Here is a 56,363-nt window from a genome sequence, read left to right as displayed (position 1 = left end):
CCAAGGTGCGCAACCGGCGCTGGGTGGAGGACTCACTGCCGGACGTCGTCCGTGCCTGGCAGACCGACGGCCCCTTCTCCGGCTCGCTGGCCATCCTCGATCTCGACCACTTCAAGCAGGTGAACGACCGCTTCGGGCACCCCGCGGGCGACGACGTCCTGGTCGCCGTCGCCTCCTGCCTGCAGGGGTGCTCCGGGGTGCGGCACGTGGCCCGCATCGGCGGGGAGGAATTCCTTATGGTCCTGCAGCGCGACGCCGACCAGGAGCGGGTGGCGGAATGCGTGCTGTCCGCGATCCGGGAGCTCCGGTGGCCGCACATCCATGACGGACTGCGCCTCACCGCGAGCGTCGGCTTCGCGGTCTGCGAGCCGGGCACGACGGCGGCCGCCCTCCTCCGCGAAGCCGACCGACACCTCTACCAGGCGAAGCATGCAGGCCGGGACCGCGCAGTCGGTTCCTGGTAGTACACGTCCGCCCCCGCTCCACGGGCCGCCGACCGTCGACGCAGCCGCTCCGCGGTGACGCCGGTGCGGTGACGTCGCCCTCCACGGCCGTTCACCCGTGGCGCGTCAGCCATTCGCCGAGCGCGGCCCGCACGAGTTCGGCGCCGTGCGGGCCGCCGTAGTTCGCTGCGAAGCGCGGATCACCGACGTACATCTCCCCCAGCCCGCGGAGGTACTCGGTGGACGGGGAACCGTCGGGGCTCCGCGGCGTCCCCGGGATCCCTGCGAGCCAGGCGACATGGCGCCCGGCGAGTCCCAGCGCCTCCTCGTTCGCCGGGGCGATGTTCCTCGACGCGGCGTCGGTCCACCGCGCGTTGAGGTCCGCGACCTCCTCGCCGAACGCGTCCTGCTCCTCCCGCGTCCTGCTGCGCCACCAGGCATCCCCGTCGGCGTAGGCCTCGCGGCCCCACCGTTCCTCCACTTCCTCCCGATAGCGCGTGTGGTCGAATCCGTCGAACATGTCCTGCGGCATGGGTTCTTCTCCTCGTTCGAGGGCCTCCACCGTGGTGAGGACCGCTGTGATCTGCCGGTCGAGCCGTTCCTGCTCGCGGCGGAGGGAGTCGAGGTGCACCCGCAGGGCCGACGCGGGCGCCTCTGCCCGCGTGTCGTCCAGGACCTCGCCGATGGCGGACAACGGCATGCCCAGCGACCTCAGCAGCAGGATGCGCTGGAGACGCACGAGCGCATCCGGGTCGTAGTAGCGGTATCCGTTGGTACCCACGCGCGACGGTGGAAGCAGGCCGATGTCGCCGTAATGGCGCAGCGTCCGGCTCGTGGTGCCGGCCAGTCGGGCGACCATGCTGATCGGGTGGTCCACTCGTCCCTCCTCGTGCCGGCGATGGCGTCGGCACTGTCCCACTCTAGAAATTGACGCAGCGTCAAGGTCAAGAGGCGGAGGCTCGTTTCATGAGCGCGCGGTCACCCGAGCGTGGCGTCGGCCACGCAGGGGGAGCAGGAGGGCGCTGACGGTCAGCTGTACCAGAACCACTGCGGCGGACGCCAGGACGGCGGGACCGCGTGGGCGTTGAAGGTGCCGCATTCGGAACAGCTGTAGCTCGTGCTGGCGGGGAGGAGGTCGGTCGAGTGGTCGGCCTGGCGTGCGGGCACGAACTCCTCGAAGATCAGGTAGTCGTCGGTGCGGCAGGTGGGGCAGAAAGGGGATTCACCCTTCTCGCCGAGCGTGGAGGGGAAGTCGCCCAGACGCAGGCTCCGCCCGTGATCAAGTGTTGTCATGGGATTCACCGTTTCCGTCTCGCAACCGACGCTGGTTGCAAGTAGTAAGGGTATTTATACGCACACAGTAGACCCGCAGTACTCATAGCGGAAGGGCAGGTTCCGCAGGGATCCCCGCACGGCTACTGGCCGAGTACTCCGACTGGCACAATGGCCCCATGACGGCCAGGGCTCCACGATCCGCAGCTGCGCTCCCACCCGAGCAGGGGGCGCTCCTCAGGCGCGCACTCACCGACAGCCGGGACGTGACGGTCTTCGTGGACGGGACCGCGTACCGGCTCCCGGACGAGGCACAGGCAGCCGTCGTCGACCTCCTCGCCCGCCTGTCCGACGGCGACTCCGTCCAGGTCACCTCCGTGGCCGAACTGCTGACCACCTCACAGGCGGCCGAGCTCGCCGGGATCTCGCACAGCTACCTCCGCAAGCTGACGGACGCCGGCACCCTTCCGGTGGAGTACCGCGGGTCCCATCGGCGCCTCCGGAGGTCCGACGTCGAGGAGTGGCTCCGCAGCCAGCTGCGCCGCAGGGACGCGCCGTCCGGCCCCGTAACCGGCGACGTCCCCGAGGTCGACGCGCGCTGAAGCGCCCGCGTCCCTACCCGAGCTCGAACCGCGGCCGGGACCGCCACCGGCGCGCCTTGAGGGCGAGATGCAGCTCCAGCCGCACCATCCCTGCGAGCGGATCCGCGCCGATCACCGACCGGATCCTCGACAGCCGGTTGTAGACGCTGCTGCGGTGCAGGTGGAGTTGGGCCGCGACGTCCTGCACGGAGCCGTTCTTGTCGTACAGCAGTTCCAGGACCGGCAGCAGCTCGTCCACGCGGTCCGCCTCGCTCAGTTCCGCGAAGTGGATGCTGCCGTGCGCCGGCGCCTGCCAGCCCACCGTCCCGAGGAACTGGTACACGCCGATGTCGGCGTAGGAGGCCACATCGCCGAGCTGCGGATCGACCGCCGCGGCCTGGACGGCGTGCCGGGCCTGGTGGAAGGCCTCGGCGAGATCCCGGGGGTCGGCCGCGGGTTCGCTCAGGCCGAGCAGCATGCGGCCGGCAGGTCGGCCCGCCCGCTTGGCAGTCCCCGCCCCGTACCTCTCGAGGACCTGCTGCAGCGCGGCCCGGCCGACACCCGAGGCGCACAGGAGCACCGAGAAGCCGGAGGCGCCGGCGCTGAACAGCACGGGGGCGACGCCGACCGTCGCCTGGAGCGCGAGCGTGCGCTGCAGGAGTGCTGCCTCGTGCGGATCGCCGCCCTCGTCGGGCGCGGGCAGGGGCTCGTGCACCACCGCGAGGCGCCAGGGTCCGTCCCCGCCGAGCTCGCGCCAGCCGCGCAGTTCCTCCACCGCGGCCGCGGCTCCCCGGCAGGCGGCGAGGAAGGTGGCCTCCCGCTGCGTCCGGCGCTCGGAGGAGGCCGTGTCCGTCTCGAGGAGGAGCTCGGCGAGGCGGTCGATCAGCGGCCGGACCGTGGGCAGCGCGGCCAGGATGCCCGAGGCCGGATCCTCGCTCGACTGCTGCTGCACCCAGAGGTACCCCACCCGGAAACCCCGGACGAGCAGGGGCACGCAGACCCGCGCGAGCATCCCGAGATCCTCGTTCGCGGGCACGGCGACCGCGCGGACCGCCTGTGCGATGCCGTGCCGGAGCTGCCATTCACTGACGTCCGCCGGAACCCTCTTGCTCAGGAGGAAGTTCACCCGGACGCGGTCCGCCGTGGCCTGGTGGCTGCTGTAGGCGAGGAGCACGCCGTCCGGGTCCTCGAGGGAGAGTCCGCGTCCCAGCGACCGCGCGATCGACTCGACGACGTCGTCGATGGCCTGGTTCTGCACCCTTCCACCCTAGGCGGAGGACGTGCGAGGGACGACAATTGCCGCTCTGGAACTCGACATCTGTCGATGGCAGTATGCCTTCACGCCTGCTAGTGGTCCAGCTCACAGCCGGGGACGGACCCGCCACGGCGCGCATCCGCGTCCGGAGCCGCCGCTGTCGACGGCGCCGGCTCCGGTGCTCCAGCGAGAACCGGACCGGAGCGCCGCGGGGCGTGTCCTTATTCTGGAAGCACCCCCGTCCGCCCGATCGCAGCCTGGAGAACCCCATGATCATCGGCGTCCCCAAAGAAGTGAAGAACAACGAGTTCCGCGTGGCCATCACCGCCTCCGGCGTCCACGAGTTCCGTGCCCACGGGCACACCGTCCTCGTGGAACGCGGCGCGGGCGTGGGCTCGAGCATCACGGACGCCGAGTACGGGGCTGCGGGCGCGGAGCTGGTCGACGCCGCCGACGACGTGTGGGCACGCGCGGACATGGTCCTGAAGGTCAAGGAGCCGGTCGCCGCCGAGTACCACCGGTTCCGCAAGGGGCTCATCCTCTTCACCTACCTGCACCTCGCCGCAGAACCCGAGCTGACGCGGGCACTCCTCGACGCGGGCGTCACCGCCATCGCCTACGAGACCGTGCAGGACGGGCGTGCCCTGCCCCTGCTCGCACCGATGTCCGAGGTGGCCGGCCGGCTCTCCGTCCAGGTGGGCGCGCAGGTCATGACCGCTCCCGCCGGGGGCCCGGGCCTACTGCTCGGCGGTGTCGCAGGGGTCCGACCCGCCAAGGTCGCGGTGCTCGGCGCGGGCGTCGCGGGCACCAATGCTACGGCGATGGCCGTCGGCACCGGCGCCGAGGTGACCATCCTCGACATCGATATCGCCCGGCTGCGCGAGCTCGACGCGCTGTACGCCGGCCGCGTGAAGACGGTCGCCTCCAACTCCCTCGAGATCGAGAAGTCGGTGCTGGAGGCCGACCTCGTCATCGGGTCCGTCCTCATCCCCGGTGCCCGTGCTCCCAAGCTCGTCACCAACGCCCTCGTCGCCCGGATGAAGCCCGGCAGCGTCCTCGTCGACATCGCCGTGGACCAGGGCGGGTGCTTCGAGGACTCCCGCGTCACCACCCACGAGGACCCCACGTTCACCGTGCACGGCTCGCTCTTCTACTGCGTGGGCAACATGCCCGGCGCCGTCCCCCACACGTCGACCTACGCCCTCACCAACGTGACCCTCCGCTACGCCGTGGCGCTCGCGGACCGGGGCGTCCGGGGCGCCTTCGCCGCCGACCCTGCGCTCGCCCGCGGGCTCAATGTCGCCGCCGGCGAGGTGGCGCACCACTCCGTATCGCAGGCGCACGGCCTCGAGCTCGCTGCGGACTGGGCGGCGCTCGTCTAGTCCCCGGCCCCGCCCACCGGGATGGCGCCCTACCGGGCTCCCTTCCGGGCCGGGAAGGACGCATGGACCTGCTCGATGAGGCGCGCGACGGCGAGCGCGTCCTCCGCCCGCACCGGCGGAGGACCGTCGTCCCTGATCGCGGCGGTGACGCCGGCGTAGAAGGACGCATAGCTGCCGCGCCGGATCGCCAGCGGCTCGGTCCGGCCGGGATGCCCGAGCAGCCCCCGGGCGTCGCCGTCGCCCGGACCGGTGCCGGCCGGACCGCCCGGGAGGATCCCGGCGGCCAGCTGCTCCTCCTGCGGATCGGTGCCGGTGATCGTCGCGCCGGCCGTCGAGCCCGTGACGGAGAAGCGGGGCCGCGCCAGGGGGACGAGCGTCCCCGCGTGGAGATGGCTCCTGACGCCGCCCTCGTGGTCCAGGACGAGGAACATCGAGTCCTCCGCGGCGGCGCCGTCGCGATCCGCCCGCAACTCGGCGAACACCGGGACCGCCGGGCCGAAGAGCACCAGCGCCTGGTCGATGAGGTGCGGACCGAGGTCGTAGAGGACGCCCCCGCCGCCGTCCGCCGCCGCGTCCCGCTTCCACGGCTTCGTGATGGACGCCTTCCAGGATTCCATGGCGGACTCGAAGGTCCGTACGTCGCCCAGGGCGCCCGACGCCACCAGCGCCTGCACCGTCAGGAAGTCGCCGTCCCAGCGCCGGTTGGAGAACGGGAGGAGCAGCCGGCGTGCCGCCCGTGCCGCCTCGACCAGGCGCTCACCGTCCGCCGCACGCACCACGAAGGGCTTGTCGACGACGACGTGCAGTCCCCGGCCGATTGCTGCGGCGGCCAGCGCGGCGTGCGTGGCCGGCGGCGTGGAGATCACCGCGAGCTCCACGCCCGGCACCGCCTGCAGCGCCTCCTCCAGCGTCGCCACGACGACGGCGGCCGGGTAGGCCGCGCGGGCCTCCGCCTGGCGGGCGGGGCTGCGGGTGACGACTGCAGCGAGGTCGAGGCCTGGATCCTGGGCGATGAGCGGGGCGTGGAAGACGCGGCCGCCATGGCCGAAACCGATCAGTACCGTCCCGACGGCGCGAGGTGTCGACCCCATGCCGTCAGGAGGGGTCGAAGTGGGCGCGCGGGACGGAGCCGTTGAATCCGGCCACCATCCCGGCGGCGAGCTCGCGGACCTTCACGTTGCGTGTGTTGGACGCCCGGCGCAGCTTGTCGAAGGCCTCCTTCTGCGAGCTGCGGTCCTGGCCCATGATGATCCCCACGGCGAGGTCTATCTCGGTCCGCGTCTGCAGCACGGAATGGAGGTCCTCCGCCGTCGCGGCGTGCTGGGCCACGCGCACGGAGAGCTTGAGCGCCTGCGAGGCCTGCCGGGAGAACGCGCGGGCCACGCGCCGGTAGCCGTCGCTGAACACCGAGGCATCCTCGGCGTACAGGTTGAGGGCGGCGCGCGCCGAGCCTTCGAGGTCCAGCGGCAGGCAGAACATGGCACCGACCCCACGGCCGGCGATGTGCTCCATGAACCCGCGCCAGCGGTCCTCGGAGCGGACGTCGGCGATGAACACCTCCTCGTGCACGCGCAGCGCGTGCAGGCACGGGCCGTCGTCGTGCTCGTACTGCACCTCGTCCATCGACCGGGCCTTCGCATCGCTGCTGCCGACGGTCGCCTGTTCGTGGGGTGAGCGCTGCAGGGTGATGCCGCAGTAGGTGTCGCCGTCGGTGCCGAGGGTCTCCGCGGCGAACTCGGCGAGCTCCTGGAGGAAGGCCTGCACGTCGGGGTGGTCGACCAGGAGGTCCTGGAGGCGTGCTGCGGCTTCCGCGGGCGGAAGGGCGCGCACCTCCTGCGCGACGACGTGCAGGCGCGGCGCCGGCAGGGAGACGCCGGCCGTCCCGAGGGCGCCGGACATCTCGTCGGGAATCTCTTCCATGCGGATATCAGCCTCACGTCGACACCGCGCGGGGATGCCGGTGTTTTTTGCCAGTGTACAAGCCTCGCCCGGGGCGCTAGGCGTGGTTCTCCGCCGTCGCGAGGGCCACGACCAGCACGCGCCAGGACGCAGCGAGGCGCGCGTCGGACATGCCCCGGTGCTCCTGGAGGTGGAGCAGGAGCCCGGCGTTCAGGAACGCCGCCAGCTGGTAGGAGGCGAGCTCGGGATCCTGCACGTCCAGTTCACGCAGCAGCATGCCCAGGTGCAGCCGGACGAGCTGCTGCGTGGGGTGCTCGGGGTCAGGTCCGCCCCGCTGCTCCGCGGCACGCAGGATCTGCCCGTCGAGGAGCATTCTTCCGATGCTCGCCTCCCCGAACGCGATGAGCCGCTCGAGCGGAGCCGCCCCCGGCCCGAGCGGGGGCGGACCGGCCATGAACGCCTGCTGGAAGGACCGCCCGGCCTCGTCGGCGAGGGCGTGCAGCAGGCCTGCACGGCTGCCGAACCGGCGGAAGACGGTCCCCTTGCCGACCCCTGCACGACGCGCGACGGCGTCCGTGGTCAGCTTGTCCGGCCCGCACGAGGCGACGATCTCGGCCGCGGCATCGAGCAGGAGGCGCCGGTTGCGTGCCGCGTCGGTGCGCTCTCCGTCGTCGCCCGTGACCCGGAGCAATCCCTCGCTCTGCATGCCGCAACTATAGTCGCGGAATAAAACGGACCGTGGTCCGCTTAGGGAATGCAGACGCGGTCGCCGCGTTCCCTGTCAGCCTGATCCGTACGAACCCCGGGAGCACACATGTCCACCACGATCCTCACCCTCGTCGGCAGCCTGCGGGAGGGCTCCATCAACCGACAGCTCGCCGAAGCCGCCGCGGAGCACGCACCGGACGCCGTCGACGTCGTCACCTTCGACGCGCTGAGCGACATCCCGTTCTACAACGAGGACATCGACAACGACACGGACCGGCCGAAGGCCGCAGACGACCTCCGGGCCGCCGCCGCCGAGGCGGACGCCGTGCTCCTCGTCTCGCCCGAGTACAACGGCACCATGCCCGCCGTGCTCAAGAACGCCATCGACTGGCTGTCCCGCCCCTACGGCGCCGGTGCCATCTCGAGCAAGCCCGCCGCCGTCATCGGCTCCGCCTTCGGGCAGTACGGCGGGGTCTGGGCGCACGACGAGGCCCGCCGGGCGCTCGGCGTCGCCGGTGCCTCGGTGGTCGACGATGCGAAGCTGTCCATCGGTGGTTCGATCACGCGCTTCGCCGAGGTGCACCCGAAGGACGACGCCGAGGTGGCAGGCGCTGTCACCGGCGTGCTGTCCGCCCTCGCGGGAGCGGTGGTACCCGTCGCCGCCTGATACCCCAGGGCCGTCCGGCCCGAGGACACGGCACGACCTGAACAGCACGACGCCGGCGCCTTCCGCGCCGGCGTCGTGCTGTTCGTGCCTGCCCGTCGTCCCGCGTCCGGTCCGACGAGGACGCACCAGGGCTGCCGGCGGAAGCCCGCCGGGGCTCGTCGGTTCCCGGGCCGTCAGCGCCAGAGACTGTCCGCCCACACGGCGTCCCGCAGGTAGTCCCGCGCCGGTCCGATCTCCCAGAGCTGGCCCTGCGATTCCAGCACGCCGTCGTTCTGCATGGACTCGATGTCCTCCGACGAGCAGCCGAGGGCCTCAGAGAGGTCCGTGTCGTCGACGGCCAGCACGATCGTGTTCCTTGCGTTCATGATGCGGTCCTTCGCTCGGTGGGTGGGGCGAGCCGGCTACAAGGGATCCGGGGCACTCCTCATGAGGTGGGCCTGGGGTTCCAGGACCGCGCGTACAGGCCCAGGGCCGCCTCCTCGCGGGCGACGAACCCGAGGCGGTTGAGGGCCATGTGCGCCTGGTACACCGTGAGGTGCTGCGCGCTGCGGCTGACGCGGACCTTGTCCGCGCGGTACAGGTAGGTGTCGAGGGCGCGGTACCAGCGTCGTCGCCAGTTCTGCACCGCGGATTCCGAGGCGGTGGCCGCCATCAGGGCGTGGAACCCGGTCGCCTTGGACGCGACCTGCGCCGTCATCGCCTCGCGGACGCCCGGGGCGCGCGGGCCGACGTCGGCCGTGCACGTGCGCAGGTGGCTGTCCCAGTAGAAGTCCCAGGAGAGACGGCGGCGGTCCGGCCAACCCGCGGACCGGGGGCCGCGCATCATGCTCTGCGCCGCATCGAACAGCACCAGGGCTCCCAGTGCCGAGCGGCTCTGCATGCGGGGGAAGCGCTGATTGGCCCAGACGGCGAGTTCTGAGCTGAGTTCGAAGACCTCTTCGGCGAGGTGGAGGCCCTCCACACCGCCGTACTTCACGAGGTTGGCCTCGAGCTGTGGATCGGCCGGCTCCTGGCCTCCCGAGTAGTAGGTGTTGCCGGCCGGAGCGGTGATCTGCTGGCGCACCGCGAGCAGGGGCAGGGCGCGCGCGCTGCGCGTCCGGAGCACCCGGGAGAAGGCCTGGAGCCGGTCGAGGACGCGGGGATGGGCGTGGATGCTGAGCCGGATCTCACTGACGACCCCTGTCGACGGGTTCTCGCACCGGCTGAAGTACCACCGTTTGGCGCCGAGCGCCTGGGCCTGCGCCACCAGCGGGGTGACCAGCTCTTCGATGATGCCGTCCGCGACATCGAAGCCACCCGTCGAGAGGGAGAGGTGCCACCATCGAGTGCTGACGACCGTTCGTGAGGCGGTTCGAACGGCGGTCACCTGGCTCATGGCTCTCTCCTTCAGGGTCTGTGATCACCCCCGCTGGGGCGGGCTCTGGGTGGGGTTCCCGGGCTCTGATCCGGGGACCCCGCTTTACTTCGGCCAGTCCCAGCTTCCTGCCGTGAGCTGGCCCTTGGGCCAGTCCCAGCTTCCTGCACTGATCGACTGTCCTGCCGGCACGACGGCTCCCACCACGATCAACAGGCCTGCAGTCGCGCCGAGTATCTTCTTCATGGCGATCCTTCCTAGTCCGTCTCTCGGGGGTGCCGGGCCACCGTGCCCCGTGTCCCTGCGGGATACCCTGTCCGGGGGCTTCCCTGCGGGCCGGCTCACTCAGAATGTCCGGCCCGGCAGGTGGTGTCCAGCCGTACGGGTGGCCGTTTGTGGACATGGCGCGAACAGGACTCGGACACGCCGCCCGCCCGGCTGATACGCTGCTTCGCAGTCGGGAAATCCGCGGAATCGCGGGCCTGGACGGCGCCTTCGGTCTCACGAGATTGCCACCCACGCTGATCTGTCATTAACTGGACATGTCATGTTTTTCGCCTCGTGAAGATGCCGCTACCGCACCGGTGGCCCCGGACAAGGACTGCTCATGCTGGATGCGACGTCGCTCGAGGTGTACCGGTACGCCGTCGGGCACCCCGGCTGGACGCGCAATGAGGCGTCGGAAGCCCTCGGCCTGACCCTGCGCCGCATCGAGGCGGCCATCGGCGAGCTCGCCGACCGCCGGCTGCTCAGCCCGGAGGCGGGACGGGCCGACGGCCTCGTCGCGGTCTCCCCCGACGTCGCCCTCGCCGACCTCGTCGACGCGGACGAACGCTCCCTGCAGGACCTCAAGGCACGCATCAGCAGCCAGCGGCGCGAACTCTCCAGCCTCCTTCCGACCTTCCTCGAGGCGCGCAAGAACGTCCTCGCCAGCACCTCCGTGGAGACCCTCGAGGACCCCCACCTCATCCACCGGGTGCTCATCGACTACGGGCGCGACGTCACGGAGAAGGTGTACATCGCGCAGCCCGGACAGGGCTCGACGGCCGACGTGCACGAGGAGAGCATCCGCAAGGACCTCGAACTGCTGGAGAACGGCGTACGACGCCGGACGCTGTACGACACGAGCCTGCGCGACCACGTGCCGACCCGCAGGGCCGTGGAGGCGATCGCGGCCGGCGGAGGCGAGTTCGGCGTGCTGCCGTTCATCCCCCTGCGCATCCTCATCTTCGACGAGAAGCTGGCGCTCGTGGGGCGGCAGCTGACGCGCGACGACAAGGCAGCCCTCGTCATCAGGGACTCCAGCCTGATCAACATCTTTACCCTCCTGTTCGACGTCGCCTGGGAGATCAGCGAGTCCTTCCTCGCCCCCGAGCGGGTCGAGTCCCCGCTCAGCAGCCTGCAGCGCGCCATCATCCAGGGGCTCGCCAACGGCCTCTCCGACGAGTCGATCGCCCGACGCCTGGACATCAACGTGCGCACCTGCCGGCGGCACATCGCCTGGATGCTGGACACGCTGCGGGCGGAGAGCCGCTTCCAGGCCGCACTCAAGGCGCGCGAGGCGGGCTGGGTCTAGGCTCCGGCGCACTGGAGGGCAACACCTGTTGCCTGACGGTGAACCCCCGCCTAGACTCTGGGCGTGACGTCCTCCAGCGAAGCCCCCGCCGACCTCCTGCCCGCCGAGACCGAAGCAGCCCTCGAGCGGGCGGTCGACTCCGCCGCCCGCCACGACCGGCTCTTCTCGTCGCGTGCCGCCAACATCAAGCAGTCCGCGGTACGGGATGTCTTCGACATCTCGATCCGCCCGGGGCTGGTGTCCCTCGCCGGCGGCAGCCCCTACCTGAAGTCCCTCCCGCTCGAGGACCTCGGCCGCACCGCGCAGAAGATCATCGCCGAGCATGGCCTCGAGGCGCTGCAGTACGGCGGGGGCCAGGGCATGGAGGAGCTCCGCAGGCTCGTCTGCGACGTCATGGCGGCCGAGGGCATCACCGGCGCCGTCCCCGAGGACGTCGTGATCACCACGGGCTCCCAGTCGGCGCAGGACGTCGCCGCCAAGGTGTTCTGCGACCCGGGTGACGTGATCCTCTGCGAGGATCCCACCTACGTGGGCGCGCTCAACACGTTCGAGGCCTACCAGGTCGACGTCGTGACCATCCCCATGGACGACGCCGGGCTGATCCCGGACGAGCTGGAACGCACCATCGCCGAGCTCGAGGCGCAGGGCCGCGCCATCAAGCTGCTCTACACGATCCCCAGCTTCAACAACCCCAGCGGCATCACGATGGCGGCCGACCGACGCCAGCGCGTCGTCGACATCTGCCGTGCACACAACATCCTCGTCCTCGAGGACAATCCCTACGGGATGCTGCGCTTCGACGGTGAACCGCTGAAGCCGATGCGCGCGGACAACCCCGACGACGTCATCTACCTCGGCTCCTTCTCGAAGATCTTCGCCCCGGGCGTACGGCTCGGCTGGGCGCTCGTCCCCCGCCACCTCTACCGCAGGTTCTACCTCGCCTGTGAGGCCGTGGTGCTCTGCCCGTCGCCGCTCACGCAGATGCTCGTGACCGCGTACCTCACGGACTACGACTGGCGCGGCCACCTGCACTCCATGCGCGACCTCTACCGGGAGCGCTGCGACGCCATGCTCGGGGCCCTGGCCGAGGAACTACCCGACGGCGTGCACTGGACCACCCCCGACGGCGGGTTCTTCGTCTGGGTGACCCTCCCGGAGGGCATCGACACCTACCCGCTGCTCTACACGGCGATCGACGCCGGCGTCGTCTTCATCCCCGGCGCCGCGTTCACGCCGTCCGACGAGCCGTCCAACAAGCTCCGCCTGGCCTTCAGCGCGGTCTCGCCCGAGGACATCGTCGAGGGCGTGCGGCGGCTCGCGCCGATCCTCCGGACCGCGATCGAGGAGAACCGCGCCTGAGCAGCGCCGCTCGCCGTACCGTCAGCGCGGCGGGCGCCTCTGCTGGCGTAAGGTCACCGCGATGGAGATGAGCGCCGCGACAATCAGGAGGATCGACAGCCGCGCGAGGGTGCCCAGCCCCGGGAAGGCCGCCTGCAGGACGATCGACGCGACGAACCCGATCAGCACCACGAGCAGCAGCCTGCTCACCGGGTAGCGCGGACGCGGCCTGCGGGGGCCGTCGCCGGGAAGGGGCTGGTTCATGAGCCCACCCTAGTCGAGCAGCAGCGCGGGCTCCTCGAGGATCGACGCGACATCCGCCATGAAGCGCGCGCTCAGGTCGCCGTCGACCACGCGGTGGTCGAAGGAGCCTCCGAGCGTCGTGATCCAGCGCGGGATGACCTCGCCGTCGAGCACCCAGGGCTTCTGCTTGATGGTGCCGAACGCCACGATCGCGACCTCGCCCGGGTTGATGATCGGCGTCCCGGTGTCGATGCCGAGGGCTCCGATGTTGGTGATGGTCAGCGTGCCGCCCTGCATCTGGGCGGGCTGCGTCTTCCCGGCCCGCGCCGTCGTCGCGAGATCGTTCAGCGCCAGCGCGAGTTCCTTCAGGGAGAGGTCCTGGGCATCCTTGATGTTCGGGACCATGAGTCCGCGCGGCGTCGCCGCGGCGATGCCGAGGTTCATGAAGTGCTTGACGAGGATCTCGTCGTCCGCCCAGGTCGCATTGACCGACGGGTTGCGGGCCGCGGCCCAGATGACCGCCTTCGCCAGGATCAGCAGGGGTGAGACCCTGATGCCCTCGAAGTCGCGGGACGCCTTCAGCCGTTTGACGAACTCCATGGTCCGGGAGGCGTCGACGTCCACGAAGATGCTGACGTGCGGGGCCGTGAACGCGCTCTGCACCATCGCCCTGGCCGTCGCCTTCCGCACACCCTTCACGGGGATGCGCTCGATGCGGCCGCCGCCGAGGAGCTTCCTGTCCGCCCAGAACGAATCGGCGCCGTCCTGCTCGGCGTCCCGCTGGGACTGGTAGCTGATGAGGTCCTGCTTGGTGACCTCCCCCGCGGACCCGGTGGCGGGGACGTCGGCCAGGTTGATGCCGAGGTCCCGCGCCGCCTTGCGGACCGGCGGCTTGGCGAGCACGCGGTTGATGAGCTGGTTCAGCGGATTCACCCGGGCGGGCTGCTCCTCGCCTGCCGGGGCCGGGGGCCGTCCTGCGCCGGCCGAGGCGCTGGTCGCCGTGCCGGTCCCCGTATCGGTCGGCGCATTGGTCGGCGCACCGGCCGCCGTGCTGGTCGACGCGTTGGACGAGGCGTTGGCCGGGGCCTGCGGCTTGCGGGGGCGGCGCTTCACGGCGTCGGCCTTCGGTCCCGTGCCGACGAGCGGGCCGGGCGCGGCCTCGGGTGCGGCGGCACCGGGCGCGGCGGCCGCAGTCCCCGCACGACCGCCGGTCCGGGGGCTCGCGTACTCCCCCGGCATCTCGGGCACGGGCAACGGAGCGTCGTCGGCCGCGCCACCGGCACCCTGCAGCGCGGCGCCCGCAGCAACCTGCTGGTGGTCGGTCCGCGCCTCGACATCGGCCTCGACGACCCGGACGTCGTCGCTGGCGCCATCGTGGGCTGTCGCGTCCGGCGAGGCTGCGGTACCCGCGCCGCCGCTGTGCCCCGCACCCGGGGTGGGGGTGGAGTCCTCGACGGAGATGATCGGGGTGCCGACCTCGATGGTCTCGCCCTCGGCGACGAGCAGCTCTGCGACGGTGCCAGCGTAGGGCGAGGACAGCTCGACGAGCGATTTCGCGGTCTCGATCTCACAGATGACGTCGTTGACGGACACCGGAGCCCCGGGAGCCACCTTCCACTGCACGATCTCCGCCTCGGTGAGGCCCTCGCCGACGTCGGGCAGGTTGAACGTATTGAGCGTCATGGCGGTCCTTCAGTACGCGAAGGCACGGTCGAGTGCCTCGAGGATGCGGTCGATGTCCGGCAGGTACTGCTCCTCCACACGCGCCACGGGGTAGGGCATGTGGAATCCGCCCACGCGGATGACGGGCGCCTCGAGGGAGAGGAACGCGCGCTCGGAGACGCGCGCGGCGATCTCCCCGCCGATGCCGCCGAACGTCGGCGCCTCGTGGGCGACGATCAGCCGGCCCGTGCGGGTCACCGACTCGGTGACGGTGTCGAAGTCGATCGGTGAGATGGAGCGGAGGTCGATCACCTCGACGCTGCGCCCGTCCTCCTCCGCGGCGGCAGCGGCGGCGAGCGCCACGGGCACCAGCGGGCCGTACGCGACGATCGTCGCGTCCGTCCCGGATCGCAGGACGGAGGCGGAGAACGGATCCGCGGCCGGCGCCGACGTGTCCACCTCACCCTTCAGCCAGTAGCGGCGCTTGGGTTCGAAGACGATGACGGGGTCCTCGCAGGTGACCGCCTGCTGGATCATCCAGTAGGCGTCCTGCGCGTTGGACGGGGTGATGATCCGCAGCCCGGCGGTGTGGGCGAAGAGCGCCTCCGGCGACTCCGAGTGGTGCTCGACGCTGCCGATCCCGCCTCCGTAGGGGATGCGGATGACCACGGGCGCGCTCAGCATGCCGTCGCTGCGCGTCCGCAGCTTCGCGAGCTGCGTGGTGATCTGGTTGAAGCCGGGGAAGACGAAGCCGTCGAACTGGATCTCGCAGATGGGGCGGTAGCCGCGGAGGGCGAGCCCGATCGCCGTACCGATGATGCCCGATTCCGCGAGCGGCGAATCGACGACCCGCAGGGCGCCGAAGTCCTTCTTCAGGCCGTCCGTCACGCGGTAGACGCCGCCGAGCTCGCCGATGTCCTCGCCCATGAGCAGGGTCTTCGGGTCGTTCTCGAGCGACGCACGCAGTCCTTCGTTGATCGCCTTCGCGATGGTCATCGTCGCCATCAGGCGTGCTTCCCTTCATCGGCGAACCCGGCCTGGTACTGCTCGAAGAACCGGAGTTCCTCCTGGACCAGGGGATGCGGTTCCGCGTAGACCGCGGCGAAGCGGCTGGCGAGGTCCGGCGCCGTCATGGACAGCACCGACCGGCGGAGTTCGGTGGCCATGGTGGCGGCCTCGGCACCGAGGTCGTCGAAGAAGGCGTCCCCGGCGAGGCCCGCCGAGCGGAGGTAGGTCTCGAGCCGGACCAGCGGGTCGCGAGGCTGCCACTCCTGCTCGTCGCGGGACAGCCGGTACTTGCTGGGGTCGTCGGCCGTGGTGTGGGCGCTCATCCGGTACGTGTAGGCCTCGATCAGCACCGGCCCCTTGCCGGAGCGCGCATGCTCGAGAGCCCAGCGCGTGACGGCCTCGACCGCCACGACGTCGTTGCCGTCCACCCGGACGCCGGGGAAGCCGTAGCCGTCGGCCCGCTGGGCGAGGGGCACCTTCGTCTGGACGCTCGAGGGCACGGAGATGGCCCACTGGTTGTTCTGGCAGAAGAACACCACGGGCGCGTCGAAGGACGCCGCGAAGACCATGGACTCGTGGATGTCCCCCTCCGAGCTCGCGCCGTCGCCGAAGTACGCGATGGAGGCGGCCGGGGGAAGGGAGGGATCGGCGAGCTGGTCCCGCTGCAGGCCCATGGCGTAACCGACGGCATGCAGGGACTGCGCCGCCAGCACCAGCGTGTACAGGTGGAAGTTCCGCTCGCGGGGGTCCCAGCCGCCGTTCGTCACGCCCCTGAACAGGCGGAGGATCTCGGAGAGCTCGACGCCGCGCGTCAGGGCCACACCGTGCTCCCGGTAGGTGGGGAAGGCGTAGTCCTGCGGCGCGAGGGCGCGGCCGGAGCCGATCTGCGCCGCCTCCTGGCCCGTGAGCGGGACCCACAGCGCCAGCTGGCCCTGCCGCTGCAGGGCGGTGGACTCCTGGTCGAAGCGGCGGATCGTGAACATGTCCCGGTACAGGGAGCGCAGGTGGTCGGCGTCCGCGGCGAGGTAGGGCGAGAAGTCGACGGTGTCCCCGGCGATACGGGCGCTGAGGCCGCGGGCCATGGTGCCGTCGGGGGCGAGGACCTGCAGCGTCTCCACGCCGTGGTCCCCGTCGGGGTACGGGGGGTGCGTGGCGCGCACGACTTCCTCGACCTCGAACTCCGCTGCCGGCAATCGGCTGCTGTTCATTCCCGCTCCTCACCCGAGGCAATACATTCCGTGATAGGAATGTGTACCGTAAGTCATACACCGGAGAACATATGTTCCGGCGGCATCCTGACCAAGACTAGTCAGCGCCCGCTCGTGGGCCTATTTAAGACGCTGTCACCCCTCGACGGGGCGGTGGCTGTACTCTCCGCACAGCTGCAGGAAGCGGGTGTTGGCCGCTTCCTCCCCGATGGAGACCCGCACCCCCTCGGCGCCGAACGCACGGACCGACAGGGCCCGCTCCGCAGCCTTCGCCGCGAAGTCCTGGGTGTGGTCGCCGAGCGACAGCCACACGAAGTTCCCCTCGGCCTCGGGGATGGTCCAGCCCAGTTCGCGGAGGCCTGCGACCACCCTGGTCCGTTCGTCCACGATGGACTGGACCCGGGCCTCGACCTCGTCGATGTGTCGGAGTGACGTCACGGCGGCGTGCTCGGCCACCTGCGACACGGCGAACGGGACCGCGCTGACCCGCAGGTGTTCGGTGAGGCCCTGCTGGGCCACCGAGTACCCCACCCTGAGGCCCGCGAGACCGTGTGCCTTCGAGAAGGTGCGGAGGACGATGACGTTCGCGTACTTCCGGTAGAGCTCGATGCCGTCGACGGCGTCGGCGTGCCGGACGAACTCCTGGTAGGCCTCGTCGATCACCACGACGACGTGCCGCGGCACCTTCGCGAGGAAGCCGACCACCTCGTCCCGCGTGAGGATCGGCCCCGTCGGGTTGTTGGGCGTGCAGAGCAGGACCACGCGCGTGCGGTCGGTGACGGCGCGCGCCATGGCCTCGAGGTCGTGCGTGCCGTCCGCCCGGACGGGGACCTGCACGCCCGTGGCGCCGGCGAGGCCCACGCTGATGGGGTAGGCCTCGAAGGAACGCCACGCGTAGACCACCTCGTCGGGTGCGTCGAAATCGTTCTGCCCGGCGAAGGTGGCGAGGATCTGGTTGAGCGCACCGAGGCTGCCGGCCCCGGTCACGATGTCGGTGGGAGGCACCCCCAGGTACGTCGCCAGTTCGGTCCGCAGGGCCGTCGTCAGGGGGTCCGGGTAGCGGTTGATCGAGGTCTCGGCCGCGATCGCCTCGAGCACCGCGGGAAGGGGCGGCAGCGGATTCTCGTTCGAGGAGAGCTTGAAGCTCTCCAGCCCCTCCACGACGACGGGGGGCTTGCCTGCCGCGTAGCGCGGGAGCCTGCCGAGCACGTTCCGCGGCTGGACGCCCGGTCCGCTGCGGGTGTCCGCGGGCGCGGGCTCGGAGGGCGTTGCCGGAAGGTCATCGATCGACGTCATGGGTTCAGCCTAGACCCGCGGTCCCCGGGCCCGCGCGGGCGCTGCGGGGCGGCGGCCCGCGGCGGGTCGGGACGCCTAGTGGCCGTGAAGGAGTAGCGGCGGACCGTCCCCGTGGCCGCCGCCGTCGCGAGCAGGGCGGCCGCCGGGGCCAGGGACGGGGCGTCGCTCGCGTCCACGAGCCGTGCCCCGGCCGCGTAGTTCGCCAGCGTGTGGGCGGGCCCGAGGCCCGGCTGCTCCACCGATCCGCCGTCCCGGCCGGGGTCCGGGACGGGGTTGTCGAGCCCGACGGTGGTCCGGTGGCGGCCGTCCTCGTTGGGCAGTGCGTCGAGCCGCGGCACGGCGTCGTCGCGGTGTTCGAGATGGAGGTACTCGCTCGTCCCGGACGCGTGGATCCCCGTGGGGGCGCCGACGGTCAGGACCAGCTGCACGTCGTACCGGCTCCCCAGCCCGTCCGGGCCGGCGAGGTTGACGGCATGGAGACCGCCCTGGCTGTAGCCGGCGATCAGGAGTGCATCCCCCTCCTCCGCCCCCGCCTGCTCGAGGGCGTCGAGGACGGCTGCACCGGTGAAGCGGCTGTCCACCCCGACAGCCTCGGCGATCCCGCCCGCGTCGAACGGATTGCTTCCTCCGCCGCGCAGCCGCCCCGCCTGCGTGCCCGGGAGGACGACGACGTAGACCGGGTCGGTGCTGGTCCCTGCCCGGAGCACCTCGAAGGTCCCCGGGTCCTCGGCCTCGACGGCGGCCAGGCGGTCGACGACTCCCGTGACCGTGCCGTCGAAGGCGACGTCCGCGCCGGCATCCCCGGCGCGGAGCCCGATCGGGCCCACTTCCAACGCCCCGCTGTCGATGGCCCCGCGGGCGAGGGCCCGTGCGGTCGCCGCGTTCCTCGTCCGGGCCGCCTCGGTCACTGCGACCGCGACGCCGTCTGCAAGCCGGTAGGCCAGCAGGCTCGCCCGCAGTCCTTCCCCGGTGGAGGACAGGGTGCGCCCGTTGTCGAGCGCGGAGGCCCAGGCCGCATCGAGGTGCGCGAGGGCCGCCTGGTAGGACGGACCGGCCACGCCTCCGGGCGGCTGCAGGTGGAGGATCCGCCAGGGCAGGTCGGCCAGGTCACGGTCGAGGTAGGTGAGCGCGACGGCCACGTCCCCGGCGTCGGTCGCGAGGAGCGCGAGGACCCGCGCGGCCTCCTCCAGCTCCTCCCACTGGAACCGTATGCCGCCCACGCCCCCGCGGAGGGTCAACGGGCCATCGTCGCCCTGCACCGGTCCGAGGCCGTCCGTCATCCCGCCTCCTGTGCCTGCAGGAGCTCGGCCTCGCGGAGGAGCCCTCCGTAGACGCCCAGCTCGCCCGCCGCCGAGTCCAGGAGGTCGATGGTCCTGGACAGCTCGGTGCAGCGCTCGGCGAGATACGCCCTGAAGGCCGCACCGGCGGGCGACTCCCAGGCCAGCAGGGACACCGACAGCGCATGGTGCCGGATGCCCTCGAGCTGCCCCGCGTGCCACCGCAGCGCTGCCGCCATCGCCTCGACCTGGCCGCTGGCGGTAGCTCCGGGCCCACAGGCTGCAGCGCCTGCTCCGCTGTCCATCGGCTCCCCTTCCTGGCGTACCCCGAGGCTAGGAAGGCGAGCCGCCGGCCGCGGAGGGACCGGAGGCTATGTGGACAGCGGCATGGGGGCCCTCGCCGTGCCGTGGAATGATGGAACCATGGCTGACTCCTCACTGTCCCGGGTTGAATTCGCTGCGCTGTCCCGAGGCGACGGGACCTCACTGACCCTCGGCCCGCTCGACGGCCGGTACCGGGAGGCGGTCGCCCCGCTCATCGATTTCCTCTCGGAGGCGGCCCTCAACCGCGACCGCGTGCACGTCGAGGTCGAGTGGCTCATCCACCTCACCGGCCGCTCCGTCCTCCCCGGCGCAGAGCCGCTCAGCGCCGAGCAGGAGGCCGGTCTCCGCGCCGTCGTGACCTCCTTCGACGCGGGCTCCGTGGCCGAGCTCGGCGAGATCGAGGCCGTCACCGTGCATGACGTCAAGGCCGTGGAGTACTACATCGGACGGCGCCTGGAGGGTCTCGGCATCGGCCACCTGAAGCCCCTCGTCCACTTCGGCTGCACCTCGGAGGACATCAACAACCTCTCCTACGCCCTGGGCATCAAGGGGGCCGTCCTCGAGACGTGGCTCCCTGCCGCCCGCAGCCTCGTCGCGTCGATCGCGGATCTCGCGCGGTCCACGAGGGACACCCCGATGCTGTCCCGCACGCACGGCCAGCCGGCCACGCCCACCACGCTGGGCAAGGAGATGGCCGTCGTCGCGCACCGCCTGACCCGGCAGCTCGAGCGCATCTCCGCGACGGAGTTCCTCGGGAAGATCAACGGGGCCACCGGCACGTACGCCGCCCACTACGCCTCGGCACCGCAGGCCGACTGGCAGGACGTCTCCCGGTCCTTCGTCGAGGGTCTCGGGCTGACCTGGAACCCCCTGACCACCCAGATCGAGTCGCACGACTGGCAGGCGGAGCTGTATTCGGACGTGGCCCGCTTCAACCGGATCCTGCACAACTTCTGCACGGACGTGTGGAGCTACATCTCCATCGGGTACTTCGCCCAGATCCCGGTGGCGGGGGCCACGGGCTCCTCGACGATGCCCCACAAGGTCAACCCGATCCGTTTCGAGAACGCGGAGGCCAACCTCGAGATCTCGTCGGCGCTGCTCGACGTCCTGGCGTCGACCCTCGTGACCTCGCGCTGGCAGCGCGACCTGACGGACTCGTCGAGCCAGCGCAACATCGGCGTGGCCCTCGGCCACTCGCTGCTCGCCATCTCGAACGTGGCGAAGGGCCTGGCCCGGCTGGACGTGGCCGACGACGTCCTCGCGGCCGACCTCGACGGGAACTGGGAGGTCCTCGGCGAAGCGGTGCAGATGGTCATGAGGGCCGAGGCGATCGCGGGTGTACCCGGCCTCGACGACCCGTACGAGCGGCTCAAGGAGCTGACCCGCGGGCACCGCGTGGACGCGGACCGGATGCGGGAGTTCGTCGGTAGCCTCGGACTCAGCGACGCCGCCGAGCAGCGCCTGCTCGCCCTGTCGCCCGCGCTCTACACCGGCATCGCCGGCCGCCTCGTGGACCACCTCGGCTGAAGCCCGGCCGCGGACGGGCGACCGTCCTGACTGCACCGTGAGGACCGGGGCCACGGTGTCCTGGTGACGTCGTGGAGCCGCCGCATCGCCGGCAGAATGCGCCTCCCCTCGGCGACGCCCTCCCTCCTTGACGGCGTCCCGATGGGGACAGGACGCTGGAGGCATGGAGTGGGTGACCGGGGTCCTGACGGCCGAGGACTACGAGGTGGGCCGGCAGATCGTGCAGCGCGGCGTGGCGGCCGTGTACCTGATCGCCTTCCTGTCGGCGGCGGCCCAGTTCCCCGCGCTGCTCGGGGAGAAGGGCCTGATGCCCGTCCCGGCGTTCCTCGAGCGGGCGGGCAAGCGGGCCGGGCCCTCGCTGTTCCACCGGCGCTACTCGGACCGCCTGCTGCTCATCGTTGCGTGGGCCGGCGCGGCCGTCTCCGCCCTGCTGGTCCTCGGGCTCCCGCAGGCCGGGCCGCCCTGGGTGCCGCTCGCGGCGTTCCTCACCATCTGGTGGCTCTACACCTCGATCGTGAACGTGGGCCAGACGTTCTACGGGTTCGGCTGGGAGAGCCTGCTCCTCGAGGCAGGCTTCATCGTGGCGTTCCTCGGCTCCGACGAGGTGGCGCCGCCCTTCCTGGTCCTGCTGATGATCCGCTGGCTCGTGTTCCGCGTCGAGTTCGGTGCGGGCATGATCAAGATGCGCGGCGACCGCTCGTGGCGTGACCTGACGGCCCTGTACTACCACCACGAGACCCAGCCGATGCCGAACCCGGCCAGCCGGTTCTTCCACCTCCTGCCCAGACCGCTCCACCGCATCGAGGTGGCCGGGAACCACGTCACGCAGCTCGCCGTGCCGTTCCTCCTCTTCGCACCCCAGCCGGTTGCAGGCTTCGCCGCGCTGGTGATGATCGTGACGCAGGGCTGGCTGGTGCTGTCGGGTAACTTCGCGTGGCTCAACATCCTGACCATCGTCCTGGCGTTCGGTGCCGTGCCCGACTCCTTCTACGAGGCGGTGTTCCCGGCGCTCGACGTGTCCGGCGCGTACGCTCCGACGCCGCTGTGGTTCACGCTCGTCGTCGTCCTCGCGATGCTGCTCCTGGCCTACCTGAGCTGGCCGTCGCTGGTGAACCTGTTCGCCCGCCGGCAGCTCATGAACGCGAGCTTCAACCGCTGGCACCTCGGCAATGCGTACGGCGCGTTCGGCAGTGTCACGCAGGTCCGCTACGAGGTGATCGTGGAGGGGACGCTGGACGACGCCGGCCCGGGTGCGCAGTGGCGCGAGTACGAGTTCAAGGGCAAGCCCGGGGACCCGTCCCGGAGGCCGCGTCAGTTCGCGCCCTATCACCTGCGCCTCGACTGGATGATGTGGTTCCTCGCCCTCGGGTCCGACGGGGGCTGGTTCACGCCGTTCCTCGTCAGGCTCCTCCAGGCGGACCCGCTGATCCTGAAGCTGCTGCGGAAGGACCCGTTCGACGGCGCACGGCCCCGCTACGTGCGGGCGCGCATTTTCGTCTACCGGTTCGCGACGCGGGAGGAGAAACGGCGGACGGGGCTCGTGTGGATCCGCGAGCCGGAGGGCGTGCTGGTGAACCCGGCGTCACTGCGGGCCGCCTGAGATTTCGGCAAGTGACCCCGGATGAGGCTGCCGGAAGAGATCGACATCCGGTCATGATTCAGTCAGGGCGAAACAAGGGCCATGAATTCATCGCGTTGTCGAGATCTTCGGAGTCGCGGCGAGAGGAGCCTGATTGCAGCCACTCGCTGCAATCAGGCCCTCCTCCTCGACCGGCTCCTGCGTGGTCCAACCGATCGAGCACCCATCCAGCTATCGCGGACCGGACGGGACGTAGAGCAATCAACGGGTCTTCCGAAGACCCTCCTCCGGTGAGCAGATTCGATAGTCCCGTGAGGCGGATGGAGTTCTCTCAGCGGGGGGTCGAGGCCGTCACGTCCGTGAGGGACTCGAGTGGCACTGACCTGGGTCTCTCCGCGGTGCTTCCCACCGATTCGGCGCTGCCGCTCGATGCCGCCTTGAGGAGCGACTCCATGACGTCGAGCACGTGGTACGCAAGTTGCCCGTTCGCGCGGTGTTCCTCACCGGATGGCGTCAGAGCCATGTCCGCGAGGCCGTATCCCCTGCCGGCTCCGACATAGCCCGCACTGGTGGGGAGCACCTTCCACGTGTTCTGCTCCCTGTGCTCGAGGTGGCAGATGGACACCTCGCCGTCGAAGTAGTTGGGGTCGGGCACCGTCATGCTGGCCTGTTCGCCGTGGATCTCGATGTTGGAAGCCCTCGTCTGCACGGCGTCGAAACTCATGATCAGGGTGGAGAGTGCTCCGGATTCGTGCACGAGGACTCCCGTGACATGCGTGTCGATCGAGACCGGCACAGTCTCACCCGCACGGGGCCCACCCCCGATGGTCCGCTCGTCCCTCGTGTGGCTGGCCGCACCGATCACGGACGTGACCGGGCCGAGCAGGGTGACCAGGGCGGTGACGTAGTACGGGCCCATGTCCAGCAGGGGCCCTCCGCCGGGCACGTAGTAGAAGTCCGGATTGGGATGCCACCGCTCATGACCCGGCGCCATCATCGTGGCCGACGCCGAGATCGGCCGGCCGATCATACCGCTGTCGATGGCGTGACGGGCCGTCTGGATGCCCGTCCCGAGAACCGTGTCCGGCGCGCATCCCACGCGGACTCCCGCCTCGGCGGCGAGGTCCAGGACCTTCCGGGCCTCCTCCGTGTTCGCCGCCAGCGGCTTCTCCCCGTAGACGTGCTTACCGGCAGCGATCGCCCGGGTGGCGATCTCCGCGTGCGCGGCGGGAATCGTGAGGTTCAGGACGGTGTCGATCCCGGGGTCCGCAAGGAGGTCGTCCACGGTCAGCGCCCGCACGCCTTCCTGGGACGCCGCGACGGCCTCCGCGCGGCCGGGATCCAGGTCGGCGACCGCGAGGAGGTTCACGGACGGCAGGGACGGCAGGGTCTTCAGGTACTGGGCTACGATCGCTCCGCAGCCGATGATTCCGACGTTCAGCGGCTCGCCCACAGCAAACCCCTTTCGATGATGGTTCGGACGTTCGGGTCGTCGAGGATCTCGACGCGGTGACCGGGGGTCGAGACGAAGATGCGGCCCTTGCCCCACTGTCGGGTCCAGATCGCGGGAGACGTCACCGGGCGGTGCCAGGGGTCCCACGCGCGGACGGCCTGGGTGGTCGTCGCGAGCACGTCGATGTAGTCGTCGGCCAGTACCCAGTACTGCTCCGTGACGAGGTCGAAGTCGCCGATGCCCTGGGTGATCGGGTGCTCCGCGGCGGCCGGGAGCATGGTGACCCGATACGGCACGTAGTTGTCGGACTGCTCCCCGATCCTCTCGTCCGGGTGCTTGCCCGGATGGCAGGCGAACTGCCCGCCGATCAGGTGGAGGTAGTCGGACTCGTTGCGGTACGAGTCCGCGATCCCCCCGTGCCAACCCGCCAGTCCCGTTCCCGCCTCCACCGCCGTGCGGAGGCCCGCGAACTCGTCCTTCTCGATGGTGTTCATCGTGTTGCACTGCAGGATCAGATCCACCGTCTGCATGTAGTGCGCGTCCGCGTAGATCTTCGGTGACTCCTCGATCCGCACGGCGAACCCGTGCTCCCGGAGGAACGGGATGAAGCGGTCCGTGGCTTCGACGGGCTGGTGCCCGTCCCATCCACCCCGGACGACGAGAGCTTCCTTGCCGGTCATGATCCCTCTTTCGTGGTCTGACGCTCCGGGCCTTGCGCCGGAGCCGAGAATGCTGCATCGAATGACGCGGCCGACGGCGCGATCCTCGCCAGCTCCCGCACGAGTGCGAGTGCCTGCGGGGCACCGACGAGGCGGTCCATGCCCGCGTCCTCCCATTCGATGCTGGTCGGGCCCTGGTAGCCGATCGAGTCGAGCATGCGGAAGATCGGGTTCCAGGGGACGTCACCGTGGCCCGCCGTGACGAAGTCCCACCCTCTGCGCGGGTCGCCCCAGGCCAGGTGCGAGCCGAGCCGGCCGTTGCGGCCATTCAGACGCCGGACCGACTCCTTCACATGGACGTGGAAGATATGCGGTGCGAAGTCCTGCAGGAACATCACCGGGTCGAGGTCCTGCCAGATGAAGTGCGAGGGATCGAAGTTGAGCCCGAACCCGGGCCGGTCGCCCATCACATCGAGGGTACGCCGGGCCGTCCAGTAGTCGTAGGCGATCTCGGACGGATGGATCTCGAGGGCGAAACGCACGCCTTCGGCGTCGAACACATCCATGATGGGGTTCCAGCGTGCGCCGAAGTCCTCGTAGCCCCGCGCGATCATCTCCTCGGAGGCGGGCGGGAACATCGCCACGTACTTCCAGATCGACGAGCCGGTGAAGCCGGTCACGAGGGGCGCCCCGAGGCGTGCCGCTGCACGGGCGGTGTCCTCGAGGACACCAGCGGCGCGCTGCCGGACGCCCTCGGCGTCGCCGTCCCCCCATACGTCGGGGGCGAGGATGGCCCGGTGGCGTTCGTCGATCGGGTCGTCGCAGACGGCCTGCCCGGTGAGGTGGTTGGCGATGGCGTGGACGGACAGGTTGTTCTCCTCCAGGATACGGAGCCTGGAGGAGACGTAGGCGTCGTCGTGGGCGGCACGCACGGGGTCGAGGTGGTCTCCCCAGCAGGCGATCTCCAGGCCGTCGAACCCCCATTCGCCGGCGAGGCGCGCCACCTCCTCGAACGGTAGGTCGGCCCATTGCCCCGTGAACAGCGTCACGGGACGAGGCGTCGTGCTCACGGCCGGGACGGTGTCAGACATGCTGCCACCCCGAACCACTCGCGGCCGACTGCTCGACGGCGTGCAGGACCTTCTGCACCCGCAGCGCCTCGTCGAACGACGGCGACGGCGTCCTGCCCTCCGCGATGGCCTGCACCAGGTCCACCACCTGGTGCGTGAACCCGTGCTCGTACCCGAGACCATGCCCGGCGGGCCACCAGTTCCCGGTGTAGGGGTGGTCGGGCTCCGTGACGTTGATGGTGCTGAAGCCCGCGGTCTCCGACGGCACCGTCCCGTCGTAGAACTCGAGGGAGTTCATGTTCTCGAAGTCGAAGGCCAGCGAACCGAGGGTCCCGTTGACCTCCAGGCGCATCGAGTTCTTCCGGCCGAGCGCGAAGCGCGTGGCCTCGAACACGCCGATCGCTCCTCCGCCGAACCGCGCGCTGAAGATCGCCGCGTCGTCCACGGTGACCTGTCCGGTCCCACCGTCGTCGGCACCCGCCCCGCCGAGACCCACGCGCGTCCCGCTGAGGGGACGCTCGTGCACGAAGGTGTTCAGCAGCGCCGAGACACCCGAGATCTCCAGACCGGTCACGTACTGGGCGGCGTCGATGCTGTGCGCCCCGATGTCACCGAGGGCTCCCGACCCGGATTTCGTCCGGTCCAGGCGCCAGGTCATCGGCGCGTTCGCATCCGACAGCCAGTCCTGGAGGTACTGCGCCCGGACGTGCCGGATAGTCCCGAGTCTTCCCTGCTCGACGAGCCGCCGAGCGAGGGTCAGGGCCGGCGTGCGGCGGTAGGAGAACCCGCACATGGCGAAGACCCCTTTCGCTGCGGCGGCCTTCGCAGCAGCCGCCATGCGTTCCGCCTCCTCGACCGAGTTCGCCAGCGGCTTCTCGCAAAGCACGTGCTTGCCGGCTTCCAGCGCCGCGATGGCGATCTCGGCATGCGTGTCCCCGGGGGTGCAGATGTCGATCAGGTCGACGTCACCGCGTTCCACGAGGGCCCGCCAGTCCGTCTCGGTGTCCTGCCAGCCCATTCTCTCGGCAGCGGTCGTCACGGCCGCCGGGTTCCGCCCGGCGAGGACGGCGAGTTCGGGATGCAGCGGGAGGTCGAAGAAGCGCGGCGCGGTGCGCCATGCATGGGAGTGCATCGCGCCCATGAAGGCGTAGCCGATCATTCCGACCCGCAGGGCGGGTTGCGACGTGAGCGTCATGAGACTGGTGGTTCCTTTCTTTCACGAACGAATGCCTGCGGCTCATTCCCGCCGTGTGCAGTAGAGGACCTGCCCGGCGACCGTCGAAATGTTTTCGAAGGCAACAAACCACGTGCAAAGTTATCCACATCACATTCGGCAGTCAACGGCCCTTCGAACTCGGAAGGCTTTCACCGGGATGAGGCACTCAGCCGGACGCTTCCCCCGGGAAGGATCCGAAACAGTGCCGGAAGGGACTATCTGCCCTTGGGCTACCCTGGCGTCCGTCGCCGCAGCCGGATATCGGGGCTAGGTGAGGCTGAGGGCTGACCATGACACGGGTGGCAGCGTCACTGTGAGTATCCCTTCCTCGACCGAGACGCCGTCGAGTGGTTTGAGGCTGACCCGGTTCTGGTCCTCGAACGTATTCTTCGCGTGGACGTCGTCATCGTGCAGGGTGAGCGCCTCGGTGATCGTGGTGGCACCAAGGTCTGTGACGTCGATCGAGACGTCGATCGATGCGGTCTGGCTGCGGTTCACGAGGAACACCGCCGACGAGCCGGTCTCCACATCCCTTGTTGCCACGGCGTCGACGAGGGGCGCACGGCCGTAGACGGAGGTCTCGTAGGTGTCCACCTCGATGGTTGGGCGAAGGATGTCGCCGCGGGCTAGGCGTGCTGTGACCGAGAACGGGAAGAAGGTGGTCTGACGCCATGCAGCACCACCTGGTTCGGTCATGATCGGCGCGATGACGTTGACCAGTTGCGCCAGGGACGCGGACGCGACTCTGTCGTGGTTCTTGAGCAGGGTGATCAGGAGGTTGCCGAGCACGACGGCGTCGGCGACGGAATAGACGTCCTCGAGTTGGCGGGGCGCGTACGTCCACTGGTCGTTGACCTCGCCGGAGGCTTGGTGCTCGTCGAGGTACCAGATGTTCCACTCGTCGAAGGACAGGTTGATGGTCTTGTCGCTGCGCAACTTGTGTTTGACGTGATCGGCAGCGGCGACAACGGCTTGGATGAAGTACTCCATGTTCAATGACGAGGCGAGGTAGGAGTCGAGGTCGCCACCGCGCTCTTGGTAGTACGCGTGGCAGGAGATGTAGTCCACGTGCTCGTAGGCGTGTTCGAGCACGATGCGCTCCCAGTCGCCAAAGGTGGGCATCGATGAGCCGGAGGATCCGCAGGCCACGAGTTCCAGGTTCTTGTCCGCCGCTTTCATGGCCTGTGCGGTGCGGGCAGCGATTTGGCCATAGGCGTCGGCGCTCATGTATCCGGTCTGCCAGGGTCCATCCATCTCGTTTCCGAGACACCACATGCGGATGTCGTAGGGCTCCACAGCGCCGTTGGCGACCCGTTGATCGCTCAGTGCCGTTCCTGATGGGTGGTTGGCGTACTCCAGAAGGTCGAGGGCACTGTCGATCCCGCGGGTCCCGAGGTTCACGGCCATCATCAACTCGGATCCGGTGAGTTTGCACCAGCGCGCAAACTCGTCGATGCCCACCTGGTTCGACTCCAAAGCATGCCACGCGAGGTCACGGCGTACCGGGCGTTGATCGCGTGGACCCACACCGTCTTCCCACCGGTAGCCGGAGACGAAGTTGCCGCCAGGGTAGCGGATCGTCGTCGAGCCGAGCTCCTTGACCAGCTCGACCACGTCGAGCCGGAACCCGTCCTCGTTGGCGGTGGGATGGTCCGGCTCGTGAATTCCGCCGTACACACACCGGCCGAGGTGCTCGACGAACGAACCGAAGATCCTGCGATTCAGGGGCGCAACGACCGCTGAACGCTCAATCAGAATACGGGCATCGGTCACAACATCATCCTGTCCATAGTCACGTATGAGGAAACCTCCTCGGAGCCTTGGAGCGCGGTGACGGCAAGGCTCCCGGCCCCGGCCCCGGCCCCTGATCCTGGTCTGAAGCGGGGAGCTGGTCAGCGTCGATCCCTGGGACACCACCCAGAACCGCGCCTCCTGATCGATCCGCTCCTCAGCGACACCACGCACAACACCTCACCCCGACAAGTGGTGGTGCAACGACTGAACCCACCTGTTCCAGGGACCGCGACGACGGCCGACCCGGGACCTTCTGACCACTTGTCGAGCGGGTATCGTCCGGTTGGCGCGATCACGTCGGCGTCAGCGGAATTGGACGGTGTCCGTTTCACGCCCCTGCGAGAGCGAGACCGACGCACTCTGCCCGTCGCGCTTGATCACGTAGTCACCGAGGAAGCCCGTGATCGAGATGCGTGCGTCCTGATCCGTGCGCATCGACGTTCGCGGCAGCCACCATTCGCCCTTGATCAGCGACCGCAGTGCGTGATACGAGGGTTTCGGTGTGCCGTCGGCGCGAACGAGCCCGCCCGGCGCACCGAGCCACGCTCCGTCGTCGGTGAACCCCCAGTACGTGATGGCCTGCACGGCCGGGTGGCCCACGAGTGAGCGATAGTGGCGGACGATGTCATCCGCCTGCCTGGTCTCCCCCTCGGGCGTCGACGGCCACGATGGGATCTGATAGTCGTTCAGGTCGACGATCTCGGGCGGCATGAGGTCTCCCGACAGCAGAGTCGTCTCGGTCAGATGGAGGGGCAGCCCGAAGCGGGCGAATCGGTCGACCATCGCGAGCATGGTCTCTTCTCCCCAATACCCCTGATGCATGTGCGTCTGCAGGCCGATCGCGTCCACGGCGATCCCCGCTTCGAGCACGCGCTCGATCAGATCCTCGTAGTCGCTCGACAGGTCGAAGTCGTTCAGGACGAGCGTCGCCGCAGGGTTCGAGGCGCGAGCCTCCTCGAACGCGAGCTGAATCATGGGTACGCGGCCAAGGCTCTGCGCAAGCCGAGTGATACCGTTTTCCTCTGCGGTGAACACGGGCATGATGACGACTTCGTTGATGGCGTCCCATGTGTCGATGACCCCGGAGAAGTCGGTCACCTCACGCCGGATCCTCTCGCGTTGCAGCCGCTCGATCTCGGCCACCGACAGACCCGTGAGCCACTCGGGCGCGAGCGTGTGCCAGGTGAGCGGATGCCCCTTCACCGCCACACCCTGCTCAGCGAACCACGAGGCAGTCCGGAGAAGTCTTCGGGTGTCGGGCCTGCCGCGGGTCGGCTCGAACCCTCGCCAGTAGAACGGAAGGGTCGCGGTGTTGAACAGCTCGAGCCACCTTGTCCCGAGCTCCGGCAGGCCGGCGAGCCCGGCCCCACCGAAAACGGGCTCCGCCGGGACATCCTGCTCGGTCTCCCCGTTGGCGAGCGGGATGAAGTCGAAACCGATGTTGCCGAAGGCGAAGTCATGACGCTGCTGTTCGACGGTGACATCCGCGTTGCGCACAGGGTTGCCGACAGCGTCCAGCACTGTGACCTCCGCGGTCACCCGGCGGTGATCGACACTCATGAGGCGCTCCGTGCGATCTCTTGGAAACTCGGGTGGAAGGCCCGATCGAAGCCCACGACGCGGGCTTCACCGGAGAGCTGCACCGAGTGCGTGATCCGTATGTCGGTGCTCGACGCTCCGAGACCGAGGACGATCTCTCCCGGTTCGACGACCCGCGCGCCCTTCCGACCGGTGAAGCCGGTGACATCTGCGGGGACCTGTATCGAAAGCTCGACGGATTCGCCCGGCTTCAGGTCGACGCGCTGAAAACCGACCAGACGCTGCACCGGGCGCACCACTGACGCGACTGGATCATGGACGTAGATCTGGACGATTTCCGTCCCGGAACGGTCCCCGGTGTTGCGGAGACGGAGGCCGAGGGTCGCCGTGCCGTCGACTCCGATCGCATCCGGCCCGTGCTGACCGGCGCTCCAGTCAAAGGTCGTGTAACCGATCCCGTGCCCGAACGCGAAGGCCGCGGTCGGGTCGATGCTCGATACCCCGTTGGAGCGCGCCAGCGGAGCGGCCAGGTAGGTGGACGGCTGCGTTCCCTCTGATGCCGGGATGCTGACAGGCAGGCGTCCGCTCGGATTGACCCGGCCGGACAGGATGCCGGCGAGTGCCCCGGTTCCTTCTTCTCCTGCGAAGAACGCCTGCACGATCGCGCCAGCGCCCGTGACAGCGGATCCCAGCGCATACGGTCGTCCAGCGAGCAGGGTGACGACGGTAGGAGTCGATGTTGCCAGGACGGCGTCGAGAAGGTTCTGTTGGGCACCGGGCAGACGGAGCGACTCGACGTCGCAGCCTTCACCGCTCGTGCCGCGGCCGAAAAGCCCGGCCCGGTCGCCGAGGGCGACGATGACGACGTCCGCCCGCGTTGCAGCATCCACCGCTGCGGAGATCCCGGCGGTTTCTCCTCCGTCGATCGTCGTGCCCAGCACGTAGTCGATGTCGGCTTCGGGAAACTCGATGCGGAGGCTGTCCAGAAGGGTCGGCAGTGTGATGCCGAGAGGTGTCTCAGGATGCTGCACGCCGACATGCGCAGGGAACGAGTAGCAGCCCAGAACAGCGAAGGGGTCGTCGGTCGTCGGTCCTACGACAGCGATCCGCCGCGGGGTGGCGAGCGGAAGGATCCCGTCGTTGCTTACGAGCACGATCGATTGTTCGGCGATCTCCCGGGCAACCGCCCGATTGCCGGCGTTGTCCAGGTCGATGGTGCCGCGGACGCCTCCCGCGTTGTCCACGTCGACGTTCCGCAACGCTTCGGGCGTGGCATCCCAGTCAGGATCGAGCAGTCCGAGTTCGACCTTCTGGCGCAGCACACGCCGGAGGGCACGATCTATGACCACCTCGGGCAGGTAGCCCGACCGCACCGCTTCCGCCAGCGGCGCACCGAAGGTCTTCACCGTCGGCAGTTCGACGTCGACGCCCGCAGTGAGCGCGAGAGCTGCAGCCTCGCCCCATGAACCCGCGACGCCGTGGAGCAGTTTCAGGAAAGCGATCCCGAAGTAGTCGGCCACGACGGTGCCGTCGAAACCCCAGGTGTCACGCAGGACTCCGGTGAGCAGCGACTCGTCAGCCGCCGATGGCACGCCGTCGATGTCGGTATAGGAGTGCATGACCGAACGCGGCTTGCCGTCCCGCATGACCATTTCGAACGGGACGAGCAGCACGTCAGCGAGTTCACGCGGACCGACCGAGACCGGCGCGAGGTTGCGGCCGGCTTTCGACGCTGAGTATCCGATGAAGTGCTTGAGAGTTGCGACTATTCCTGTGGACTCGAGGCCACGGACGTACGCCGTTCCGATGGTGCCGATGAGATACGGGTCCTCACCGATGGTCTCCTCGACCCGACCCCAGCGGGCATCCCGCACCACGTCGAGCACCGGGGCAAGCCCTTGGTGGATGCCGACCGAGCGCATGTCGGACCCGATGCGGTGTGACATGCGCTCAATCAGCCCTGGGTTGAACGAGGCCCCCCAGGCGAGGGGCACCGGATAGGCGGTCGCCCCCCAGGTGGCGAAACCGGCGAGGCACTCTTCATGCGCAACAGCCGGGATGCCGAACCGGTTGGATGCTGCAATTCGGCGCTGGCTGCGGAGGAGGGACAGCGCCCCGAGCGCCGGGTCGACCGGAGCCGAGCCGAACGGCCGAGTCAACTGGCCGAGCCCGTTCGGCAGGAGCACATCGAGGTCGATGACGTCGTCCATGTCGTTCTGATGCGGTGCGACGTCCCCGCCCTCATTGGATGCGCCGACCCAGACGCCGAACAGCTGGGCGATCTTCTCCTCGAGCGTGAGCTCGGGAAGAAGTGCTTCGACGCGGTCGGAAGCGGATGCGGTGACGTCGTGCCACGCCGGCGTGGTCGTCGTGGATGTCGTGGTGCTCAAGGGAGTCCTAACCTTTGACGGCGCCGGTGAGTCCGCCGACGATACGGCGCTCGAACAGCGTGAAGAATATCAGTGCCGGAATCATGGACAGGGAAGTGAAAGCGAGCACCTTGGCAGTGTCCACCGAGTACTGCGACGCGAAAGCCTGAACGCCGAGCGGCAGGGTGTACGTCGCCTGGTCACCGAGGATGAACAGCGGCAGAAGATAGCTGTTCCAGCTCGCCACAAAAGCAAGGATGCCCGTTGTCACCACGCCTGGCAGCGACAAAGGAACGACCATCCGGAAGAAGAAGCCCAGCCGGCTGGTGCCGTCGATCGACGCCGCCTCTTCGATCTCATCGGGGATGGCCTTGAGGAACGGCACCAGGATGATGATCGTCACCGGCAAGCCGAAGGCGATCTGCGGGAGAATCACGCCGGCCAGACTGTTCATCAGACCCAGCTCCCTGACGAGGATGTACAGCGGCGTGATCGCCACAGTCATCGGGAACATGAGCCCGGCGGCGAACAGTGAATACATCGCTCCGCGACCGGCGAACCTGTATCGAGCGAGGATGAAGCTCGCCATCAGGCCGAGCACCACCACACCGATGGTCGTAGCGAGCCCGGCAATGGCCGAGTTAGCGACCTGCCGCCAGAAGGTCGAACTGGCGAGCACCTCAGCGTAGTTGTCGAAATTCCATGGGTTCGGGAATCCCGCGGGCGAATTGGTGATCTGCGAGTTGTCACGGAACCCACCGAGGATGATGTAGATGACGGGTCCGAGACAGAGTGCGATGAAGACGAAGGCAATGAAGTAGGTCGCCGGGCTGCCCCACTCCTGACGGTCGCTCGGTGAACGCTTCTTGCCCAGGCGCGTGGGAGCTTCGAGAACAGCCATCACTTCTTTCCTTCGGTAAGGGCACCGGCGGTGTCGCGTGAAAGGACGAACCGCTGGTAGATCAATGCGATGACGAGGGAGATCAGGAACATGACGACGGCGACAGCACTGCCGTAGCCGAAATTACCCGACGTGCGCCCGTTGGCGACCATGTAGGTGGCCATGGTCGAGGTTCCAGCAGTCGAGGCGACGTACTGACCCCAGATGATGAAGACCAGGTCGAACAACTGCAGCGAGCCGATGATCGACAGAAACGCCCAGATCCGCACGGTCGGCCCGAGGAGCGGCAGCGTGATGGTGCGCTGGATCTGCCAGTAGCTGGCGCCGTCGATCGCGGCCGCCTCGAACAATTCGTCCGGGATGCTCTGCAACCCGGCGAGGAAGAGGATGACGGCAAAGCCGATGTACTTCCACGAGATGATCACCATCAGGGACCAGATAGCGATAGCTGGATCGGAGAGCCAGTCCTTCTGAAGAGCGCCCAACCCGATGCTGTCGAGCAGCCCGTTGACCGAACCGGAGGTCTGCAGCATGAGACCCCAACCGATCCCGACGATGACCTCGGAGATGATGTAAGGGACGAAGATGAGCACGCGGATGAGCGAGCGCCCACGGATCTTCTGGTTGAGCAGGAGCGCGAGGACGATCGCAATGGGTCCCTGGAGGACCAGGGAGAGCACCAGGATGAACCCGTTGTGGAGCAGCACGTCGTGGAACGCGCTGTCCTGAAAGATGATCAGGTAGTTTTCGAAACCGACGAAGTCGGTAGCCGGCCCAAAGCCCTTCCAGCGGAAGAAACCGTAGTAGCCGGCGAGGACGACCGGGAAGATCACGAAGCTGACGAAGACGACGATCGCCGGCCCGGCCAGAAGCGTGATCTCGAGGCGCTTGCGCCAGTCCGTTGCACGCCGTCTGGGCCGCGGCACGGCAGGGGACGCCGCGTGAGCGCCATCCCCTGCCATAACCGTGCCCCGCGGCGGCTGCTGGTCCGTCATCGACGGAGCACCCCCTGCAGGTTCAATCATGATCTGCTGCTATCCCTTGGCCGCTGCGTCGTTCATACCGGAGACGATGTCTTCGGCTGTGCCCTGACCGGCGAACATGTCGACGGCACCCTTGTTCAGCGCGTTTCCGACGTTCTGCCCGAACAGGGTGTCGAGCCACACCGTCACGTACGGTGCGTCGTTGTACGCCTCGAGGATCGACTGGAGCGCCGGGTCCGTGACAGCTGCCTGGGCGTCCTGGTTCGCGGGAATCGTCTGGAACGCTTCCGCGTAGCCTTCCTGGTGCTCCTGCTGCATGAAGAAGTTCAGGAACGCGGTGCACTCTTCTTTCGGGGCCTGGGCGGAGCAGGTGAAACCGTCGACGCCGCCCATCATGGCGCCAGGCTCGCCCTCGCCGCCGTCGACCTCAGGGAACGGGAACCAGCCCAGGTCCGGCAGAGGCTTCTCGTCAGGAGTCAGCGAAGCGATGACACCGGGGTTCCATGCCCCCATGAGCTCCATGGCAGCCTTCTTGTTCGCGATGAGTCCAGCCGAGCTACCGGCACCCTGCTGCGCCGAGGTGGTCAGGAATCCGTTGTTGAACGGCTCCGTGTCGACGAATTCCTGGAGGTTCTCGCCCGCCTCCAGCCAGCACGGGTCCTCGAATTCCATCGTTTCGGCGGCCGTGTCGATAGCGTCCTGCGAGCAGGCTCGAACCGCGAAGAAGTAGTACCAGTGCGCTGCAGGCCAGGCATCCTTCGCGCCGACGGCGATGGGATCGATTCCTGCACCCTTGAGACCGTCAACGGCGGACCCGAGCTCGTCGATGGTCGTCGGTGTTCCTTCGACGCCCGCTTCGGCGAAGAGGTCCTGGCTGTAGTAGATGCCACCGGGCAGCAAAGCGGTCGGCATTCCGTAGATCTTGTCCTCGACCGCGAACGCGCTCAACACGCTTTCGGGCACAGCGGCCTTGGTGGCGTCGTCGATGGAATCCGTGATGTCCATGGCCTGTCCGGCCGCAACGACATCCGCAAGCTTGCCGCCGCCGCGCGCCATGAAGATGTCGGGTGCATCGCCGGAGTTCAGCGCCGTCTGGAGCTTCCCGTCCATTTCCTCGTTCTGGATGGACTGGATCTCGATCGTAACGCCGGGGTTCGCCTCCTCGAACGCTGCGACCGTCTTCTCCCAGTGTGCCTTGCCAGCGCCGGTCGTCGAGTTGTGCCAGAAGGTCATGGTGACGTCGCCACCTGCTTCTGCTGCTCCACCCTCGGAGCCACACGCTGACAGACCGCCGAGGGCGATTGCTGACACCGCCCCAACAGTCAGCAGCTTCCTCATGCTTTGCTTGTTCATCTTTGAACACCTCTCGAAAGTTTCGACATTTTCGTCGAAGACACCTAGTGTGTGGTGAGCGTAACAGTGATGACCCGGTGAGACGCAAGTGTTTGCCGCAACATAGGAAGATTGGATCCTCATGATCGACTCAGATCGCAAGGTCAAACTCAACGAATTGGCCGATGAGGCGGGCGTCTCGCTCTCCACCGTGTCCAAGGTCCTCAACGGACGGGCAGACGTGTCCGCGCAGACGCGGGCAAGAGTCGAAGAGCTCCTCGGCAAGCACGGATACCAACGACGTGCAGGCCTACCCAGCAGGGACACCTTGATCGAGCTCGTTTTTCCTGAACTCGAGACGGCCTGGGCCATGGAGATCATCCGTGGAGTCGAAAATGTCGCTCGCACCAACGATCTGAGCGTCGTACTCACTGAATCCGGTGACCGCCACTCCCCATCCCCGGCCTGGATCACCGGGGTTCTCCGCCGGCGCCCGGTCGGGGTGGTGCTCGTGTTCGCCGATCTCGCGGCCGAAGCGAAGGCGACCCTCCAGTCCCGCGCCATTCCGTTCGTGATCATCGACCCTGCCGGAGATCCGGCCCCGGATGTGCCCGCGATCGGGTCGGCGAACTGGTCCGGCGGCCTCGTCGCCACTCGCCATCTCATCGAACTGGGACACACACGGATCGCCGCGATCACCGGGCGTGACGACATGATGTGCTCGTTCGCCCGCCTCGACGGATACCGGTCTGCCATGAACACGGCCGGCATTGAGATCGACGAACGCTTCGTGCGATTCGGTAACTTCCGGGTCGACGGTGGCTGCAGCATCGCTCTCGAACTCCTGACGCTGCCCGACCGCCCCACGGCGATCTTCGCGGGAAGCGACCTCCAGGCGCTCGGCGTCATCGAGGCTGCCAGAACCCTTGGGCTCCGAGTGCCCGTTGATCTGTCCATCGTCGGTTACGACGATCTGCAGCTCGCTCAGTGGTCGAGTCCTGCGCTCACAACCGTGCATCAGCCGCTCACGGCGATGGCCGAGGAAGCGGCGCGGCTCGTGATCCGGATGAGCAAGAGCACCCTCGAGGCCATTCCCCGCATGGACCTCGCAACGCGTCTCGTCGTGCGTGAAAGTACGGCCGCGCCGGCCGCGGACTGACGGGTCGAGTAGGTGTACTGATTCATGACTGATAGGTCGGTTGCGAGACGGCTTTCGGGGTGATCGAGTGATCGGAACGGCATGGGCAAGTCAATTGGGGGTGTCAGGGCTACGTCGCTGGCTCAGATGGAAGGCGAGATTGAACGCGAATGCGTCAACGACTCCACTACCGAACGCCGCGACGCCGCCCTGAGCGGCCGGCGGCGTATCGTTGGCGGACTTACAGCAGGCGGGATCACAGGAACCACCAGGAGAAACCATGCAGGGCTTGAAAGTACTCTTCATCGGCGGCAGTGGAATCATCAGCGCCCACTGCACGAGACAGGCAGTCGACGCAGGCATGGACGTCTATCTACTCAACCGTGGCATCAACGGTCTGCGTCAGGTACCCGAGGGTGTCACCACCTTCATCGCGGATTCGCGGGACAAGCAGGCTGTCCTCGATGCCATAGGTGGTCACAACTTCGATTGCGTCGTCAGCTGGGTCAACTTCACGCCCGAGCAGGTGAAGCAGGACATCGAGATATTCGCCGGACGAACCGGACAATACGTCTTCATCAGTTCAGCATCGGCGTATCAGACACCGCCCACGCACGTACCCGTACTGGAATCCACCCCGTTGAAGAATCCCTTCTGGGAGTACTCGCGTAACAAGATCGCGTGCGAGGACCTCCTCACTGCGGCCTACCGTGAAGAGGGATTTCCCGTCACGATCGTTCGTCCCTCTCACACCTACGACGAGACGTTGATCCCGTTCGACGGAGGATGGACAGTTGTCGAACGCATGCGCGCCGGACGACCCGTCATCGTGCACGGAGACGGAACCTCGTTATGGACGATCACCCACAGCCGTGATTTCGCAAGAGGATTCACAGGCTTGCTGGGAAATACCTCCGCGATCGGGGAAGCTGTGCACATCACCGGCCAGGAGGCACCTTCATGGAACCAGATCTATGCCCTGGTCGCCGCCGCTGCCGGCGTGCCGGACCCCGTCCTGGTCCATGTCACCTCAGAATCGATCGCCGAAGCCGACGCTGAGTGGGGCGCGGGCCTCCTGGGCGATAAATCCCACACAATGATCTTCGACAACACGAAAATTCGCTCACTCGTCCCCGGATTCGCCGCCAGCATCCCCTTCAGTCAGGGCGCGCGCGAAATGATCGCGTGGCATGACTCGGACCCGACACGCCGGACAGTGGACGCACACATGGACGCGCTGATGGACCGGCTCGCCGAAGCATACGCCCCGCGTCCTCTCTGACACCGCGACCGCGCTCCCCACGGAACCACCCGGCAGTCACCGGAGCTAACCGGAACTCACCCGCCATGGGCGTGCCTTAGATGGACCCCTTCACCATGCTCAAGCAAGCCCAGGTACGCTTCGTTCTCGGAACGGCCCCCAAGCGCGTAGCTGAGCCAGCAGATTTAGATCAGCAGTGACGAGTGAGTTGAGTTGCAGCTTTGCATCTTGAGTCGAGGTGCTTATACGGCCGGATCAGAGATGCCTCATTCGATCAGTGTGCCTCTGAAAGTCCTAGTGAGACGACAGCTGAGACAATCTGCGGTGAGGCAACTTCCCAAGACAGGGGGCGCTCCGGGGTTCCACAAAGGTCGTCAGATTCAGAGGATGCCGCCCGCGTGTCTCAGAAACCTGTAGTTTTTCGAGGCAATGCTGGTAGGTAGTCAGCAAGGATCTCCGCTTTCAGAGAGTTCGACTTGCACAGCCCGCGCTGGTCACTGCCCGAGCCTGGTGGATCCGCACATCGCCTCGGTGAGCCGCGCCGCAAGGACTGCAACCGTTGACTAGGCACATTTGTGGTTTCTCGACCTAAACTCGTGCAGTCGGTCTCGAAAGGTTTTGTTCGTGGAAAGTATGGGGATGAGTTATTACTACCTGCCTGGTCAAGCTTCTTGGCAAAACACGGAGGTCGCGGGCGAGCAGTTCCGCGAGAAGCAGCTTGTACAAGTCCTCGGTCGTCGACCTCGGCTCGATGAGGAGCTGGAAGAGCAGCACGACGCGGAGTTGATTCCGGAGCCGGACAACCCACATGATGCGAATGCCGTATCCGTGCGTATCAAGGGTCACGTCGTCGGCTACCTCGAGAGGTCAGTTGCGGCGAAGTACGCGAGCATCTTCCATCGCATAGCTGCCAGCGGTCACACGGCTGTCACTTCGGCCCGAGTGTGGGCAACTACGTCACGATCGTGGTCGGACGAGACTCGTATCGGGTTTCATTCAAGGGTCTCGGTGTTCCTTCCGGAGCCGCATCAGATCCTTCCCCTCAATAGGTCACCGCTCACTGACATCGCGGTCCTACCGTGGGGTGGTGCCTTGCAGGTCACTGGCGAGGACAAGCACTTTGATTACCTGTTCAACTATGTCTCGACAGACGGGGAGGGTTTGGTTGTCCTGACGCTCCATAGGCTGATCCACACTCTGAAGAATGGTGCGGAACGCGAACTCATCGAAGTACGCCTCGATGGTGAGCGGGTAGGCCAACTCACAGCAGCCACCTCCGGGCATTACCTGCCCACGGTTCGCCACGCGGCAGACATGGGCAAGCATCTTGGGATTTGGGCCCGCATCAAGGGATCAGGTCTGGCTGCCGAGCTTGTGATCCAGGGCGCCCGAGCGACGGACCTCGATGATGCTTGGCTACGCTCCATGCCGCAGGTGCCAATGATGATTCCCGAGGCGCCTTCCTACACCGCCCCGCCGGCCTTCACTGAGTGGGACAGGGTTAGGCAGCCTGCTCCTTTGCATCAATCGGTGCCCATTTCCGCAGCGCAGTTCACCGCACGAAACGTTATCCATCAGGCAAATGGGCCAGTCGTCGTAACTCGGGAGCAGTTGAAGCACTCACCGGCGCTGCATCGCGCCGCCGGGATAGCCATGATCGTTCTCGGTGTCCTGCTGGGCAGTCTCCTTGCCCTCATCCCGGTAATCGGGCCCGTACTGTTCATCGGGTGCGTCGTCTTCGGCATCGTCGCGAATGCGAAGCGGCGGAAGGTCGCTGCGGCAGTAGAGGCTTCACAACAAATATGATGCGGAAAGTTCATTGGCCCGTGGACGGGCAAAGAACTTGATAGTGGGCGGTACTAGCTGCGGTTCAGTGTTGCGGGGGTCCCGCAACACTGAACCAGTCCCAGGGGCGTGATCGGTCCCGCGGTGCGGCCCGGAGCCCGCTTTCTTCTCCCGGGCGCCCTGCGCATTATCCTGTGGTTTGCACGTCGCCCTCCGGTCTCAGCAACAACAACCGTGCGGCAATCAGAATCGGGTGGACAGGGGACCCATTGAAAGCCGCACAGCAGTGCATCACTGACAATTGCACGAACACCGCCGCCTTCACGACGAGGACCAAACCGGCGTGGTGCGGTGACTGCCTGACCGTGATCTTGAACGAGCTGAAGATGGACGCAGTGACGGAGTTCCCGGGTAAGGACAAGCGTTGGCGTACCCGCTGCCAAGACTGCCAGGCGGAGTGCGACTACAAACTCAGCTACCTGCTGGACCTGAGGACACGTGATGAGCCTCCCTGCCGACGCTGCTTCTGGATCCGGTGGACCGTGGAGGGAACCTTGAAGTACGGCCGGGTCCTTACCCCCGTCAGCAAGGAGCAGGTGGCGGAGCGCCTCGAAAGCCGCGAATACGAGCCGGTAGAGGCTTTGGTCGATTTGCCCGACGGCGGATGGCCCGTCATCACCCGCTGCCAGCGGTGCGGCGTCCAGGGCGCCCACCGGATCGGTGACCTGAGCTGCTCCTGCAGGACGAATGCGGCACCCAGAACGTCGCGGACAGTTAATGCGCGGGGCGAAAAGAACCTCTTTGTCGACTCGGGCAGCCCGGCTATCGCGTGGTGGGACCACGAGCTCAACGAGCCGAACGTCCTGGCGACCCTCACGACGCAAGCCCGCGCGCAGTGCTGGTGGAAGTGCCCATCCTGCGGCCACCAGTTCGCCCATGCAATGTGGTGGATGTCGCGGACCCCTGAATGCCCTGAATGCGACAAGCGACGCAGCGCCAACTGGAAAGAGAAGTGGGCGCGGCTGAAGGTGACTCCGGTGGCCGATGTGCCAGAGCTTGCTGCCGCGTGGAGTGATGCCGCCGATCCACGGCTAGTCATGGTGGCCAGCCATCAGCCGCGGAAGTTCACCTGCGCGAACGGCCACCGCCCGAGGGTCACGCCGAGCGCTTACCTGGAGGGCGGGTGCGGCTTCTGCCGCAGGCGTCCGGCTTCTGCCCCACTTCCGTTTACTCTTGCCGAGGAGCTCCCAGAGATTGCCAGCCAGTGGCATCCGACCCTGAACGGCAAGTGGACGCCCGAGACCGTCGGGCCCGACTCGAAGCGGATGGTTCACTGGATCGCTGGCTGTTGCGGCCATGAGTGGTCGACGCCTGTCCATGCCCGCAACAAGCGTGAGCGCCTGCGCTGCCCGCGCTGCATGACGATCCTGGACTCCCTCGCCTGGTCCGACCCGGGCCTTGCCGCCGAGTGGGACCCTGCCAACCCGACGACGCCGTGGCATGTCCGGCCTCACGGGACCACAGCATTCACGCCGCGTTGGATCTGCTCCATAGACCGGGCCCACCAATGGCAGGCCACCCTGACGTCGCGTTCCAACGGGTCCGAGTGCCCAGAGTGCCGACAGGCCGGCAAGTCACGAGTCGAACTGCAGCACCTCGATGCCGCTAAGAAGGCGTTCGCCGACGTGAAGTCCGGACCATACGTTCGTAGCAACGCCTTCAAGACCCGCAGGCGGTGGTCGGTGGACATCCTTATCCAGGACGGGGAAAGAACCATCGCCGTGGAGTATGACGGCGCGTACTGGCACAGCCCAAAGGCGAAGATGGAGGTGGATCGGCGCAAGAGCCTCGACCTGCTGGCCGCCGGATACAGCGTGGTCCGTCTGCGCGAGGACAACCTCCCGTCGCTGGACATACATTCGCCCGACTACCTTGAGTTGCAGGTCTATTCAGTGGCTCCGCGCCCTGCGGAAACGATTTCCCGAATCGCAGCGTGGCATGCTTCTACCGCCAAGTGACTCTGCGAAGGAGTGCAATTTTCTACACCAACCCCTATACAGGCGAGTAGTTGCCGGCAATTCTCAGGTGTTTAGTGGCATACAACACATACTTGTGACGCGATAGGGTGAAGGTAATGGGGCACAGCACTATTCGACACCGATTTCAGAAAGGATGAAGGCATATGGCGCAGCGTGTACAGGTTGAATTAGTTGATGACCTCAATGGTGAAGTAGCCCAGGAAACCGTCCGTTTCGGGGTGGACGGCACCGAGTACGAGATCGACCTGACCACCGACAATGCGGAGAAGCTCCGTGCAATCCTCACCGAGTACACGGACAAGGCCCGCAAGGCCAGCGGCCGCCGCGGCCAGGGCAGCAAGTCCCCTTCCTCCTTAGGATCCGCCTCAGGTAGGTCCAAGCGTGAGGAAACGCACCGGATCCGCCAGTGGGCGCAGGAGGACGGGCACTCAACCAGCGCTCGGGGGCGGACCTCCCAGTCCATCGTCGACGCTTACAACGCAGCCCACTAATCCCCCCCTAGGGGCTCAGGGCAGTATCCGTCGCGGGTCGACGCCGACAATCGGGGCCGCACGACGTAGCGTCTCACGGCAGGAAAAGAGACCGATCGCCCCTAGGGCGATCGGCCTCTTCGTCCTCCTGACAGCTCTAGCTGTCGGCGGTCTTGTCACAGCTGGCGGAGCGCCAGGTGGAAATCACCGCTGATACTGGAAATCAATAATCTGGCCAGTGGCGACCGAGACAATATCGCGAAGGAGGAAGGGGTCCATCTAATGGTCAGGACGAAACGTGAACTTTCAGAGTGGACGTGCCAGGGCTGCGGGTTCACCCTGCAGAGCCACCTCCGGAACAGGCTCTACTGCTCCTATGACTGCTGGCTCCTGTACCGGATGGCGAAATCGTCCATCGGATGCACTATCTGTGGATGCAAGGACCCAAACCATATCTGGTATTGGCCGACCCCGGAGTTGCGCGCGGAAGCCGAACGCCTCGGACTGGTCTTCGCCAAAGAACACCAGCATTGCCGTCGCGCGAAGATCGACAGCATCGGGCGGTTGACTGCCTGCTGGTGCGCTGCATGCACTCGGGCCCGAGGCGAAGAGCTGAAGCGGAACTCATCCGGCTCACGCGAGTTGGGCCGCGTCATTACCCCAGCGTATCGAGAAAATCGGAAACGGGTATTGGAGCGCTCCGACTGGATGTGCGAGATTTGCGCGCTACCCATCGACCGCAACGCATCATCTTTCGATGACCGGTCCCCCACCCCTGATCACATCATCCCCTTGCGCGACGGGGGCACAGATGACCTCGAAAACCTCCGCGCCGCATACCGGTGGTGCAATCTCCGACGAGAGTCAGGGTTCGGCGATGACCAGGAAATCTTCGAGGATGCTCGTACCCGGTTCCAGAACATTGGAGATGGCTAGTCCGGCCTCAGAGTTTCCTCACTCAGGGGATCCCTCAGCGGAACACTGCGGGCGGGCCGTCATTCCCTGACAGCGGCCACGGCTTCGATTTCTACGAGTTGGTGCTCGTATCCAAGAACGGTGACACCCAGCAGGGTGCTCGGAACATCATGAGCTCCGAACGCCCGGCGTACAACCTCCCAGGCAGTGACGAGATCCTCCCGACGGGTCGATGCCACGAGTACGCGGGTACTGATGACGTCCTCGAGCAAGGCTCCGAATGCTTGGAGGGCCCTCGTCACGTTCCTAACGCACTGTTCAGCCTGAGCCCCGTAATCGCCTTCACCCACAGTTGTTCCGGCTTCATCGAGGGGACAGGCCCCCGCGAGGAAGATCAGGTGCGCATCGGCCGGCGCGGTAGCCGCGTAGGCGTACTGGACTGCACCGGCCAGCGCGGTGGACCGGATCAATGTCACTGCTGAAGCCATCGGAATTCTGCTCTCCCTCGTGCTGATTACGCCCCTGCTCCCCCACCTCACGCACAGGCGTGGGGAGGAAACCCTCCAACGGGCTGGGCGGCGGTGCACCGTTGCACCGTGTCTAGACCCTCGCACGGTTCTGTTGCGAAAGCCGCAAAGGACCCTAGAGCAACACGATCAGGCCGGGACTGCCGTGTGGCGTTGAGGCGTGCCCCAACGCCACAGTGCAGACTCCCTTAGGGCGCCCTGGGTGTACCTCGGCGAGTAAGGGAGAGAACTCAGGCGTCTGCGTAATGGAGCCGCCATAGGAACGACGATCTGTCCTGCTTCGGCGGTCGCCTTCCAAATCTCGCCCAGTAGTTGTCACACACATGGAGCCCTTCGGTGAGGTCATTGTCTTGGTACCGATACAGGATCCATAGATGCACATCGGTTAGCGGTGGATGTAGCCGTGGTGGTGCGAGGGTTAACAGATTTGAAGGAAGCACGTAGTCGCTGATAGCTGCTGTCAGATTCCCGGGCGGACCGAACGGGTACATCACCAAGTGCTTGTTCGGGTACCCGGTCAGCTTCTTTGCGAGGGCCTGCACACCTCCCTGCTGTTCCTCTTCGATGATGCGCAACGATCGCTCAAGCAAAGTCCAGGGATCAGTAGGTGAAGGGGAATGCATGAAGGTCCACACGATTTGATGGGGCTCACTAGGTGAGTCGTGGTGGCACTGCCAACACACAACTTGGACCCCGTCGTCGTAGGCAGCCAAGTCAAAAATCGGGAGCGGGTTGATGCCAGAGCTCAGTCCTTGTTCATCTGTGGAAGACCAGTGATCGACGCACCCAGCGCCAACGGTCAACCGAAAGACGTCCGCCCTGATCTTCTCGCGTGCTCGTCTGCTGACGCGTGCCAGATTCGTGTACGGAATCAGTACCCGGACGCAGTGGGGAAGCCCCGCCTCGATCATGGCTGGTAGGTTCTTCTCTGCTTCACGAGCTCGAGCCGAAACAGTCGTGATCACCTCCGCAACATGCTTGCCGTCTAGAGATAGAAGGTCGGGCATGCTCGCCTCGGAGTTGTCGTCGTGGAGACGGAACTCCACTCCGAGCTCCTCCGAAAGCAAAAGCCGTGCGTGATCTTCTTCCCAGGCAGACACTAATTCCCACCCTCCCCCTGCAACAGTCGTCCGCCCTGTCGCACTGTACCTACGATGCTCAGATAGACTCTTCGATCCGCGGTGTATGAGCCGGTGGCGTGCGCCTCGACTGTGTGGATCACCACGCATTGGGTGCTTTCTACGCACACCCATCGGACGGGACGATCCTATGGCAGACCCCGACAGCAACCGGCGTCGTGACCAGGCGCGCTTTGCGAGGAGCCACGGCTCGTAGAGGCCTGTGCTGAAGTCATCGAAACAGTCGAGCATCGCGTCGATAGGTGGGCCTGGTCTGAGCCGCCACTCGTTCAACGAGAACCAGTCATCCCCCGCATGGGCCAGTGAACCACGCGACTTGGTCTCTGACTTCGGTGGCGATGAGAGGGTCGGCGTGAGCGCCACCGCGGAACATGCCGTCGCATAATTTATAGATATGCTGATTCTACCGAACAGGGCTTGGGGGCCGATTGTCAGATCAGATTGCTGTAGTGGGCTCCGGCGACGTCGACTTCCGCTTCCTTGAAACGCGCTTCGCCGGCCCCGCGGGTGCCCGCGACGCATTCGAACGACTTATTGCCGACATCGTCGGGATCGTTCATCCCGACGTCCAGGAGGTCCAAGCGAACCCGGGCGATTGGGGCATCGACGCCTACGTCGGCGATCTCGGAAAAGGAGGTGAAGTTCATGTCTGGCAGTCAAAGTACTTCATCAACGGGTTTGGCAAGACACAGCAGGGCGACGTTCGAGAGTCTTACGTTGCGGCGCAGAACGCTGCCCAAGAGAACGGCTACAAGATCGCGTCCTGGACGCTCTGCATCCCCTGCGAACTGGATGGTCCGATGCTCACCTGGTGGGAAGGGTGGAAGAAGCGAACGTCCAAAGCCGACACCCTCACGGTGAGCCTCGATACCGCAGGGCGGCTGCGGCGGCGACTCCAGGCACCGGCCGCGGCGAACGTTCGAAACCACTACTTCTCGCCTATTTTTCCGCTGGCGTCGGCAACCGCCGACCCCGAAAAGCCACGGGGGCTGGAGGAACTTGTGGACAACACGAAGTACGACGGCGCTCTCTTCGTGCGCCAAATGAACGAAGCCGGCTTGCCAGAGACTTTTGCTGCCCGAGAAGCGTTCTTCAACGCCGAGATCTTGGAGCGCGAGGTCACGGACAAGGGTATCCAGCCTGAAGTCTCGGCGCTTTCGACATGGCGTGTACGAGTTTCATCGACCTGGTCGACAGCTTTCAACACGGCATGTCAGATGTCGGCGGACCGGCGGTTCCCGCAACTGTATAGCGAGGTACTCGGAGGCATCGAGACTGGTCATGCGCAGGAGGCAGAGAGCCTCCGGGCGCATGTCCTTCACGGCGTAGGCCTGCTCCATCAAGCCGTGGACAATGGCCGCGCGGGATGGGTTCGGGACTGGCGTGATGTCGCCGAAGTCCACCGTGCACGGGTCCCGGATAGCGCTTCTAGCCGGAATAAAGATGAGGAAGAGACGGAGAAGGAACCGTGATCGCTCAAGTTGATCCGAACGACAACGCAGCATCGACGCTGCGCGCTGAGTCCGTACCCGCTTTTCGGATGGCCCAAATCTTGCTCGTTCTGGTGAGCACACAAGCCCAGAAGAGCAAGCTAGATCTCGAGCGGCTTTCGGTGATCGAGTTCCTATCGGCAAATCCGTTCCTTGTGGTGGACATGAATTCTCCCGTCTACAATCAGCTACGGCTGCAAGGATTCGGTCGCCACTCCATCACCTATGCCTCACCCAGCCAGCGCTTCGTTTCTCGGCGGGAACGAGTGACTTCGGACATCGCCCAACTGGTCGCTTTCGGGCTTGTTCGACTTACCGCGCATGAGGGGCAGAGAGTCTTCACCGTTACTGATTTAGGGCAGCAGTCAGCGGACAGTCTGTGCTCCGTGTACGCCGATGCATACCGACTCAGTGTTGCGACCGTTGCCCCTCTCGTGATGAAGCTGTCTTCACAAAGAATGCGAGAGCACCTCGAAACATGGCTTCGGGTGGACCCGGTGCTCTTTGACCTCATCGACAGTCCAACAATCGACGAGTTCGAGGCTGAAGCCTCCGGGCTCTCATCACGCGACATGCTCTTCTAGGAACCGACGACACCCATGACGACTCTTCCCGCCTTCAATATACGAGCCCTCCGCTTGATCGGCCCGAGGCACTCGTACCGCGTCGACTTCACGGACCCGCACAACGATAAGCTGATCCAGCCGCTATCAATTATCGCCGGCGAAATCAGCACTGGTAAGACCACCGTGCTGGAGTTCATCGACTGGTGCCTCGGCGCGAAAGAGCATCCCGAACACGATGAAGTGATTGCGAACGTACGATCCGCCCAGCTTGCCATCGACGTCGTGGAATCGGGCGATGCTAACTCCACGCAATACGTCGTCGAGAGAGCGCTTGGTACCACGACAACGAGTGCCTACCTTTACACCGGTGACCTCGCCACGATGTCCGACACACCAGTTCGGTCCTTCACATCCGACCCCGCCGACACCGAATCGCTATCCCATTATCTCCTGCAGCTGTGTGGTCTCAGCGGACTCCGCCTAGACCAGTCACCGTCTCAGACAGACTCGAAGACCAGCGCACTTAGCTTCAGAGACCTTCAGCCGCTCTGGTTTCTCACCAATAGGAGGCTTGACAACGGCGACCTCGCATACGAAAGACAACCGCACCGATCCATTAAGCTCAACCAGGTCGTGAATATCCTGTTTGGCGTCTCGGACAACGAGCAGTCGACGCTATCCCGCGCCGTTGAAGAACTCGGCGCGGAGGAACGGGAGCTCACACGAGCTGTCCAGACGCTTCGAACGTTCATGACTGACGCGGGATTCACCACGATTGCAGAAATAGACCCCGCGTCGGACCAGCTCAGAATCCGGATGTCGGAGCTCAACGCACAAACGCGGACCATCGACGACAACATTTCCGCCCGCAGCGACTTCAGCGCCGAGCTACGTGCGAACTACGCCCGGAGTGAGGAGCAGGCACAGCGCATCCAGGCCAAATTGCGAGACCGGGACACCCTTGCGCGGCGGCTTCAACCTCTCCGCGCTCAGTACGCCGACGAGATCAGACGGCTTGATTTGGTCGCTGAATCACTAAACCTCTTCGACTCTCTCACCGTGGTGACATGCCCGGCCTGCCAAAGCAAGCTTCAAGCATCGCCTAAGATTCTCGGGAACCAGTGCTCTCTGTGCCACTCCCACTTGACTCCAGACGCCATCGATGGCGACGGGGTTCCCGACCTCAGCACCGAACAACGCAGTCTTGTGCGCCGCCTTAACCAGCTCCTCAAGTTCGCCCAGGAAGTGCGTGCAGAGGGCGACAAACTTCGGAGGGACCTGGCCGCCGCGGACCTAGCGGTGGGAGAGGCGCAATCAGCACTCGACCGAATCTCCGGCGGAATCATTTCTCCCTTCTTGACACAGCGCGACGAAATCCAGCAGTCACTCGGGAACACTCGCGTCGAGCTCAAAACGATGCTCCGCGCACGCCAGATGCTGCTACAGCTGCAGCAAAAGGAGCTGGAACTCCTGCGAACGGCAGCCACCCTCAAGGAAGCGAGAGCACGCAAGGCCCAGTACCTGAAGAATGCGACTCCTCGCGACACGACCCTCACTCGCATCGGCGAACGCCTGCTCAGCATTCTCGAGGACTTCGGCTATCCGAAGGTCGATCGCGTGCACGTTGACAGGTACCTCGTACCGTACGTTCGCGGACGCCGCTACGACAAGGTTGGTTCTTCTGGTGCAATGACGCTCATCGCCCTCGCCTGGGAACTCGCGCTCTTCGAGTTGGCGTTCGAGCAGGGTTCAGGCCATCCCGGATTTGTCATTGTCGACAGCCCCCAAAAAAACCTCGTTCCCGGAGCTGTCACTACCCCGACTACGCCTAATCCCGGTGCGGACGACGGAGGTGCCGAAATTAGCCAGCTCATCACCGCTCGCAGCCGGAACATCGTAGAAAACATTTACCGCCACGTCGCGAGTTGGCTCGCCAAGAACCCCGGCGCGCAGATCATTCTCGTCGACAACCAACCGCCATCTGTGGCCGACCAGCACATCGTCGTCCGCTACTCACAAAACCCTGATGACCCGCCCTACGGCCTGATCGAGAACGAAGACGGTCACTCTTCGGAAGCCGAGAATCGCTGACAGGTGTTGTGGTTAGTCCAAATCCCAAAGCATCCATCCACCTGAGGAAATGCCCGACGGCGACCTGCTGTCTCGCAATCCGCGGATGTAAGATAGCGATGACCAAATATCTCCATTCAATAGTCGAAGCCCCGTGAGAAATGCCTCGACAGCCATCAGTTGCGATGGATAACTGAGAAAGACGCTAAAAGTCACCGGTGTGCACTGCTGTTGCCCTCACGGTCGCTGCGGCCAACTTCTAATCAGCTAGCTCGACGTCTCACAGAGCTGAATTTATTCCAGGCTCTTCACTTCATGCGCGCTATACGATGTGATAATTGGATCAGCCGCCTCATCAACGTCGATCTTGACGGTCACACGACCGTTGGCCGTCTCAAGTACCTTGGCCGTGAAGTCACGTGCGCCGAAGTGAACCCTGACGGAACTTCCGAAGGTGAACGCTGCGGTTGAGCCCAGCCCAGTCTCCTTCACCGTGCTTGAACCGCGCTTGGGCTCAAGTCGCCGGGTTCCAGACTTCGCGGAACTTCTTACAGTCCTCCTAGACACAGCCGCTCACACCTCCTCACCAGGGTCGCTTCCCAGTCATGTCTTTCAAGTATGCGCCTACATGTCTGTCCATAGCTACCGTCAGCCCGTTCAAATTCCCTCGCCAAGCCTTTGCTGAACGCATTGTAAGCGGCTGCACGGCCCTAACCTCGGCCAGCTGCGTGGGGTTGTTATGTGCAATAGCATTTCGAGCGTCATTCAGACGCTCGAGTCCCTCAAGCCGCCGTTTGTTGATTTCGGAACTAGCCTTGATTTCCTGCACGATAGGTAGCCCTAGCCGTGCAAAGTCGCTCCCTAGATTGCCTTTATTTGCGTTGCCTTGGTCTAACTTCCGCCCGAACTGCAAGTTGGCTCGAAGGATTGTTTCTACGCCAGGTTTAGCTACTACCCCTACGCTGAGAAGGAAGGTGATTGCCTCGTTATGAAGATCTCGACTGAAGCCCTGAAACTCAGATGCTAATCGCAGAATCACTGAGTGGTTGAGTTGTTCAGTGGCCCACTGACGACCTTGCCTGCCGCCCGTGACCGTACTATGCACGGCCATCAAATTGTCTAAGCCATGAGAACGAGACGACTGCCAGTCGTGTAGTGCTACTGAACTCATAAGTTCAAAGGTACATGTGTCGAGGCTCCGAACGTCACGCCCTGCCGCAAGGACACTTCTCAATCGGCGGTGCTCGCGGGTGCGAAGCTTTAGTCATTCTTGCTGTGGACAGCACACTCGACTGCGCCGCTAGCTTTTCTTGAGTTCGGAGATGATGTAATGATCACGAGGAAGATGGTGGCGGCGTAGCTCAACGGAGGCTTACGTGCGTGATCGTGCTGATCGGACTCCGATGCTGTATCGATGCGAGTTCCCATTCAGAGTTTGGCCATCCGACTGGAACAATTACAGGTCTCGGCTTAGGTGCCAAATCTGCCGATACCTAGAAGACCCTCGCGAGCTTGCGTGGTGAGCGCCCGAGTTTGGTACAGCATTGTCTCGCAACCGATGGGTTGCAAGACAGCTGGACGAGACATGACCGCTCCCCCGCCACTACTACTCTGTCCGTGTCTTGCCACCCTGTCTCATGAGCAGCCGGGCGAGATCATGACGGAAGTGTTGGTTGCGAGACAGTTCCAGAGGCCATCACGTAGAGAAGTGGAATGAGCAAGCCGATTGATGACCCAGGGTCGTCGACGCGTATCCCTCCTCATCGCGGGTGTCCGCCGCGATCATCTCTCTACCACCCACACCGTCAGCCGAACCCATCTCCCCGCCCTTGAAAGTTCAGGGATCCGGGAAGGAACCAACACTTGGCCCGACCTTTGATGGTCAGGGTAGTAGCTTTCGTCGGCCTGGTGCCCCTCCGGATGCCAGCTGCTTGACGCCCGGAGGAACTCCCACAGCGCTACCAAAGGTGCGTCCATGTACCAGACCATTCCTCAAGGAACACGACGAGAAACAGTGAGGTACTTTCCAGTATGGATGGGCGGGTGTTCCTTCTTGAAGGCACCTGCTTCACCCGCTTGGCTGCCCGTTATGCTTCCTTCCGTGCTAGATCTCACGTCGATTGGCGACCGTGCAGGTCGATGAACCCGGTAGATCCGGGCCGATCGTTGGCGCCTGACTAGTGGTGGCCGGCTTTCGTGGTGCCGAATATCAGGGTCCGGCGTTGGACGTCGTAGTACACGGTCTCCGCAGACGACAGCAGGTCCTGGAAGTTGTCGGCGTCATCGGCGTCGATGGTCAGGACTTCCTCCCACGCCCCCTAGTCCAGGACCAGTTGCAGGGTCCACGATCCGGGCTGGCCCGGGTCGCCGGCGACCCAGCTGAACTGGTAGTGGCTGAGCTGACGGACCTTGATGCTGTCATCGGTAACGGGCTGATTCAGGTTCTGTGCCATGGTGGTTCCTTGCACAACCCACCAGGGGTGGGCGCTGTGGCCGGTTCGGACAGGTACCGGGGAAGCCCGTTCGCGGTGCTGAGGAGAAATCGGCCTCACCCGGATGGTCCCAAAGTAATGCCGGCACAAGTACCGGTAAACGACCGCTACCGGCGTCCGAAGGCCTTCACGCAGGACCAGCAGGGAGTGCGGCGGCCGGACGTCGCGCCTGCACACCGACCAGCAGCAGGAATGTCAGCGCGGTAGCGTTACTCACCCTTAGCGGAGTCCCGCCCGGAACGTCAACGGATTCATCACGCCCGAAGCCGGGTCTTGATCAGCCGCCTGAGCGTACCGTCGACCACGCCGTGATCCGCGAAGAGACGCGGCGGCGGGTTACTGCGTCGTTCTACTGCGTCCTTGGAGTCCAGGAGACGGTGATGGTGACGCCCGGTTTCGGAGTCCTGGACGTAGAGGTGCAGGTCCTCCCCCAGTAGGGCTTCGTGCTCCACCGCGTCACCTGCATCTTCCGCCAGATCCGTCAGCCGGGAGATGGCCCGCGCCATGGCTCGCCCCCAGTCCTGGGGATGCTTGCTCGTTGATTCCTCGGAGACGGAGTACTTCCGGTCGGTGGAAGCCATCCTTCAGCTCCTCCCTATGTTCGTGTCTGTCCGGCCTCGAATTTGCCTCGATTCGGGTGCGCGAGTGAGGTGCGGGTGGGGCTAACTGGCGGGAATCAGCGCAGCGAACTGGGGGTTCGCGGTCAGGAAAGCCCGGGCATGCTGGCAGAACGGGACGGTTTTCAGGCGGCGATGGTGCGCGTTGAGCAGGGCCTGCCGGACGAGCACAGGCTCAAGGCCTCGACCCTCGTAGGGCTCCGTGACCACGGTTTCCAGGAGGATGATCTCTCCCGCGCGCAGGTCGTATCGCACGTACCCGATCCTTGTCCCGTCGCTGAAAAGTTCGAAGCGTGACGCCAGCGGGTTATCCCGAAACCTCTCCCGCCGAACCCCAGCCACCCCGGCCGGCGCGGCACGGTCGGGCTGCCGCTGTTGGGCCCGGCATTCGCGCTGCTCGAGTTCCTCGACGACCACCGCGTACCCCTCCTGCGCCCCGGAGGGCGGGAAGTCCTTGTCCAGGGATTTGTACAGCTGGTTGCAAAGGACCCTGAGTTCACGGGTCGACATGTTCGTCAGGTCGCGGGAGACCGTCGACCAGTCGCTGTCCCACCCCGCGGGAAGCAGAGTATCACCGGCAGACATCACGGGGTCCAGGGATGCAAGCGGAGCGATCGACATGAGGAACACCTTCCCTGACATGGTCCGGGGACCCGACGCTGGGTCCTCACGGCAACTGTAAAGGAAAGCCTGCTGACGGTACATCCGTGCCTCTGCGCCACCCCACCTCGTCCGCCGAGCCTCCCCTGCACAAAGACGATCCCTGCACAGATGCACCGAACACACGACCTATTTTGCTGGGATGGATCGTGATGGGAACAACAGGGTGTTGGTGGGCGGGGTGTGCGCATACTGGCATGACCCTGAACTTTTCCGGCCTCGTACTTTTCGGGCTTCGTGCCGTGAACTGATCCGGTGACGCGGCGTGCTTCTGGCGCTGCCACAGGTGTCGGGATGAGGCGCTCTATGCCTTCATCCCACGAAGTAGCAATCAACAACGACGACGGGATGGGCCGAAAGGACGACCGATGAGCCAGCAGCCAACAGTAGACCGGGGCAAACCCTCGTCCCATTTCGGCGGGGTCGAGCGGGACCATGATCTTGCCACCGAACTGGCGGACCTCGCCCGGTCCCTGCAACAAAAACCCGATGAGAACGCGATCCTCGAAGGTTTCGTCCACGCGGCACTGGAGCTGGTGCCCGGCGCCGACGAGGGATCCGTCAGCGTAGTCCTGGGCCGCAAGAACATCGGATCCCGGGCACCCTCGAGCGACCTTCCCCGGCGCGTCGACGCCCTGCAGATGGAAACCGATGAGGGTCCCTGCCTGGAGGCCGCGTACACGCACCGGACGATCCGCGTCCCGGACATGGGGAACGAACAGCGCTGGCCTCACTTCGCCAGGCGCGCCACCGAGGCCGGCGCCCGGGGCATGCTCTCCATCCAGCTCTGGGTGAAGGGCGACGACCTTGGCTCCCTGAATCTGTACTCTTACGAGGCTAACGCCTTCACCGACGAATCGGAGAAGGTCGGCCTGCTGGTCGCCTCCCACGCCGCCATCGCGTTCGTCGAAGCGCTGGAATCCCGACAACTCAAAGAAGCTATCGACTCCCGGGACCTCATCGGCCAGGCCAAGGGAATCCTCATGGAACGCCATAAGATCACGGGATCGCAGGCGTTCATCGCCTTGTCCCTGGCCAGCTCCCGGACCAACACCAAACTCCGGATCGTCGCCGAGCACCTCGTTAGCAGCGGCGACCTCCTTGGCGACGAACAAGACGCACAGTACCCGGACATCTGACCAGATACTGCAGCCGCATAGAGCTTGGCACTTTCCCCGCCATCGAGACTCAAGGAAGCCAGCTGCGCCGAGTACAACCAGTACTACAGTGCACAAGCACGAGAGTCGCAGGGTGGTCCTGACTCAGACCGTGTGGTCCTGAATAGCGTTGACATACTCGCGCTGTCGGCAGCAATCCATGACTGAACAGCCGATTCCACCCGCCAGTTCTCAACCTGGTGATGCTGACGACCAGGGTTTCCGGGGTCACCTTCGTGCGTGCGCTGGAGAAGGTGGGAGGGTGAGTTCACGGCGGAGGACCGCTTCCGCGGTGTCGCGAAGAGTGGTGTTGTGTGATCGGGCGTACGCGCGCAGGAGTTGGAAGGCTTCACTGGTGCTGACGTTCACCATGTGGGCGATCATGCCTTTGGCCTGTTCGGTAAGGATCCGGCTGTCCAGGGCGCGTTGCAGTTGGTCGTTGACGACGGCCGATTGCTGGATGGTGCGTTCCTGCAGGATGCTGATCGTCGACACGTCGGCCAGCGCCTGCCCGATGGCAACATCTTCCGCGCTTAGTTCGCCGACTGCGGGGCGGAAGAGGTTCATCGCCCCGATGGTCCTGCCATGGGCGCGCAGCGGGAAGGCGTGCATGGACTTGTATCCCTGGGCGGCGGCTGCGTCCCTGAATGTGGGCCATCGGTTCCCGGTGCCGGCGATGTCGTGGATGGTGACCGGAACGCCGGTGGTGTAGCACTCCATGCACGGGCCGGCCCCTGATTCCTGCTGCAGGACCTCGATCACGTAGGTTTCCTCACTGGTGGAGGCCAGGACCTGCAGGACGCCGTCCGGACCGGCGAGCATCAGCCCGGCGGCGGAAGCATCGAGCAGGTCGACGCACTCCTCCACGAGTGTTTGCGCCAGGTCCAGGACGTCGTAGTCCGTGACGAGTGTCTGCGCGATCCTGACAAAAGCCGCACTGACCTGGCTCGCACGCGTCGTGGATTCCATGCAGCCCACTGTAGGCCCGAATCCGCTCTTTTATGGGTCGGGGGGTGGCGTAAAGTCCAGCCGTCTTGCCAGCACCTCCGTGGAAGTTTCCCGGACGCTCTGTCCGTTCGCGAAAGCATGACCCCGCAGCAGCAGCAGGGCCTCGGCGGCTGTGCCCCCGGTCTGGGCGAGCACCATCCCGGTTGCCTGATGTATTTCCCGGCGGGACGGGGACAACCCAATCTTGTCGGGGTTGTCCCCGTCGTCCGGGACGAGCACGCGACGCAGCAGACTCCACGCCGCCGCATCGGCCAGTGCCCGCGCGGTCATCCGCTCGGATTCGCTCAACTCCCCGGGAGTGGTCCGGTAGAGCTCGACGACTCCGACGTCCAGGGCGCCGACGACCAGGGGGAAGACGAACAGCGCCTGCACATCGGTCTCTGCCAGGGCCTTGCCGAAGACCGGCCACTTCTCGTGCGGCATCCAGCGTGCGTAGGGAAGGAAGACCGGCATCCGGGAGCGGGCGGCCTCCCACCGTGGGCCTTCCCCCAAGTCGAACTGCAACTCATCGAGTCTGGCCGCGACGTCATCGGTGGCATACAAGGCGGTCTCCTGCACGGAACCACCGAACGCCGACAGGGCGGCCCCCGTCACCGGCAACGCATCAATAAACGATGCGCACAATGCCGAAAACACCGCATCCAGCTCGGAGAGCTTCTCCCCGCTCACCGGCAACCCACCCCGCCTCCGACAAGCAGGACGTGGGACCAGCGCACCATCTTCTCCACCCCTTCCTCGGACAACGCGGTCGCTTCAGTCGATCCGGTAGTGCTCTAGTTCAAGTGTTCGATGCTAGCCAGGACCATGGGTAGAACCGGGTCAGAGGGTGAGGGTGCGGTTCAGGACCGCCTCCGCCGTATCGCGCAGGCTCGTATTGTGCGCCCGGGCGTGGGCACGGAGTCGCCGGAAGGCCTCGTTCGTGTCGACGGTCGAGATATGGGAGATCATGCCCTTGGCCTGCTCGATGAGGATCCGGCTGTTCAGGGCGCGCTGCAGCTGATCGTTGATCACAGCCGTTTCCCGGAGGGCGCGCTCCTGCAGGATGCTGATCGTCGACACGTCCGCCAGCGCCTGTCCGATGGCGACGTCCTCGTCGCTGAGTTCACCCCTG

At 66.1% G+C, this 56,363-nt stretch carries 52 protein-coding genes (1 of these 52 running past the window's edge); 18 read left to right on the top strand and 34 right to left on the bottom strand.

Annotated elements, in window-relative coordinates:
- Positions 1–464: the 3' portion of a GGDEF domain-containing protein gene (locus ACX80K_RS13600; protein WP_459272424.1), read on the top strand. The gene continues 1,099 nt to the left of window position 1, outside the view; the window shows 464 of its 1,563 coding nt (coding positions 1,100–1,563); its start codon lies off the left edge, out of view; it ends in the stop codon at positions 462–464.
- A gap of 91 nt (positions 465–555) precedes the next feature.
- Here the strand turns inward: ACX80K_RS13600 and ACX80K_RS13595 are convergent, their stop codons facing one another.
- A complete protein-coding gene (locus ACX80K_RS13595) occupies positions 556–1,320 on the bottom strand; it encodes a MerR family transcriptional regulator (RefSeq protein ID WP_459272423.1) in 765 nt (254 codons plus the stop codon).
- Positions 1,321–1,472: 152 nt separating this feature from the next.
- Positions 1,473–1,736: a hypothetical protein gene (locus ACX80K_RS13590; RefSeq protein WP_459272422.1), complete on the bottom strand. Its 264-nt coding sequence runs from the start codon at positions 1,734–1,736 to the stop codon at positions 1,473–1,475.
- Positions 1,737–1,894: 158 nt separating this feature from the next.
- Here ACX80K_RS13590 and ACX80K_RS13585 point away from each other — a divergent pair, with 158 nt between their 5' ends.
- Positions 1,895–2,317 (top strand): helix-turn-helix domain-containing protein, encoded by a 423-nt coding sequence (locus tag ACX80K_RS13585; RefSeq protein WP_459272421.1) that lies wholly within the window; start codon positions 1,895–1,897, stop codon positions 2,315–2,317.
- Positions 2,318–2,330: 13 nt separating this feature from the next.
- On the opposite strand, the gene ACX80K_RS13580 is transcribed toward ACX80K_RS13585, so the two are convergent.
- A complete protein-coding gene (locus tag ACX80K_RS13580; RefSeq protein WP_459272420.1) occupies positions 2,331–3,554 on the bottom strand; it encodes a PucR family transcriptional regulator in 1,224 nt (407 codons plus the stop codon).
- Positions 3,555–3,820: 266 nt separating this feature from the next.
- Here ACX80K_RS13580 and ald point away from each other — a divergent pair, with 266 nt between their 5' ends.
- Positions 3,821–4,933, top strand: coding sequence for an alanine dehydrogenase (gene ald / locus ACX80K_RS13575; protein WP_459272419.1), 1,113 nt, complete (start codon positions 3,821–3,823; stop codon positions 4,931–4,933).
- A gap of 29 nt (positions 4,934–4,962) precedes the next feature.
- Here the strand turns inward: ald and ACX80K_RS13570 are convergent, their stop codons facing one another.
- The 3 genes from ACX80K_RS13570 to ACX80K_RS13560 form a co-directional block, all read right to left on the bottom strand.
- Entirely contained in the window at positions 4,963–6,024 is a 1,062-nt protein-coding gene (locus ACX80K_RS13570; RefSeq protein ID WP_459272418.1) for a Gfo/Idh/MocA family protein, read from the bottom strand.
- Between the two features lie 4 nt (positions 6,025–6,028).
- Positions 6,029–6,853 (bottom strand): GAF and ANTAR domain-containing protein, encoded by an 825-nt coding sequence (locus ACX80K_RS13565; RefSeq protein WP_459272417.1) that lies wholly within the window; start codon positions 6,851–6,853, stop codon positions 6,029–6,031.
- Between the two features lie 76 nt (positions 6,854–6,929).
- The gene (locus ACX80K_RS13560; RefSeq protein WP_459272416.1) at positions 6,930–7,538 is read right to left on the bottom strand and encodes a TetR/AcrR family transcriptional regulator; all 609 of its coding nucleotides are present in this window, start codon (positions 7,536–7,538) and stop codon (positions 6,930–6,932) included.
- 108 nt (positions 7,539–7,646) lie between these two features.
- Between ACX80K_RS13560 and ACX80K_RS13555 the strand changes: the two genes are divergently transcribed.
- The gene (locus ACX80K_RS13555; protein ID WP_459272415.1) at positions 7,647–8,207 is read left to right on the top strand and encodes an NAD(P)H-dependent oxidoreductase; all 561 of its coding nucleotides are present in this window, start codon (positions 7,647–7,649) and stop codon (positions 8,205–8,207) included.
- A 173-nt stretch (positions 8,208–8,380) separates the two neighbouring features.
- Here ACX80K_RS13555 and ACX80K_RS13550 read toward each other — a convergent pair whose 3' ends face one another.
- The 3 genes from ACX80K_RS13550 to ACX80K_RS13540 all read right to left on the bottom strand — a co-directional run bounded on the left by ACX80K_RS13550 (position 8,381) and on the right by ACX80K_RS13540 (position 9,807).
- Positions 8,381–8,572 carry a hypothetical protein gene (locus ACX80K_RS13550; RefSeq protein WP_459272414.1) on the bottom strand — a complete coding sequence of 64 codons (192 nt, stop codon included), beginning with the start codon at positions 8,570–8,572 and terminating at the stop codon, positions 8,381–8,383.
- A gap of 59 nt (positions 8,573–8,631) precedes the next feature.
- Complete coding sequence (locus ACX80K_RS13545; RefSeq protein WP_459272413.1) at positions 8,632–9,582, bottom strand: lantibiotic dehydratase C-terminal domain-containing protein; 951 nt, start codon at positions 9,580–9,582, stop codon at positions 8,632–8,634.
- Positions 9,583–9,666: 84 nt separating this feature from the next.
- Positions 9,667–9,807: a hypothetical protein gene (locus ACX80K_RS13540; protein WP_459272412.1), complete on the bottom strand. Its 141-nt coding sequence runs from the start codon at positions 9,805–9,807 to the stop codon at positions 9,667–9,669.
- A 361-nt stretch (positions 9,808–10,168) separates the two neighbouring features.
- Here ACX80K_RS13540 and ACX80K_RS13535 point away from each other — a divergent pair, with 361 nt between their 5' ends.
- Together ACX80K_RS13535 and ACX80K_RS13530 are read left to right on the top strand one after the other, a co-directional pair.
- Entirely contained in the window at positions 10,169–11,137 is a 969-nt protein-coding gene (locus ACX80K_RS13535; protein ID WP_459272411.1) for a helix-turn-helix transcriptional regulator, read from the top strand.
- Between the two features lie 63 nt (positions 11,138–11,200).
- A complete protein-coding gene (locus ACX80K_RS13530) occupies positions 11,201–12,496 on the top strand; it encodes an aminotransferase-like domain-containing protein (RefSeq protein ID WP_459272410.1) in 1,296 nt (431 codons plus the stop codon).
- A 21-nt stretch (positions 12,497–12,517) separates the two neighbouring features.
- On the opposite strand, the gene ACX80K_RS13525 is transcribed toward ACX80K_RS13530, so the two are convergent.
- The 7 genes from ACX80K_RS13525 to ACX80K_RS13495 all read right to left on the bottom strand — a co-directional run bounded on the left by ACX80K_RS13525 (position 12,518) and on the right by ACX80K_RS13495 (position 19,474).
- Positions 12,518–12,739 carry a hypothetical protein gene (locus tag ACX80K_RS13525; RefSeq protein ID WP_459272409.1) on the bottom strand — a complete coding sequence of 74 codons (222 nt, stop codon included), beginning with the start codon at positions 12,737–12,739 and terminating at the stop codon, positions 12,518–12,520.
- Between the two features lie 9 nt (positions 12,740–12,748).
- Complete coding sequence (locus ACX80K_RS13520; RefSeq protein ID WP_459272408.1) at positions 12,749–14,401, bottom strand: dihydrolipoamide acetyltransferase family protein; 1,653 nt, start codon at positions 14,399–14,401, stop codon at positions 12,749–12,751.
- 9 nt (positions 14,402–14,410) lie between these two features.
- On the bottom strand, positions 14,411–15,385 hold the full coding sequence (locus ACX80K_RS13515) for an alpha-ketoacid dehydrogenase subunit beta (protein ID WP_459272407.1): 975 nt from the start codon (positions 15,383–15,385) through the stop codon (positions 14,411–14,413).
- The gene (pdhA, locus tag ACX80K_RS13510) at positions 15,385–16,596 is read right to left on the bottom strand and encodes a pyruvate dehydrogenase (acetyl-transferring) E1 component subunit alpha (protein WP_459272406.1); all 1,212 of its coding nucleotides are present in this window, start codon (positions 16,594–16,596) and stop codon (positions 15,385–15,387) included. The genes ACX80K_RS13515 and pdhA overlap by 1 nt, the downstream gene beginning before the upstream one ends.
- A 135-nt stretch (positions 16,597–16,731) precedes the next feature.
- Entirely contained in the window at positions 16,732–17,892 is a 1,161-nt protein-coding gene (locus ACX80K_RS13505) for a histidinol-phosphate transaminase (RefSeq protein WP_459272405.1), read from the bottom strand.
- Positions 17,889–19,172: a hypothetical protein gene (locus tag ACX80K_RS13500; RefSeq protein WP_459272404.1), complete on the bottom strand. Its 1,284-nt coding sequence runs from the start codon at positions 19,170–19,172 to the stop codon at positions 17,889–17,891. Before ACX80K_RS13500 ends, ACX80K_RS13505 begins: the two co-directional genes overlap by 4 nt.
- Entirely contained in the window at positions 19,169–19,474 is a 306-nt protein-coding gene (locus tag ACX80K_RS13495; protein ID WP_459272403.1) for a hypothetical protein, read from the bottom strand. Before ACX80K_RS13495 ends, ACX80K_RS13500 begins: the two co-directional genes overlap by 4 nt.
- Positions 19,475–19,592: 118 nt before the next feature.
- Here ACX80K_RS13495 and purB point away from each other — a divergent pair, with 118 nt between their 5' ends.
- Together purB and ACX80K_RS13485 are read left to right on the top strand one after the other, a co-directional pair.
- A complete protein-coding gene (gene purB / locus ACX80K_RS13490; RefSeq protein WP_459272402.1) occupies positions 19,593–21,023 on the top strand; it encodes an adenylosuccinate lyase in 1,431 nt (476 codons plus the stop codon).
- 163 nt (positions 21,024–21,186) lie between these two features.
- Positions 21,187–22,623: a lipase maturation factor family protein gene (locus ACX80K_RS13485; protein ID WP_459272401.1), complete on the top strand. Its 1,437-nt coding sequence runs from the start codon at positions 21,187–21,189 to the stop codon at positions 22,621–22,623.
- Between the two features lie 310 nt (positions 22,624–22,933).
- Here the strand turns inward: ACX80K_RS13485 and ACX80K_RS13480 are convergent, their stop codons facing one another.
- The 10 genes from ACX80K_RS13480 to ACX80K_RS13435 all read right to left on the bottom strand — a co-directional run bounded on the left by ACX80K_RS13480 (position 22,934) and on the right by ACX80K_RS13435 (position 35,924).
- Entirely contained in the window at positions 22,934–24,055 is a 1,122-nt protein-coding gene (locus ACX80K_RS13480; RefSeq protein ID WP_459272400.1) for a Gfo/Idh/MocA family protein, read from the bottom strand.
- Positions 24,040–24,735, bottom strand: a complete 696-nt coding sequence (locus ACX80K_RS13475; protein WP_459272399.1) for a ThuA domain-containing protein — start codon at positions 24,733–24,735, stop codon at positions 24,040–24,042. Before ACX80K_RS13475 ends, ACX80K_RS13480 begins: the two co-directional genes overlap by 16 nt.
- On the bottom strand, positions 24,732–25,805 hold the full coding sequence (locus tag ACX80K_RS13470) for a sugar phosphate isomerase/epimerase family protein (RefSeq protein WP_459272398.1): 1,074 nt from the start codon (positions 25,803–25,805) through the stop codon (positions 24,732–24,734). Before ACX80K_RS13470 ends, ACX80K_RS13475 begins: the two co-directional genes overlap by 4 nt.
- Positions 25,798–26,979: a Gfo/Idh/MocA family protein gene (locus ACX80K_RS13465; RefSeq protein WP_459272397.1), complete on the bottom strand. Its 1,182-nt coding sequence runs from the start codon at positions 26,977–26,979 to the stop codon at positions 25,798–25,800. The genes ACX80K_RS13470 and ACX80K_RS13465 overlap by 8 nt, the downstream gene beginning before the upstream one ends.
- 288 nt (positions 26,980–27,267) lie before the next feature.
- Complete coding sequence (gene arfA / locus ACX80K_RS13460) at positions 27,268–28,773, bottom strand: arabinosylfuranosidase ArfA (protein ID WP_459272396.1); 1,506 nt, start codon at positions 28,771–28,773, stop codon at positions 27,268–27,270.
- A 324-nt stretch (positions 28,774–29,097) separates the two neighbouring features.
- Positions 29,098–30,354, bottom strand: a complete 1,257-nt coding sequence (locus ACX80K_RS13455; protein ID WP_459272395.1) for an endo-1,4-beta-xylanase — start codon at positions 30,352–30,354, stop codon at positions 29,098–29,100.
- On the bottom strand, positions 30,351–32,723 hold the full coding sequence (locus ACX80K_RS13450; protein WP_459272394.1) for a beta-xylosidase/alpha-l-arabinosidase: 2,373 nt from the start codon (positions 32,721–32,723) through the stop codon (positions 30,351–30,353). The genes ACX80K_RS13455 and ACX80K_RS13450 overlap by 4 nt, the downstream gene beginning before the upstream one ends.
- Positions 32,724–32,730: 7 nt before the next feature.
- A complete protein-coding gene (locus ACX80K_RS13445; protein WP_459272393.1) occupies positions 32,731–33,603 on the bottom strand; it encodes a carbohydrate ABC transporter permease in 873 nt (290 codons plus the stop codon).
- Entirely contained in the window at positions 33,603–34,565 is a 963-nt protein-coding gene (locus tag ACX80K_RS13440; RefSeq protein WP_459272496.1) for a carbohydrate ABC transporter permease, read from the bottom strand. The genes ACX80K_RS13445 and ACX80K_RS13440 overlap by 1 nt, the downstream gene beginning before the upstream one ends.
- Before the next feature lie 72 nt (positions 34,566–34,637).
- Positions 34,638–35,924, bottom strand: a complete 1,287-nt coding sequence (locus tag ACX80K_RS13435) for an ABC transporter substrate-binding protein (RefSeq protein WP_459272392.1) — start codon at positions 35,922–35,924, stop codon at positions 34,638–34,640.
- Positions 35,925–36,060: 136 nt separating this feature from the next.
- Between ACX80K_RS13435 and ACX80K_RS13430 the strand changes: the two genes are divergently transcribed.
- The 6 genes from ACX80K_RS13430 (at position 36,061) to ACX80K_RS13405 (ending at position 43,547) form a co-directional block, all read left to right on the top strand.
- The gene (locus ACX80K_RS13430) at positions 36,061–37,077 is read left to right on the top strand and encodes a LacI family DNA-binding transcriptional regulator (protein ID WP_459272391.1); all 1,017 of its coding nucleotides are present in this window, start codon (positions 36,061–36,063) and stop codon (positions 37,075–37,077) included.
- A 259-nt stretch (positions 37,078–37,336) separates the two neighbouring features.
- Entirely contained in the window at positions 37,337–38,338 is a 1,002-nt protein-coding gene (locus ACX80K_RS13425; protein ID WP_459272390.1) for an NAD-dependent epimerase/dehydratase family protein, read from the top strand.
- 618 nt (positions 38,339–38,956) lie between these two features.
- Positions 38,957–40,123, top strand: coding sequence for an HIRAN domain-containing protein (locus ACX80K_RS13420; RefSeq protein ID WP_459272389.1), 1,167 nt, complete (start codon positions 38,957–38,959; stop codon positions 40,121–40,123).
- A 248-nt stretch (positions 40,124–40,371) separates the two neighbouring features.
- Complete coding sequence (locus tag ACX80K_RS13415) at positions 40,372–42,120, top strand: zinc-ribbon domain-containing protein (RefSeq protein WP_459272388.1); 1,749 nt, start codon at positions 40,372–40,374, stop codon at positions 42,118–42,120.
- A 164-nt stretch (positions 42,121–42,284) separates the two neighbouring features.
- Positions 42,285–42,632, top strand: a complete 348-nt coding sequence (locus tag ACX80K_RS13410; protein ID WP_459272387.1) for a histone-like nucleoid-structuring protein Lsr2 — start codon at positions 42,285–42,287, stop codon at positions 42,630–42,632.
- A gap of 261 nt (positions 42,633–42,893) precedes the next feature.
- Complete coding sequence (locus tag ACX80K_RS13405) at positions 42,894–43,547, top strand: HNH endonuclease (RefSeq protein WP_459272386.1); 654 nt, start codon at positions 42,894–42,896, stop codon at positions 43,545–43,547.
- A 59-nt stretch (positions 43,548–43,606) separates the two neighbouring features.
- Here ACX80K_RS13405 and ACX80K_RS13400 read toward each other — a convergent pair whose 3' ends face one another.
- Both ACX80K_RS13400 and ACX80K_RS13395 read right to left on the bottom strand, forming a co-directional pair.
- Complete coding sequence (locus ACX80K_RS13400; RefSeq protein WP_459272385.1) at positions 43,607–44,014, bottom strand: RidA family protein; 408 nt, start codon at positions 44,012–44,014, stop codon at positions 43,607–43,609.
- A gap of 269 nt (positions 44,015–44,283) precedes the next feature.
- Entirely contained in the window at positions 44,284–45,099 is an 816-nt protein-coding gene (locus ACX80K_RS13395; RefSeq protein ID WP_459272384.1) for a hypothetical protein, read from the bottom strand.
- Between the two features lie 542 nt (positions 45,100–45,641).
- On the opposite strand from ACX80K_RS13395, the gene ACX80K_RS13390 reads away from it, so the two are divergent.
- The 3 genes from ACX80K_RS13390 to ACX80K_RS13380 are packed head-to-tail and all read left to right on the top strand — an operon-like array spanning position 45,642 to position 49,339.
- On the top strand, positions 45,642–46,664 hold the full coding sequence (locus ACX80K_RS13390) for a hypothetical protein (RefSeq protein ID WP_459272383.1): 1,023 nt from the start codon (positions 45,642–45,644) through the stop codon (positions 46,662–46,664).
- Positions 46,661–47,266 carry a hypothetical protein gene (locus ACX80K_RS13385; protein WP_459272382.1) on the top strand — a complete coding sequence of 202 codons (606 nt, stop codon included), beginning with the start codon at positions 46,661–46,663 and terminating at the stop codon, positions 47,264–47,266. The genes ACX80K_RS13390 and ACX80K_RS13385 overlap by 4 nt, the downstream gene beginning before the upstream one ends.
- A 15-nt stretch (positions 47,267–47,281) precedes the next feature.
- Positions 47,282–49,339, top strand: a complete 2,058-nt coding sequence (locus ACX80K_RS13380; RefSeq protein WP_459272381.1) for an ATP-binding protein — start codon at positions 47,282–47,284, stop codon at positions 49,337–49,339.
- A gap of 2,297 nt (positions 49,340–51,636) precedes the next feature.
- Here the strand turns inward: ACX80K_RS13380 and ACX80K_RS13375 are convergent.
- The 3 genes from ACX80K_RS13375 to ACX80K_RS13365 form a co-directional block, all read right to left on the bottom strand.
- On the bottom strand, positions 51,637–51,771 hold the full coding sequence (locus ACX80K_RS13375) for a hypothetical protein (protein ID WP_459272380.1): 135 nt from the start codon (positions 51,769–51,771) through the stop codon (positions 51,637–51,639).
- A gap of 293 nt (positions 51,772–52,064) precedes the next feature.
- Entirely contained in the window at positions 52,065–52,391 is a 327-nt protein-coding gene (locus ACX80K_RS13370; RefSeq protein WP_459272379.1) for a hypothetical protein, read from the bottom strand.
- 81 nt (positions 52,392–52,472) lie between these two features.
- Complete coding sequence (locus tag ACX80K_RS13365; RefSeq protein ID WP_459272378.1) at positions 52,473–53,048, bottom strand: GNAT family N-acetyltransferase; 576 nt, start codon at positions 53,046–53,048, stop codon at positions 52,473–52,475.
- 407 nt (positions 53,049–53,455) lie between these two features.
- Between ACX80K_RS13365 and ACX80K_RS13360 the strand changes: the two genes are divergently transcribed.
- Complete coding sequence (locus ACX80K_RS13360) at positions 53,456–54,226, top strand: ANTAR domain-containing protein (protein ID WP_459272377.1); 771 nt, start codon at positions 53,456–53,458, stop codon at positions 54,224–54,226.
- Positions 54,227–54,472: 246 nt separating this feature from the next.
- On the opposite strand, the gene ACX80K_RS13355 is transcribed toward ACX80K_RS13360, so the two are convergent.
- From ACX80K_RS13355 to ACX80K_RS13345, 3 genes are all read right to left on the bottom strand, one after another.
- Positions 54,473–55,213 carry a GAF and ANTAR domain-containing protein gene (locus tag ACX80K_RS13355; RefSeq protein ID WP_459272376.1) on the bottom strand — a complete coding sequence of 247 codons (741 nt, stop codon included), beginning with the start codon at positions 55,211–55,213 and terminating at the stop codon, positions 54,473–54,475.
- 30 nt (positions 55,214–55,243) lie between these two features.
- On the bottom strand, positions 55,244–55,921 hold the full coding sequence (locus ACX80K_RS13350) for a GAF and ANTAR domain-containing protein (RefSeq protein ID WP_459272375.1): 678 nt from the start codon (positions 55,919–55,921) through the stop codon (positions 55,244–55,246).
- Positions 55,922–56,071: 150 nt separating this feature from the next.
- Positions 56,072–56,363: ANTAR domain-containing protein (locus ACX80K_RS13345; RefSeq protein WP_459272374.1), on the bottom strand; the 292-nt coding region annotated here is incomplete at its 5' end.

The organism is Arthrobacter sorbitolis (assembly GCF_054510995.1).
This window is presented reverse-complemented; position numbering and strand designations above follow the sequence as displayed.

What these genes read in the sequence shown, in the direction of transcription:
- ACX80K_RS13435 (WP_459272392.1), bottom strand. Translation starts at nt 35,924, where the DNA reads ATGAGGAAGCTGCTGACTGTTGGGGCGGTGTCAGCAATCGCCCTCGGC.
- ACX80K_RS13505 (WP_459272405.1), bottom strand. Translation starts at nt 17,892, where the DNA reads ATGACGTCGATCGATGACCTTCCGGCAACGCCCTCCGAGCCCGCGCCC.
- ACX80K_RS13410 (WP_459272387.1), top strand. Translation starts at nt 42,285, where the DNA reads ATGGCGCAGCGTGTACAGGTTGAATTAGTTGATGACCTCAATGGTGAA.
- ACX80K_RS13455 (WP_459272395.1), bottom strand. Translation starts at nt 30,354, where the DNA reads ATGAGTGTCGATCACCGCCGGGTGACCGCGGAGGTCACAGTGCTGGAC.
- ACX80K_RS13550 (WP_459272414.1), bottom strand. Translation starts at nt 8,572, where the DNA reads ATGAACGCAAGGAACACGATCGTGCTGGCCGTCGACGACACGGACCTC.
- ACX80K_RS13565 (WP_459272417.1), bottom strand. Translation starts at nt 6,853, where the DNA reads ATGGAAGAGATTCCCGACGAGATGTCCGGCGCCCTCGGGACGGCCGGC.
- ACX80K_RS13425 (WP_459272390.1), top strand. Translation starts at nt 37,337, where the DNA reads ATGCAGGGCTTGAAAGTACTCTTCATCGGCGGCAGTGGAATCATCAGC.
- ACX80K_RS13525 (WP_459272409.1), bottom strand. Translation starts at nt 12,739, where the DNA reads ATGAACCAGCCCCTTCCCGGCGACGGCCCCCGCAGGCCGCGTCCGCGC.
- ACX80K_RS13430 (WP_459272391.1), top strand. Translation starts at nt 36,061, where the DNA reads ATGATCGACTCAGATCGCAAGGTCAAACTCAACGAATTGGCCGATGAG.
- ACX80K_RS13555 (WP_459272415.1), top strand. Translation starts at nt 7,647, where the DNA reads ATGTCCACCACGATCCTCACCCTCGTCGGCAGCCTGCGGGAGGGCTCC.
- ACX80K_RS13365 (WP_459272378.1), bottom strand. Translation starts at nt 53,048, where the DNA reads ATGTCGATCGCTCCGCTTGCATCCCTGGACCCCGTGATGTCTGCCGGT.
- ACX80K_RS13465 (WP_459272397.1), bottom strand. Translation starts at nt 26,979, where the DNA reads ATGACGCTCACGTCGCAACCCGCCCTGCGGGTCGGAATGATCGGCTAC.
- ACX80K_RS13400 (WP_459272385.1), bottom strand. Translation starts at nt 44,014, where the DNA reads ATGGCTTCAGCAGTGACATTGATCCGGTCCACCGCGCTGGCCGGTGCA.
- ACX80K_RS13570 (WP_459272418.1), bottom strand. Translation starts at nt 6,024, where the DNA reads ATGGGGTCGACACCTCGCGCCGTCGGGACGGTACTGATCGGTTTCGGC.
- ACX80K_RS13445 (WP_459272393.1), bottom strand. Translation starts at nt 33,603, where the DNA reads ATGGCTGTTCTCGAAGCTCCCACGCGCCTGGGCAAGAAGCGTTCACCG.
- ACX80K_RS13545 (WP_459272413.1), bottom strand. Translation starts at nt 9,582, where the DNA reads ATGAGCCAGGTGACCGCCGTTCGAACCGCCTCACGAACGGTCGTCAGC.
- ACX80K_RS13485 (WP_459272401.1), top strand. Translation starts at nt 21,187, where the DNA reads ATGGAGTGGGTGACCGGGGTCCTGACGGCCGAGGACTACGAGGTGGGC.
- ACX80K_RS13355 (WP_459272376.1), bottom strand. Translation starts at nt 55,213, where the DNA reads ATGGAATCCACGACGCGTGCGAGCCAGGTCAGTGCGGCTTTTGTCAGG.
- ACX80K_RS13360 (WP_459272377.1), top strand. Translation starts at nt 53,456, where the DNA reads ATGAGCCAGCAGCCAACAGTAGACCGGGGCAAACCCTCGTCCCATTTC.
- purB (WP_459272402.1), top strand. Translation starts at nt 19,593, where the DNA reads ATGGCTGACTCCTCACTGTCCCGGGTTGAATTCGCTGCGCTGTCCCGA.
- ACX80K_RS13515 (WP_459272407.1), bottom strand. Translation starts at nt 15,385, where the DNA reads ATGGCGACGATGACCATCGCGAAGGCGATCAACGAAGGACTGCGTGCG.
- ACX80K_RS13495 (WP_459272403.1), bottom strand. Translation starts at nt 19,474, where the DNA reads ATGGACAGCGGAGCAGGCGCTGCAGCCTGTGGGCCCGGAGCTACCGCC.
- ACX80K_RS13590 (WP_459272422.1), bottom strand. Translation starts at nt 1,736, where the DNA reads ATGACAACACTTGATCACGGGCGGAGCCTGCGTCTGGGCGACTTCCCC.
- ACX80K_RS13370 (WP_459272379.1), bottom strand. Translation starts at nt 52,391, where the DNA reads ATGGCTTCCACCGACCGGAAGTACTCCGTCTCCGAGGAATCAACGAGC.
- ACX80K_RS13375 (WP_459272380.1), bottom strand. Translation starts at nt 51,771, where the DNA reads ATGGCACAGAACCTGAATCAGCCCGTTACCGATGACAGCATCAAGGTC.
- ald (WP_459272419.1), top strand. Translation starts at nt 3,821, where the DNA reads ATGATCATCGGCGTCCCCAAAGAAGTGAAGAACAACGAGTTCCGCGTG.
- ACX80K_RS13540 (WP_459272412.1), bottom strand. Translation starts at nt 9,807, where the DNA reads ATGAAGAAGATACTCGGCGCGACTGCAGGCCTGTTGATCGTGGTGGGA.
- ACX80K_RS13475 (WP_459272399.1), bottom strand. Translation starts at nt 24,735, where the DNA reads ATGACCGGCAAGGAAGCTCTCGTCGTCCGGGGTGGATGGGACGGGCAC.
- ACX80K_RS13500 (WP_459272404.1), bottom strand. Translation starts at nt 19,172, where the DNA reads ATGACGGACGGCCTCGGACCGGTGCAGGGCGACGATGGCCCGTTGACC.
- ACX80K_RS13585 (WP_459272421.1), top strand. Translation starts at nt 1,895, where the DNA reads ATGACGGCCAGGGCTCCACGATCCGCAGCTGCGCTCCCACCCGAGCAG.
- ACX80K_RS13420 (WP_459272389.1), top strand. Translation starts at nt 38,957, where the DNA reads ATGAGTTATTACTACCTGCCTGGTCAAGCTTCTTGGCAAAACACGGAG.
- ACX80K_RS13380 (WP_459272381.1), top strand. Translation starts at nt 47,282, where the DNA reads ATGACGACTCTTCCCGCCTTCAATATACGAGCCCTCCGCTTGATCGGC.
- ACX80K_RS13405 (WP_459272386.1), top strand. Translation starts at nt 42,894, where the DNA reads ATGGTCAGGACGAAACGTGAACTTTCAGAGTGGACGTGCCAGGGCTGC.
- ACX80K_RS13560 (WP_459272416.1), bottom strand. Translation starts at nt 7,538, where the DNA reads ATGCAGAGCGAGGGATTGCTCCGGGTCACGGGCGACGACGGAGAGCGC.
- ACX80K_RS13470 (WP_459272398.1), bottom strand. Translation starts at nt 25,805, where the DNA reads ATGTCTGACACCGTCCCGGCCGTGAGCACGACGCCTCGTCCCGTGACG.
- pdhA (WP_459272406.1), bottom strand. Translation starts at nt 16,596, where the DNA reads ATGAACAGCAGCCGATTGCCGGCAGCGGAGTTCGAGGTCGAGGAAGTC.
- ACX80K_RS13440 (WP_459272496.1), bottom strand. Translation starts at nt 34,565, where the DNA reads ATGGCAGGGGATGGCGCTCACGCGGCGTCCCCTGCCGTGCCGCGGCCC.
- ACX80K_RS13535 (WP_459272411.1), top strand. Translation starts at nt 10,169, where the DNA reads ATGCTGGATGCGACGTCGCTCGAGGTGTACCGGTACGCCGTCGGGCAC.
- ACX80K_RS13520 (WP_459272408.1), bottom strand. Translation starts at nt 14,401, where the DNA reads ATGACGCTCAATACGTTCAACCTGCCCGACGTCGGCGAGGGCCTCACC.